The 57,008-nt window shown below is 59.3% G+C and carries 53 protein-coding genes, 4 tRNA genes, 1 other RNA gene and 1 pseudogene (2 of these 59 cut by a window edge); 27 read left to right on the forward strand and 32 right to left on the reverse strand.

The genetic code is table 11. The features are described from left to right. From PO778_RS06345 to PO778_RS06355, 3 genes are all read right to left on the reverse strand, one after another. Positions 1-446: the 5' portion of a beta-ketoacyl-ACP synthase III gene (locus PO778_RS06345; RefSeq protein ID WP_271438963.1), read on the reverse strand. Its footprint begins 685 nt before the window's first position; the window shows 446 of its 1,131 coding nt (coding positions 1-446); the start codon lies at positions 444-446; its stop codon lies beyond the left edge, outside the window. A 115-nt stretch (positions 447-561) separates the two neighbouring features. Continuing rightward, complete coding sequence (locus tag PO778_RS06350; protein WP_235903616.1) at positions 562-3,072, reverse strand: TonB-dependent receptor; 2,511 nt, start codon at positions 3,070-3,072, stop codon at positions 562-564. A 264-nt stretch (positions 3,073-3,336) separates the two neighbouring features. Then, positions 3,337-3,422 (reverse strand) — tRNA-Tyr (locus PO778_RS06355). A 153-nt stretch (positions 3,423-3,575) separates the two neighbouring features. Between PO778_RS06355 and rlmB the strand changes: the two genes are divergently transcribed. Both rlmB and PO778_RS06365 read left to right on the forward strand, forming a co-directional pair. Next, on the forward strand, positions 3,576-4,364 hold the full coding sequence (gene rlmB, locus PO778_RS06360) for a 23S rRNA (guanosine(2251)-2'-O)-methyltransferase RlmB (RefSeq protein ID WP_160730107.1): 789 nt from the start codon (positions 3,576-3,578) through the stop codon (positions 4,362-4,364). A gap of 34 nt (positions 4,365-4,398) precedes the next feature. Further along, positions 4,399-5,292: a hypothetical protein gene (locus tag PO778_RS06365; protein WP_271438964.1), complete on the forward strand. Its 894-nt coding sequence runs from the start codon at positions 4,399-4,401 to the stop codon at positions 5,290-5,292. A gap of 95 nt (positions 5,293-5,387) precedes the next feature. Here the strand turns inward: PO778_RS06365 and PO778_RS06370 are convergent, their stop codons facing one another. The 10 genes from PO778_RS06370 to PO778_RS06415 form a co-directional block, all read right to left on the reverse strand. Further along, positions 5,388-5,660, reverse strand: coding sequence for an HU family DNA-binding protein (locus PO778_RS06370; protein WP_160730109.1), 273 nt, complete (start codon positions 5,658-5,660; stop codon positions 5,388-5,390). Between the two features lie 244 nt (positions 5,661-5,904). Beyond that, the gene (lon, locus tag PO778_RS06375) at positions 5,905-8,298 is read right to left on the reverse strand and encodes an endopeptidase La (protein WP_160730111.1); all 2,394 of its coding nucleotides are present in this window, start codon (positions 8,296-8,298) and stop codon (positions 5,905-5,907) included. A gap of 299 nt (positions 8,299-8,597) precedes the next feature. Continuing rightward, positions 8,598-9,263, reverse strand: a complete 666-nt coding sequence (locus tag PO778_RS06380) for a hypothetical protein (RefSeq protein WP_271438965.1) — start codon at positions 9,261-9,263, stop codon at positions 8,598-8,600. Between the two features lie 100 nt (positions 9,264-9,363). Beyond that, positions 9,364-10,158, reverse strand: a complete 795-nt coding sequence (locus PO778_RS06385) for a class II aldolase/adducin family protein (protein ID WP_235903617.1) — start codon at positions 10,156-10,158, stop codon at positions 9,364-9,366. 49 nt (positions 10,159-10,207) lie between these two features. After that, positions 10,208-10,549, reverse strand: a complete 342-nt coding sequence (locus PO778_RS06390; protein ID WP_271438966.1) for a YbaB/EbfC family nucleoid-associated protein — start codon at positions 10,547-10,549, stop codon at positions 10,208-10,210. Positions 10,550-10,567: 18 nt separating this feature from the next. Continuing rightward, positions 10,568-12,379, reverse strand: coding sequence for a DNA polymerase III subunit gamma/tau (locus PO778_RS06395; RefSeq protein ID WP_271438967.1), 1,812 nt, complete (start codon positions 12,377-12,379; stop codon positions 10,568-10,570). Between the two features lie 61 nt (positions 12,380-12,440). Continuing rightward, positions 12,441-12,535: signal recognition particle sRNA small type (gene ffs / locus PO778_RS06400), an RNA gene on the reverse strand. 72 nt (positions 12,536-12,607) lie between these two features. Then, positions 12,608-12,886 (reverse strand): ETC complex I subunit, encoded by a 279-nt coding sequence (locus PO778_RS06405; protein WP_271438968.1) that lies wholly within the window; start codon positions 12,884-12,886, stop codon positions 12,608-12,610. 15 nt (positions 12,887-12,901) lie between these two features. After that, entirely contained in the window at positions 12,902-15,334 is a 2,433-nt protein-coding gene (hrpB, locus tag PO778_RS06410) for an ATP-dependent helicase HrpB (RefSeq protein WP_271438969.1), read from the reverse strand. Continuing rightward, positions 15,331-16,341 carry a polyprenyl synthetase family protein gene (locus tag PO778_RS06415; protein WP_160730117.1) on the reverse strand — a complete coding sequence of 337 codons (1,011 nt, stop codon included), beginning with the start codon at positions 16,339-16,341 and terminating at the stop codon, positions 15,331-15,333. Before PO778_RS06415 ends, hrpB begins: the two co-directional genes overlap by 4 nt. Before the next feature lie 89 nt (positions 16,342-16,430). On the opposite strand from PO778_RS06415, the gene PO778_RS06420 reads away from it, so the two are divergent. After that, positions 16,431-16,739 carry a chorismate mutase gene (locus PO778_RS06420; protein ID WP_160730118.1) on the forward strand — a complete coding sequence of 103 codons (309 nt, stop codon included), beginning with the start codon at positions 16,431-16,433 and terminating at the stop codon, positions 16,737-16,739. Positions 16,740-16,745: 6 nt separating this feature from the next. Here the strand turns inward: PO778_RS06420 and PO778_RS06425 are convergent, their stop codons facing one another. The 4 genes from PO778_RS06425 to PO778_RS06440 all read right to left on the reverse strand — a co-directional run bounded on the left by PO778_RS06425 (position 16,746) and on the right by PO778_RS06440 (position 20,072). Beyond that, positions 16,746-18,155: a sensor histidine kinase gene (locus PO778_RS06425; RefSeq protein WP_438944379.1), complete on the reverse strand. Its 1,410-nt coding sequence runs from the start codon at positions 18,153-18,155 to the stop codon at positions 16,746-16,748. 1 nt (position 18,156) lies between these two features. Beyond that, complete coding sequence (locus PO778_RS06430) at positions 18,157-18,837, reverse strand: response regulator transcription factor (protein WP_160730120.1); 681 nt, start codon at positions 18,835-18,837, stop codon at positions 18,157-18,159. A gap of 124 nt (positions 18,838-18,961) precedes the next feature. Next, a complete protein-coding gene (locus PO778_RS06435) occupies positions 18,962-19,267 on the reverse strand; it encodes a PepSY domain-containing protein (protein ID WP_271438970.1) in 306 nt (101 codons plus the stop codon). Between the two features lie 91 nt (positions 19,268-19,358). Next, positions 19,359-20,072: an SIMPL domain-containing protein gene (locus tag PO778_RS06440; RefSeq protein WP_271438971.1), complete on the reverse strand. Its 714-nt coding sequence runs from the start codon at positions 20,070-20,072 to the stop codon at positions 19,359-19,361. 141 nt (positions 20,073-20,213) lie between these two features. Here PO778_RS06440 and PO778_RS06445 point away from each other — a divergent pair, with 141 nt between their 5' ends. Genes PO778_RS06445 through PO778_RS06455 form a run of 3 tightly spaced genes read left to right on the forward strand, consistent with a single transcriptional unit; the run spans position 20,214 to position 24,479 of the window. Next, positions 20,214-21,785 (forward strand): amidohydrolase family protein, encoded by a 1,572-nt coding sequence (locus PO778_RS06445; RefSeq protein ID WP_271438972.1) that lies wholly within the window; start codon positions 20,214-20,216, stop codon positions 21,783-21,785. A 52-nt stretch (positions 21,786-21,837) separates the two neighbouring features. Next, entirely contained in the window at positions 21,838-23,664 is a 1,827-nt protein-coding gene (locus PO778_RS06450; RefSeq protein ID WP_271438973.1) for an ABC-F family ATP-binding cassette domain-containing protein, read from the forward strand. Positions 23,665-23,720: 56 nt separating this feature from the next. Next, on the forward strand, positions 23,721-24,479 hold the full coding sequence (locus PO778_RS06455) for a leucine-rich repeat domain-containing protein (RefSeq protein ID WP_271438974.1): 759 nt from the start codon (positions 23,721-23,723) through the stop codon (positions 24,477-24,479). Here the strand turns inward: PO778_RS06455 and PO778_RS06460 are convergent. Continuing rightward, positions 24,464-24,955 (reverse strand): annotated as a pseudogene (locus PO778_RS06460) (DUF6456 domain-containing protein). The gene PO778_RS06455 and the pseudogene PO778_RS06460 sit on opposite strands and share 16 nt — an antisense overlap. Positions 24,956-25,050: 95 nt before the next feature. On the opposite strand from PO778_RS06460, the gene PO778_RS06465 reads away from it, so the two are divergent. Together PO778_RS06465 and PO778_RS06470 are read left to right on the forward strand one after the other, a co-directional pair. Then, the gene (locus tag PO778_RS06465; protein WP_271438975.1) at positions 25,051-25,623 is read left to right on the forward strand and encodes a helix-turn-helix domain-containing protein; all 573 of its coding nucleotides are present in this window, start codon (positions 25,051-25,053) and stop codon (positions 25,621-25,623) included. Continuing rightward, positions 25,620-26,831: a glycosyltransferase gene (locus tag PO778_RS06470; protein ID WP_271438976.1), complete on the forward strand. Its 1,212-nt coding sequence runs from the start codon at positions 25,620-25,622 to the stop codon at positions 26,829-26,831. The genes PO778_RS06465 and PO778_RS06470 overlap by 4 nt, the downstream gene beginning before the upstream one ends. On the opposite strand, the gene secF is transcribed toward PO778_RS06470, so the two are convergent. The 3 genes from secF to yajC are packed head-to-tail and all read right to left on the reverse strand — an operon-like array spanning position 26,832 to position 29,784. Beyond that, a complete protein-coding gene (gene secF / locus PO778_RS06475; protein WP_271438977.1) occupies positions 26,832-27,812 on the reverse strand; it encodes a protein translocase subunit SecF in 981 nt (326 codons plus the stop codon). It lies immediately after the preceding gene. A gap of 14 nt (positions 27,813-27,826) precedes the next feature. Continuing rightward, a complete protein-coding gene (gene secD / locus PO778_RS06480) occupies positions 27,827-29,425 on the reverse strand; it encodes a protein translocase subunit SecD (RefSeq protein WP_271438978.1) in 1,599 nt (532 codons plus the stop codon). Positions 29,426-29,463: 38 nt separating this feature from the next. Beyond that, the gene (yajC, locus tag PO778_RS06485; protein ID WP_160730130.1) at positions 29,464-29,784 is read right to left on the reverse strand and encodes a preprotein translocase subunit YajC; all 321 of its coding nucleotides are present in this window, start codon (positions 29,782-29,784) and stop codon (positions 29,464-29,466) included. A 206-nt stretch (positions 29,785-29,990) separates the two neighbouring features. Between yajC and PO778_RS06490 the strand changes: the two genes are divergently transcribed. The 4 genes from PO778_RS06490 (at position 29,991) to PO778_RS06505 (ending at position 32,509) form a co-directional block, all read left to right on the forward strand. Next, positions 29,991-30,067 (forward strand) — tRNA-Pro (locus tag PO778_RS06490). A gap of 100 nt (positions 30,068-30,167) precedes the next feature. Next, entirely contained in the window at positions 30,168-31,049 is an 882-nt protein-coding gene (locus PO778_RS06495; RefSeq protein WP_271438979.1) for an HpcH/HpaI aldolase/citrate lyase family protein, read from the forward strand. An 89-nt stretch (positions 31,050-31,138) separates the two neighbouring features. Further along, positions 31,139-31,552, forward strand: coding sequence for a holin family protein (locus PO778_RS06500; protein ID WP_271438980.1), 414 nt, complete (start codon positions 31,139-31,141; stop codon positions 31,550-31,552). Between the two features lie 129 nt (positions 31,553-31,681). After that, entirely contained in the window at positions 31,682-32,509 is an 828-nt protein-coding gene (locus PO778_RS06505) for a hypothetical protein (RefSeq protein WP_271438981.1), read from the forward strand. 296 nt (positions 32,510-32,805) lie between these two features. Here the strand turns inward: PO778_RS06505 and PO778_RS06510 are convergent, their stop codons facing one another. After that, positions 32,806-33,894 carry a histidine kinase dimerization/phosphoacceptor domain -containing protein gene (locus PO778_RS06510; protein ID WP_271438982.1) on the reverse strand — a complete coding sequence of 363 codons (1,089 nt, stop codon included), beginning with the start codon at positions 33,892-33,894 and terminating at the stop codon, positions 32,806-32,808. A gap of 174 nt (positions 33,895-34,068) precedes the next feature. Between PO778_RS06510 and PO778_RS06515 the strand changes: the two genes are divergently transcribed. From PO778_RS06515 to accC, 3 genes are all read left to right on the forward strand, one after another. Beyond that, the gene (locus PO778_RS06515; protein WP_438944380.1) at positions 34,069-34,527 is read left to right on the forward strand and encodes a type II 3-dehydroquinate dehydratase; all 459 of its coding nucleotides are present in this window, start codon (positions 34,069-34,071) and stop codon (positions 34,525-34,527) included. Between the two features lie 85 nt (positions 34,528-34,612). Further along, positions 34,613-35,107 carry an acetyl-CoA carboxylase biotin carboxyl carrier protein gene (accB, locus tag PO778_RS06520; protein WP_271438983.1) on the forward strand — a complete coding sequence of 165 codons (495 nt, stop codon included), beginning with the start codon at positions 34,613-34,615 and terminating at the stop codon, positions 35,105-35,107. A 7-nt stretch (positions 35,108-35,114) separates the two neighbouring features. Beyond that, positions 35,115-36,464: an acetyl-CoA carboxylase biotin carboxylase subunit gene (accC, locus tag PO778_RS06525; RefSeq protein ID WP_160730135.1), complete on the forward strand. Its 1,350-nt coding sequence runs from the start codon at positions 35,115-35,117 to the stop codon at positions 36,462-36,464. Between the two features lie 72 nt (positions 36,465-36,536). On the opposite strand, the gene PO778_RS06530 is transcribed toward accC, so the two are convergent. Then, positions 36,537-36,938 (reverse strand): hypothetical protein, encoded by a 402-nt coding sequence (locus tag PO778_RS06530; RefSeq protein WP_271438984.1) that lies wholly within the window; start codon positions 36,936-36,938, stop codon positions 36,537-36,539. A 21-nt stretch (positions 36,939-36,959) separates the two neighbouring features. Then, entirely contained in the window at positions 36,960-37,424 is a 465-nt protein-coding gene (locus tag PO778_RS06535; protein ID WP_160730137.1) for an Lrp/AsnC family transcriptional regulator, read from the reverse strand. Between the two features lie 223 nt (positions 37,425-37,647). On the opposite strand from PO778_RS06535, the gene PO778_RS06540 reads away from it, so the two are divergent. From PO778_RS06540 to PO778_RS06570, 7 genes are all read left to right on the forward strand, one after another. Next, the gene (locus tag PO778_RS06540; RefSeq protein ID WP_271438985.1) at positions 37,648-39,375 is read left to right on the forward strand and encodes a histidine kinase dimerization/phospho-acceptor domain-containing protein; all 1,728 of its coding nucleotides are present in this window, start codon (positions 37,648-37,650) and stop codon (positions 39,373-39,375) included. Positions 39,376-39,406: 31 nt separating this feature from the next. Beyond that, the gene (locus PO778_RS06545) at positions 39,407-40,405 is read left to right on the forward strand and encodes a polysaccharide deacetylase family protein (protein ID WP_271438986.1); all 999 of its coding nucleotides are present in this window, start codon (positions 39,407-39,409) and stop codon (positions 40,403-40,405) included. 121 nt (positions 40,406-40,526) lie between these two features. Then, positions 40,527-40,600, forward strand: a tRNA-Ile gene (locus tag PO778_RS06550). A gap of 57 nt (positions 40,601-40,657) precedes the next feature. Then, positions 40,658-40,734 (forward strand) — tRNA-Pro (locus tag PO778_RS06555). 109 nt (positions 40,735-40,843) lie between these two features. Next, positions 40,844-42,109 carry an MATE family efflux transporter gene (locus PO778_RS06560; protein WP_271438987.1) on the forward strand — a complete coding sequence of 422 codons (1,266 nt, stop codon included), beginning with the start codon at positions 40,844-40,846 and terminating at the stop codon, positions 42,107-42,109. Positions 42,110-42,293: 184 nt separating this feature from the next. Further along, positions 42,294-43,751 (forward strand): tyrosinase family protein, encoded by a 1,458-nt coding sequence (locus tag PO778_RS06565; RefSeq protein ID WP_271438988.1) that lies wholly within the window; start codon positions 42,294-42,296, stop codon positions 43,749-43,751. A gap of 15 nt (positions 43,752-43,766) precedes the next feature. Next, positions 43,767-44,537 (forward strand): copper chaperone, encoded by a 771-nt coding sequence (locus PO778_RS06570; RefSeq protein ID WP_271438989.1) that lies wholly within the window; start codon positions 43,767-43,769, stop codon positions 44,535-44,537. On the opposite strand, the gene PO778_RS06575 is transcribed toward PO778_RS06570, so the two are convergent. Continuing rightward, positions 44,538-45,908, reverse strand: a complete 1,371-nt coding sequence (locus PO778_RS06575) for a M28 family peptidase (protein ID WP_271438990.1) — start codon at positions 45,906-45,908, stop codon at positions 44,538-44,540. It lies immediately after the preceding gene. Between the two features lie 42 nt (positions 45,909-45,950). Beyond that, positions 45,951-48,296, reverse strand: a complete 2,346-nt coding sequence (locus PO778_RS06580) for a TonB-dependent receptor (protein ID WP_271438991.1) — start codon at positions 48,294-48,296, stop codon at positions 45,951-45,953. Between the two features lie 268 nt (positions 48,297-48,564). Between PO778_RS06580 and ettA the strand changes: the two genes are divergently transcribed. After that, positions 48,565-50,244 (forward strand): energy-dependent translational throttle protein EttA, encoded by a 1,680-nt coding sequence (gene ettA, locus PO778_RS06585; protein WP_160730145.1) that lies wholly within the window; start codon positions 48,565-48,567, stop codon positions 50,242-50,244. A 38-nt stretch (positions 50,245-50,282) separates the two neighbouring features. Here ettA and PO778_RS06590 read toward each other — a convergent pair whose 3' ends face one another. Further along, positions 50,283-50,996, reverse strand: a complete 714-nt coding sequence (locus tag PO778_RS06590; protein ID WP_271438992.1) for a hypothetical protein — start codon at positions 50,994-50,996, stop codon at positions 50,283-50,285. Between the two features lie 102 nt (positions 50,997-51,098). Then, positions 51,099-51,344 (reverse strand): hypothetical protein, encoded by a 246-nt coding sequence (locus PO778_RS06595; RefSeq protein WP_271438993.1) that lies wholly within the window; start codon positions 51,342-51,344, stop codon positions 51,099-51,101. Between the two features lie 158 nt (positions 51,345-51,502). Here PO778_RS06595 and PO778_RS06600 point away from each other — a divergent pair, with 158 nt between their 5' ends. After that, a complete protein-coding gene (locus tag PO778_RS06600; protein WP_271438994.1) occupies positions 51,503-51,940 on the forward strand; it encodes an FKBP-type peptidyl-prolyl cis-trans isomerase in 438 nt (145 codons plus the stop codon). A 93-nt stretch (positions 51,941-52,033) separates the two neighbouring features. Here PO778_RS06600 and PO778_RS06605 read toward each other — a convergent pair whose 3' ends face one another. Further along, on the reverse strand, positions 52,034-53,128 hold the full coding sequence (locus PO778_RS06605) for a transporter (RefSeq protein WP_271438995.1): 1,095 nt from the start codon (positions 53,126-53,128) through the stop codon (positions 52,034-52,036). A gap of 54 nt (positions 53,129-53,182) precedes the next feature. Next, entirely contained in the window at positions 53,183-53,569 is a 387-nt protein-coding gene (locus PO778_RS06610) for a hypothetical protein (RefSeq protein ID WP_271438996.1), read from the reverse strand. A gap of 148 nt (positions 53,570-53,717) precedes the next feature. On the opposite strand from PO778_RS06610, the gene PO778_RS06615 reads away from it, so the two are divergent. Both PO778_RS06615 and PO778_RS06620 read left to right on the forward strand, forming a co-directional pair. Further along, on the forward strand, positions 53,718-53,996 hold the full coding sequence (locus PO778_RS06615) for a hypothetical protein (RefSeq protein WP_160730150.1): 279 nt from the start codon (positions 53,718-53,720) through the stop codon (positions 53,994-53,996). Positions 53,997-54,076: 80 nt separating this feature from the next. Then, positions 54,077-54,583 carry a response regulator gene (locus PO778_RS06620; RefSeq protein WP_333908179.1) on the forward strand — a complete coding sequence of 169 codons (507 nt, stop codon included), beginning with the start codon at positions 54,077-54,079 and terminating at the stop codon, positions 54,581-54,583. A 45-nt stretch (positions 54,584-54,628) separates the two neighbouring features. Here PO778_RS06620 and PO778_RS06625 read toward each other — a convergent pair whose 3' ends face one another. Further along, complete coding sequence (locus PO778_RS06625; RefSeq protein WP_271438997.1) at positions 54,629-55,219, reverse strand: pyridoxamine 5'-phosphate oxidase family protein; 591 nt, start codon at positions 55,217-55,219, stop codon at positions 54,629-54,631. 181 nt (positions 55,220-55,400) lie between these two features. On the opposite strand from PO778_RS06625, the gene PO778_RS06630 reads away from it, so the two are divergent. Beyond that, a complete protein-coding gene (locus PO778_RS06630; protein WP_271438998.1) occupies positions 55,401-56,381 on the forward strand; it encodes an RcnB family protein in 981 nt (326 codons plus the stop codon). Positions 56,382-56,483: 102 nt separating this feature from the next. On the opposite strand, the gene PO778_RS06635 is transcribed toward PO778_RS06630, so the two are convergent. Then, on the reverse strand, positions 56,484-57,008 hold the 3' portion of the coding sequence (locus tag PO778_RS06635) for a cytochrome b (RefSeq protein ID WP_160730152.1). It continues 24 nt past the right edge of the window; 525 of the gene's 549 nt are visible here — the last part of the coding sequence; its start codon lies off the right edge, out of view; the stop codon is at positions 56,484-56,486.

The following is a 57,008-nucleotide window of genomic DNA, read 5'->3' on the forward strand; positions in this document are numbered from 1 at the left end:
TCGATTCCCAGCGCCTGCTGGATTTCGATGGCCATCGCCGGATAAGGCCGCTGCATATTGGAAGCAGCGCACAAAACAGCGTCCACATCCTTCGCGTCGCGGCCGGCCTTTTCCAGCGCCTGGCGGGCAGCCAGAACGCCGATTTCAGCGAGGATGGAAAGCTCGTCATTACCGCGCTCAGGCCAGCGCGGCTCCATGGTTTCCGGATCGAGTATAGGATCCTTGGCCATGACGTGGCGCGCCTTGATACCGCTGGCTTTTTCGATGAATTCGACTGAGCTCGGGGCAAGCGCTTCAACCTCCCCTGCCGAAATCGCGTCAGCGTTGCGGGTGTTGAACAGCTCTACATAATTGTTGAAGCTTTCGACCAGTTCTGCGTTGGAAATGGTTTCCGACGGCGTGAATAGGCCGGTCGATGAAATGACGGGACGATGTGTAAGTTCCATCGCTGCTGCCTACTGCGGCAATGGCCGAGCCGCAAGATTTGCGCTTCCCTTCCGCGCATAAAAAAACGGGCCGCCTGCCACTCGCAGACGGCCCGTTCGATGTTTGCAGCAGTTCTTAGAACTTGGTGCGCAGTGTCACGCCGTAGCTGCGTGGTTCCTGCGGGAACGCAGAGCGCGAACCCGAACGTAGCACGGTGTTGAAGGTAACCCCGCGAGTGACTTGGTTGGTGATGTTGGTTCCGAACACTTCCAGCGCCCAGCTATCATCCTGAGCACCAATGCCGGCCCGCAGATTGATCTTGGTGTTGCTGTCCTGAACGTCAAACGGGACCAGAACCTGCGACGTGGTGATCGCGGGATCGAACTTCTGAGTGGAAGTCCGGCGATCATCTTCAAAGCGGATCTGACCGGTCATGAAGAAATCGAGGTAATTGCCAAGATCACGTTCGTAGGTTGCGCCCATAATACCAACGATGTCTGGCGCGTTGGTGAGAGAAATTCCGCACAGGTTGACCACGTTGACCGCGGTCTGCGTACCCGCACAATCGCTCGGGTAATTGGCATCAGTGTATGTGACACCGGCATTCACCGTCAGATTGTCGCTCGGGCGGATAACCGTTTCGATTTCAAGCCCCTGGGTATTTGCCTTGGGGACGTTGAAAGTCTGGAACTGCGCGCCGGTGAATTCGAGAACCTGGAAGTTCGTGAATTCCTCACGGAACGCCGCAACGTTCAGGGTTACCGCGTTATCGATCAAACGCGCCTTCATGCCGATTTCATACGCATCGACTTCTTCCGAGGCGAAGCGAGGGTCTGCGCCGCCTGATGCAGCGGTCGAATCGAGGTTGAAACCGCCCGACTTATAACCGTGCGTGAAGCTGGCGTAGACATTAACCGGAGCCTCGAATTCGTAGCCCAGCTTGACCGTATAGATCAGTTCTTCGTCGCTGAACTTGGAATTGAAGGTCCGCGGCAGCGGGAACGCCGCAGCCTGCGGCAGATCGGCCGGTGCAGTGAATGCGAAACAGCCCGTTCCGAACACGTTGTTGATCAGCGGCGCAGGTACCCCGCCCGCTGCGATCGACGCGAGAATTGCCGGGCAGATCGCATTGGTGTTGTTACCCTGCGCGAAGGAACCATCCTTGCTTTCGTCCGAATACCGCAGACCGACTGTCAGATCGAAACTGTCAGTAATCTCAAACGTGTTGTGGGTGAACACCGACCAGCTCTTGCTGTTCTGAGCGTAAAGGTTGGTGTTGGTGGTGCCCGCCGGATCGACACCGCCCGAAAGCAGCGTGAGCGGATTAGCGCCCAAGGCACCGCCGGTTGGTGCAAAGAACAGTGCACCGATCAGTTCGCCATAATCTTCCCCGAGCGAGAAGCTGACGGCCTGCGAAATGTCTTCCTCAGAATAATACGCACCGATCAGCCAACTGATACGGCCATCGAATGCATCACCCTGAACGCGCAGTTCGTGCGTCATGGTGTTGATGCTGGTCACGTTGCCATCGACATTGAACACATCGAGACCCGAGAAGTCGGAATCGTATGATTCGAATGCGTCGAACTCACGGTACGAACCGATATAGATAATGTCCGCAGAATCGCCGAGCGGGATCTCGATCTCGCCGGTGACACCGAACTGCTCGACTTCTGTGATTGGTGCGAAATTCGCGGTTGCAATCAGATTGTCGGTCGCCGCTTCGGCCGTTTGCTGATCGAAACCGTTCGTCGCCACGATTGGCCCAGCCATACCGCCGCGAGCGCCAAGGCCCACCGCCGCGAACAAACCTGCCGTTTCGACAGGTGATTGCAGCACTTCCACTGCAGCGCCGACACCGGCGTCGCTCTTGGAATAGTCGCCGATGATCCGGCCGCGAATGCCGCTTTCGGTTTCCCAGCCCACCTGTCCGCGAACCAGATACTGATCGGAACCGTTCGATTCGCCGATTTCAGTGCCGTTGCGATCAACGACCGTGATATATCCGTCACGCTCGCGGTAAGCACCCGTCAGGCGTACAGCGACAGTGTCCTGCACGACCGGAAGGTTCACAGCGCCCTGAATGCTCATCAGGTCGCGATTGCCGTAAGTTGCGTTCGCGAAGCCGCCGAATTCGGAGAGATCGGGGCGAACATTGGTAATGTTGAGAGCGCCGGCGGAAGTGTTACGTCCGAAAAGCGTTCCCTGCGGACCGCGCAGAACCTCGACACGTTCCACATCGACAAACTCGGAAAGCGCAACGCCAGGGCGCGACTGGTATGCGCCGTCAACGAAAATACCGACCGCACTTTCGAAACCGATATTGTTCGATGTTGTACCAACACCGCGAATACGCAGAACGACCGAACCGGAAGCAAGCTGCGCGCTTGAGGTTGAAAAGCTTGGCGAAACGCTGGTGATTTCCTGCACGTTCACGACACCCTGGCGTTCAAGCTGAACCGGGCTGACGGCGGTAACGGCGATTGGAATATCCTGGACGTCTTCTGCGCGGCGGGTCGCGGTAACGATAATGATATCGTCCGTATTCGCCTGCGCCTCTTCGGCTTCGCTATCCTGAGCATAGGCGGTGCCGGTGAAACCCATGGCAAACGCAAACGCAGTTGAACTCAACAGAGCTTTTTTCATCCTCTTCCCTTTATATCACATGCCGATCCCGGCACTTAATCGTCAGGCCGCACCTCTAAAACGGGCCGGTCCTGTTATTTTCGACTAATGCACACGGTCCTAACGTTACACAACGCAATGTGTCGGTTTTAACACGCAACTTTTACACTTAGTGTCCAATTTGCACCACTCGGCGCATTCGTATGCACACGGCGCAGGAGTTCAGAGCGCGCAAAATCAAATTTCGCGTGGCCGTTGAACGACAATTTTGAAGAGTGGGGCAAGTGGTGGACAGGGCTGGATTCGAACCAGCGTACGCTTGCGCGGGCAGATTTACAGTCTGCTGCCTTTAACCACTCGGCCACCTGTCCACTGGCTTGCCTGAAGCGGGAAATCCCGCTTTGCTGGTTATCACGAAAACGCGAGGTCACCTGCCGAGAGGCGCCCCAATGGCGAACGTCCGCTTGCCTGTCAATGGGGCTACTGGCATGGGGCGCCAAGAACGCACATTTTCAGGAGTATTCATGGCCAAGGGTGACCGCAAACGCGCATTGAGGGGCCGAGCCGGCCGGATGCAAGGTGGTCGCGGCAGCGGGCGCGCAAGCACGGGTCAGGTTCGGCTTTGGGGCCGCCATGCTGTCGAAGCGGCCTTGATGAACCCGCAGCGCAGCCACAACAAGCTGTGGGCGACACGAGAGGGTGTCGCATCGCTCGATGGTGAACTGCCGGAAGATTTTCCTGTCGAATACGCTGACGCATCCGATTTGGGCCGATTGGTAACGCGCGACACCCCGCATCAGGGACTGGTGCTGGAATGCGCCCCGCTCGATGATATTCACTTGGATGAAGTGCTGAGTGGCGACGCAAGCCGCCCGATCGTGGTGCTCGACCAGGTGACCGACCCGCACAATGTCGGCGCGATCCTTCGTTCGGCTGCCGCATTCGGAGCTTCGGCCATTGTCACGCAGGATCGTCACGCTCCGCCAGAATCGGGGGTTGTCGCAAAGACCGCATCCGGCGCTCTGGAGACTGTTCCGTGGGTCCGGGTCGTGAACCTGGCCCGCGCGCTCGATGAAATAGCAGAGGCTGGCTATTGGCGAATCGGTATGGCCGGTGAAGCGGAAGCCACTTTGGCCGAGGCGCTGCCCGCCGGGCCGGTCGCGCTGGTGATGGGTGCCGAAGGCGACGGAATGCGGCAGAACATCGCGGCGCACTGCGATGCACTGGCCAAGCTGCCGATCAGTAGCGCAATCGAAAGCCTCAATGTCTCGAATGCGGCGGCGATTGCACTTTATGCTATAGCCACGCGCTAAAGGTCATCCAGCACATGATCAGGGGGAATTTTTCATGTCTCAGTCCACGCCAAGTAAACGCAACGGCGCCGTGAGCCTGCTGCTCGCACTCTCGATGATGCTGACAGGGTGTTTTGTCACGCCCGGCCAGTTCGATTCCACCCTGACGCTGAACCGGGACGAAAGCTTCAGCTTCTCCTATGAGGGCGAGATATTCTTTCTGGGGCTGAGCCAGCTCGCGATGATGGGCAGCAATAGCGAAGAGACTTTCGAGGCAGATGGCTGCTTCGACGAGGATACGTATGAAGACCGCGAGTGCACCGCCGCCGAGATAGCCGAGCAGGAAGCCGAATGGCAGGCCGGAGCAGAGGAGCGGCGCTTGAAGAGAGAGCAGGAAGCCAAGCAGATGGCCCAGATGATGGGCGGCATCGATCCTACTGATCCCGAGGCCGGTAACGAGCTGGCCCAGAAGCTGGCACGGCAACGCGGGTGGGAATCGGTCGAATATGCCGGCGATGGGCTGTTCAACGTGCGCTACGCAGTTAGCGGGCGCCTGACCCACGACCTGACATTCCCGGTTTTGGAAGGCGTGCCTGTGCCCTCCCCCTTCGTCCAGGTCATCCTGCGCGATGAAGGCAAGGTCCGCGTCAACGCGCCGGGCTTCGCAGCATCGGAAGGTAACAATCCGATGAGCGGCCTTATGATGGGTGGCATGGCAGGCGGAATGGCGGCTGCGATGTCAGAGGGCGCTAACGCCGAAGAAAGCGGCGGCGCAATGCCGGGGGTTCCGATGATGGACGGGACATTCCGGATTATCACCAATGGGAGTATTCTGGCGAACAACACCGATGAAGGCCCGGTAGGCGGCGTCTCTGCCCAGACACTGACATGGAACGTGTCGCTCAAGACAGCGGCTGCACCGACAGCTTTGATCCATCTGGCCCAATAAAGGCGGCCACCCAGCCCCCATGTACCAGGTACAAATAAACAGGGCCCCGCCAGCAATACGCTGACGGGGCCCTGTTCGCATCGTTTATCGCAGTATTAGTTCACAGCATCCTTGAGGCCTTTGCCGGCCTTGAATTTCGGCTGGTTGGAAGCCTTGATCGGCATGGGTTCGCCGGTCCGCGGATTGCGGCCCATCGAAGCCTTGCGCTTTGCAACTGCAAAAGTGCCGAAGCCGACAAGACGGACTTCGTCGCCCTTGGAAAGTGCTGTGACGATCGAATCGAAAACCCCTTCAACCGCACTTGCCGCGTCGCTTTTGGAAAGGCCGCTGGCGTCGGCTACTGCGCTGATCAGATCGTTTTTGTTCATTCTTGAACCCCCACTGGATTATGCTTTTAGCGGGACATCGGAATCGCCGCCGCGAAGCGCGAGATTGAAGGGATTTTTGCAGCACCTGTCAAAGGCAAATCCGGTCAAAGACGGCCCAAACCAAGCATAATCAAAGATTTTGCGATGAATCGAAACGGCCCGGGCAAATAAAGCGGGCGCCGCACTGAAAGTCGGCGCCCCGCTTTTTTCCGAGTCGCTGCAATGCAGCATTGCCATGGATGACCTAATGCGCGGTCGGCGAAGGCGCTCCGCCTGCTCCCGCTCCGCCGGGCTGGCTCGCGAGATCGTCAGCTTCTGTCCATTCGATTGCCGCCGGCATCGACGTCAGCGCCACTTCGAGCACCTGATCGACATGCGCCACCGGAATAATCTCCAGCCCGGTTTTCACATTGTCCGGAATCTCGGCTAGATCCTTCACATTGTCTTCCGGGATCAGGACGGTCTTGATGCCGCCGCGCAAGGCAGCGAGCAGTTTTTCCTTCAGCCCCCCGATCGCGAGCACACGGCCACGCAGAGTAACCTCGCCGGTCATCGCGACATCGGGCCGAACAGCGACACCGCTGAGCGTCGAGACGATGGACGTAACCATACCGACACCTGCACTCGGCCCGTCCTTCGGAACCGCACCTTCGGGAAGGTGGATGTGGATGTTCTTGCGCTGGAAGATACTCGGCTTGATCCCGTAAGCGGGCGCCCTCGCCTTCACAAAGCTGAAGGCAGCGGCGACGCTTTCATTCATCACTTCGCCCAGCTTGCCGGTGGTCTTGATCTCACCCTTGCCAGGTGTCGTAACGCTTTCGATGGTCAGCAGCTCTCCGCCGACTTCGGTCCAGGCAAGCCCGGTCACCGCGCCGACTTGCGCCTCGTCATCCGACATGCCGTGCTTGAACTTGCGCACCCCTGCGAATTCGCCGAGGTTTTCCGGCGTGATAACCACACCGGTGACCTCTTTTTCGAGGATCTTGCGCAGTGTCTTGCGCGCCAGGCGGGCAATTTCACGTTCCAGCGTACGCACACCGGCTTCACGCGTGTAATAGCGGATCAGATCGCGCAGACCGTCTTCGGTCAGCTCGAATTCGCCTTCCGTCAGGCCGTGCTGTTCAATCTGCTTGGCGATCAGGTGACGCTGAGCGATCTCGACCTTCTCGTCTTCGGTGTAACCTTCGAGCCGGATGATCTCCATCCGGTCGAGCAGCGGCTGCGGCAGGTTCAGACTGTTCGCGGTGGTCACGAACATGATGTCCGACAGGTCGATATCCAGCTCCAGATAGTGATCCTGGAACTTGCTGTTCTGTTCGGGGTCGAGAACCTCGAGCAAGGCCGACGCCGGATCGCCGCGGAAATCCTGACCCAGCTTGTCGATCTCATCCAGCAGGAACAACGGGTTACTGGTCCCGGCCTTTTTCAAATTGGTCACGATCTTGCCCGGCAGCGAACCGATATAGGTCCGGCGGTGACCGCGGATTTCCGCTTCGTCGCGCACGCCGCCCAGCGACTGGCGCACGAATTCGCGGCCCGTCGCCTTGGCGATGCTCTTGCCGAGCGAGGTCTTACCCACACCGGGAGGGCCGACGAGGCACAGGATCGGCCCCTTCAGCTTGTTCGTGCGCGCCTGCACCGCGAGATATTCGATGATCCGGTCCTTGACCTTCTCCAGCGCATAGTGATCCGCATCGAGGACTTCCTGAGCCTTCGAAATGTCTTTCTTGATCTTGCTCTTCTTGCCCCATGGCAGCCCGAGCAGCACGTCGAGATAATTGCGGATGACAGTCGCCTCCGCGCTCATCGGCTGCATGCCTTTGAGCTTCTTCAGTTCCGACTGCGCCTTGGCCTTGGCTTCCTTCGACAGTTTGAGCTTTTCGATCTTTTCAGTGAGCTCGGCAATTTCATCGCCATCCTCACCGTCGCCGCCCAGCTCGCTCTGGATCGCCTTCATCTGTTCGTTGAGGTAATATTCGCGCTGGGTCTTTTCCATCTGACGTTTCACCCGCCCGCGAATCTTGCGCTCCACCTGCAGCACCGACAGTTCGCCTTCCATGAAGGACATGACCATTTCCAGCCGTTTAAGCGGGTCGGCTTCGGTCAGCAGCGCCTGCTTATCGGCAACCTTGGTGTTGATTGCAGCGGCAATCGCATCGGCCAGCGCACCGGCATCGTCGATATCGCCCAGATCGTCGCTGGCATCTTCGCCAAGCTTCTTGTTCAGCTTGGCATATTCGCCGAACTGTTCGGTCACAGACCGCATCATCGCGGTGACTTCGGTGCCCGCCGCAGTTTCCGGTTCCAGCAATTCGACTTCGGCCTGAATATGCTCGCCCTCGGCGCGCAGCTCCGCCAGTTTGGCGCGGCCCGTCCCTTCGACCAGCACGCGAACGGTGCCATCGGGCAGTTTCAGCAATTGCAGCACCTGCGCCACCACGCCGATATCGTAAAGATCGTCGGTTTGCGGATCATCACAGCCGGGGTCCAGCTGGGCGAGCAGGAAAATGTCCTTGTTGCCTTCCATCGCCACTTCGAGCGCGGCAACAGATTTGTCGCGTCCAACGAAAAGCGGGACAACCATGCCAGGAAACACGACGATGTCGCGCAGGGGGAGAAGGGGAAATGTCTGTGTCATGCAAAGCATATGGGAACCCCTGCGCGCGGCTGCAACGGTGATGTTGGGCCAGCCATGGCAATTCTCGCCAAATCACCTGCGGCCCTCGGCAAATCCTACAGCTTGGAACACATGGAACACGGTTCTGGACGGGAAAAGATCTGGGCCACACGGGCCAGGTTAAAATGCCGGGTGCCGGGTGACCAAGCTGAGCCATCTGGCGCTGAGGCTATGTTAGCGGCGGCGGCGTTTGTAGGAAATCAGGTATGTCACGTTGTCGCGCGAAAGCGACGGAGCGCTAAGAAGTTTTGCGAATGCCGCTAGAAAATCGCTGGGCGATGCAATTTTACGGTCAAATGATGGGGAGACGCAAAGTCGATCTCGACATCGCTCATACTGTCGATCTTGATCCGAACACGTTGGCTATAAGAATTGATATAAACCGGTGTTTTTTCGCTAAGCCTTGAGCGTAGGGCCTCAAGATCTGAACACGCGTCAAGGAACAGCTCCTCCTCAGCAACGCAACGGTAAGGAGTGGTTTCCTCACCGTTCAAGAAGGCGTGATAACGATCAAGCCCCCAAGCCACTCGCTCAGAATCAGCGCCCGCCTGATCCGATATTTGTATGTAGCCTTCGGTGGGGCATTCACCTGAGGGGTCCGTCAAGGCGATCTGGCTTTGGCTATGCACTCCCTTCTTCCTGTCGACCCACCAAACCTTCGTCTCGTTTGTATTTCCAGTCGGTGTTAGCCTGACCAGCCATTGTGTGCGGCGGCATGAAGCTCCTTGGCGTACCGCCTGCTCGTTAAGGACGATCGCGGTGAGAGGCCGGAAGATTTGGGAATGCCGAAGCTCCTGGCTAACAATTGGCTGGGAAGCCCGCTCTTCGAGTATTAATTCTCCGAGTTCTTCGGTCGGAACCGCAGAAGGCTCTGGAATTGCAATGAGAATGGCAGAGAGAATAGCGGAAGAAATAACAGCGTCCATGAAGGACACTTTTGATCAGTAGCAATGTTCTGTCAACGACGTTGCCGACTTGTCAGTCATCGCCCGCTTCCCATCCAAAAACCCCCGCCCCCGGTCTCCGCTAGTCGCGGAAACTCGGGTCGATACGGTCCAGCTTGCGCAGCAATGCCGGCCAAGCCAGTCCGTTGGCGACCATGCCGATACCCGCAGGCGACGTTTGCGTTTGCACTTTTTCCGGTGTGCCCTGCGGCGGATTGTTGAGGTTTTCGCGGCCCGCAGACAGCATTTTCACCTGCGCATCGCAGGCGCGCTCGATGAAATAGAGCCGCAGGAAACACTCGCCCACCGTCCGTCCGATCGCCAGCGTGCCGTGATTGCGCAGGATCATGGCGTGCTTGTCGCCCATATCCTCAACCAGTCGCTCGCGTTCCTCAAGGTCGGTCGCGATGCCTTCATACTCGTGATAGGCAATGTCGTGGCGTGCGATCATGCCGGTTTGCGTGTGCGGCATCAGCCCGTCAGCCATCGCGCTGACAGCCTGACCGGCCGGTGTGTGCAAGTGCATGACCGAATGCGCGTCTTCACAATTCATGTGCAGCGCGGAATGAATGGTGAAACCGGCCGGATTTACCGGGTGCGAAGTCGGGATAACCGGCTGACCTTCGACGTCAATTTTCACCAGCGATGACGCGGTGATTTCCTCGAACATCATGTCGTAAGGATTGATCAGGAAATGATGCTCCGGACCCGGCACGCGCGCGGACAGATGCGTGAAGATCAGATCATCCCAGCCGTAGAGCGCAACAAGGCGGTAGGCAGCGGCAAGATCGACGCGAACGGCCCATTCTTCTTCCGAAACCTGGCCGCGTACATCTGCGTCTGACCCGGTGCCATTGTCGTTCATTACGGTTGCCATTGCGCTCTCTCCTTCAGTCTCTTTCCGCCACTGATAGCACGGAAATAGCTTATCCCATACCGGGAAGATTGAAGCCCGGGGGAAGGCCCATACCGCCCTGAATTTTCTTCATTTCCTCTTCCGAAACCCGGTCGGCCTTGCCGCGTGCATCGTTGAACGCCGCCGCGACCAGGTCTTCGACCATCTGTTTCTCTTCGGGCTTCATCAGGCTTTCATCGATGGTCACGCCCATGATACGGCCCTTGGCGCTGGCGCGGACTTTCACAAGACCGCCGCCTGCCTCGCCCTGAACCTCGATCGCATCGAGCTTGGCCTGCACATCGTTCATTTGCGTCTGGATCGTTTCGGCGGCCTTTTGCGCGGCCTGAATCATTTCTTCCATCGATTTCATCGGGTGTTCCTCAAACGGTTAGCGGCCCCAGGCCTTGCGGCTCTGCGGCGCGGAATTGTCTTCTTCGACCATCTCCGCATCGGGGAAGACGGCCATCGTGGCTTCTACAAGGGGATGTTTCTTCAATCGTTCAAGGGCAGATCGCTGAGCCGCTTCGTCCTGTTCGACGAGCGACATTTCACCGCCCTCATCGCATTCCTCGACGGTCCAGCGGTCGCCCGTCGCGCCCATCAACGCGTCGCGCAGTTGCGCGCTGATATCATCCTTGAACTGTTCGGGACGCGAAAAGCGAAGTGTCTGACTTTCCAGCGAGACGACGCGGACCTGCAAACGCATGATGCTCGACGCCAGGTGGTTGCCGTTCTGCTCCACCTGATTGACCAGTTCTTTCCAGTTCGCACTGGCGGCAGGTGCGGCAGGTGCCCCGCCTTCGCCGCCCGCCGGCGCAGAAGCGATCCCGGTTGTGGCCAGATGCTCCAGCTTTTTCGCCAGCTTGCCCGGATCGGGCAGATCGGCGGCGTGCAGCGCGCGCAGCAGCGCCATCTGCGCGGAAATCAGCGGATCGGGTGCCTGGCGCACTTCCTCGTGCCCCTTCAGCAGCAATTGCCACAGGCGGTGCAGCTGGCCGGGAGACAATTTGCCGGCCCACTCCTTCAGCGCCGCGCGTTCCTCGCTGGTCGGCGCATCGGGTTCGCCGCCGCCAACCTGCGCCACCGTGATCCGGTGGACCAGATCCATCAGGCCGCGCAGCAAAGCCAGCGGTTCGACACCCAGCGCATATTGATCCGCCATTGCCGCCAGCAGCCCCTTGCCGTCGCCAGCCAGAAGCAGGCCGAGCATCCGGCGCTGAGCGGTCTTGTCGGACAGGCCCAGCATATCGCGCACCCGTTCGGCGGTAACCTTGCCCTCGCCGCCAAGGTCGGCATGGGCGATTGCCTGATCCAGGATCGACAGGCCGTCGCGCACAGACCCTTCTGCGGCGGCGGCAATCATGTGCAGCGCCTCGTCCTCGGCCTCGACATTTTCCAGGCCGCAAATCTTGCCGAAATGCTCCTGCAGCATTTCCGAGGGGATGCGCCGCAGGTCGAAACGCTGCGTCCGGCTGAGCACCGTTACCGGCAGCTTGTCGACCTCGGTGGTGGCGAACAGAAACTTCACATGCGCAGGCGGTTCTTCAAGTGTCTTGAGCAAGGCATTGAAAGCATTGCGCGAAAGCATGTGAACTTCGTCGATGATGTAAATCTTGTAGCGCGCCGAAACCGCTGCATAGCGCACTGCCTCGATAATCTCGCGTACGTCATCCACCCCGGTATGCGATGCGGCGTCCATTTCGATCACGTCGATATGGCGGCCCTCGGCAATGGCCGTACAGGGTTCGCACACACCGCACGGGTCGATCGTCGGCCCGCCCTGCCCGTCCGGCCCGATGCAGTTGAGAGCTTTCGCAATCAGGCGCGCGGTGGAGGTCTTACCGACCCCGCGAACACCGGTCATCAGGAATGCGTGCGCCAGCCGGTCCCGCTCAATCGCGTTAGCCAGCGTGCGAACCATCGGTTCCTGCCCGATCAGTTCACTGAATGTCTGCGGACGATATTTGCGCGCGAGAACCCGGTAAGGCTGGTTGGCCTGTGCGGGAGCAGCAGCCGGGGCCGGAGCTGGTTTCGGCTCTACCGCTTGCGGTGCGGGCTCAGCCGGTTTTTCCGGTTCAGCGGGCGCATCGCCAAACATCGAATTCTGTCCCGCCGCCTCAAGCTCTGCGGCAGACGGCGTGTTATCCTGTTCGCCCATATCCCAAGGCGGAGAATCTGTGTTGTCCGGTGAATCACCCATGCATGACTTGGTAGGCGCAGCAGCCGCGCTTGTCATGTTCCTGCATGCAGTAATTGTGTGTGAAAAAGGAGCCGAGCGACCCGTCGCAACACGCCTGGGCTGCTTCCTTCCGGACCTGACCCGGTGAGCGAACGCAAACGTCCACCCGACTCCCGGGCGGCCATATGGTGATGTTGCAGGGGTTTGTCCAGTAGCGTTGCGCCGCCGGAACCGATTTACCGGTAAGGTTTAGCGGAAATTATCCGCATATGCCTGAAGCTTGAGCGATTTGGGCGGAGTGGCATGAACCCGCGCGGCGACGCCATGCTTCTCGGCATACGCCTTGGCCGCTTCCTTGCTCTCGAACTTGAGCTGCACCTGCGCCTGCGTGTCGCCGCTGCCGGTCCAGCCCATCAGGGGGTCGGCAGTGCGCGCCTCGGATTGCTCGAATTCGAGCACCCAGGTGTCAATTTTCGCCTTGCCCGATTGCATCGCGCTCTTCGGAATCTGGTAAATACGTGCAGCCATGGCCGCCCCCTTAAATCAGCTTTCGCCGCGTGAAAAGGCGTTCTTGGTTTTCAGGCTCGGCTTTTCTGTCCACGGCTGGTCGGGCCAGCGGTGCCTGGGATAGCGGCCCTTCATGTCCTTCGCCACATCTTGCCAGCTTCCGCGCCAGAATCCGGGAAGGTCGCGGGTCGTCTGGATCGGACGCCCCGCCGGGCTGGTCAAGCTGAACTGAAGCGGCGTTTTGCCGATCATCGGGTGGCTATCCAGCCCGAACAGGGCCTGCACACGCAGTTCGACCGACGGTGCCCCCTCGCCTGAATAGTCGATCGGGTGGCTTGATCCAGCGGGGCTGGTAAACTGCCGCGGGGCGACTTTATCGAGCGACTGGCGCGCATTCCAATCCAGCTGACCGAGGATAGCCTCGGTAACCTGCCCCTTCGCCACATCGAGATTGCGCTTGCCGGTCAGCAGCGGGGCCAGCCACAATTCTGCATTGTCGGAAAGCCGCTGGAGTGACAGATCATCGACGCCGGCGAAGCGCGCTCTGGCGAGAAGTTCTGGCGGGACTAAATCGCCGAGGTTTTCGCGCGCTTTCTCCAGCAGCAATGTCAGGACCGCGTCCATGTCCGGGGCCGGATCCGGCCCGCTGGCCATGGTGATCGCGCCCAGCGCACGTTCAAGGCGCGCCTCTACCCTGCCGGCCTGTTCATTCCACGCAAGCGTAGATCGCTGCTCGATCATGTCAGCGAGATACTGATCGACTTCTTCGGGCAGCAAGGGCGCAGCAGCGGTGATCCGCGCGCCTTTTGCCTGACCCTGCGCATCGCCGACAACCAGCCATTCCTCCCGCGACAGAGGCGAAGCAGGGTCGAGGAAATAGCCGCGCCCACCGGCTGAGATCCAGTTTTCGCCCGACGCGCCGCGCCGTTTGGCGATATTGTCGCGCATCGCAAATGCCAGCGCGGCGGACGGGCTTGGCGCTTCGGTACCGTCGGCACTGACAAGCCCCTTCGCCGTTTTCGCCCAGCGATGTGCGAGCTTGCGAGACGCCTCTGCCCGGCCCGATCTGTCGGCATTCCAGCGCGAAAGACGCTGCAACAGGTCTTCGCTGCGCCCGCCTAATCCGCGTTCCTGCAGCAGAAGCGCGATTTTCGCCGCATCTTCAGCGCACCCGAATCGCGCCCCGAACAAGACCGCCGCACCTTGTGCCGGCGACATTGGCAGGGCGGCAATCTTTGCGCCCCAGTCAGTAATCGCGCCGCGTTCGTCCAGCGCACCCAGCTTTTGCAGCCGGTCACGGGCAGACGCGATCGACGCGGCTGGCGGAGTATCGAGCCAGGGCAGCGACAATGGATCAGATGTGCCCCACCGGGCCAGCGACAGCAGCAACGGAGCAAGGTCAGCAGTCTCGATTTCCGGCGGATCGAACCGCGGGCGGCCCGCATGGCCGCCTTCCAGCCACATCCTGTAGGCAGTGCCCGGCCCCTGACGCGCTGCACGGCCCGCGCGCTGATCCGCAGCCGCCTGGCTCGCCCGCACGGTAACCAGATGCGAGGTTCCCGCAGCCCGGTCGAATTCGGCACGCCGCGACAGGCCGCTGTCTACAACCACGGATACACCGTCGAGCGTCAGCGATGTTTCCGCAATCGCGGTGGCCAGCACGATCCGGCGGCGGCCATCACGGTCGCGCTTGATTGCGGCCCTTTGGCTGGCCGGGTCGACTTGCCCGTGCAGCGGCAGGATCGGTGTGCCCGGCAGTTTTTCCGCCATCCGTTCGCGAACCCGCTCGATCTCGCGCACTCCGGGGAGGAACACGAGCACATCGCCCTCCTCTGCCTTCCAAGCGGTCATCACAGCCGCTGTCACGGCATCTTCGATGCGCAGTTCCGCGCGCGAGCCGAGCCATTTGATCGCGAGCGGATAGGCCTTGCCCTGGCTTTCGATAACCGCTGCATCATCGCCCAGCAGGCGGGCGAACCGTTCGCCGTCAATCGTGGCGGACATAACGCAGATGCGCAGATCATCGCGCAGCACGGCGCGGCTTTCCAGCGCGAGTGCCAGCCCCAGATCGCTGTCGAGGTGGCGTTCGTGTGCTTCGTCGAACAGCACCGCGCTGACCCTGGAAAGTTCGGCATCCTCGACGATGCGGTTCACGAAAATCGCTTCCGTCATCACCAGAATTCGTGTGCGCGGTGACTGCTTGCTGTCGAGGCGGGTCAGATAGCCAACCGTTTCACCTGCCCTTTCGCCCAGCAGTTCCGCCATTCTTTCGGCAGCAGCGCGGGCGGCAACGCGGCGCGGACTGAGCAGGATTACTTGCCCGGTGCACCAATCCTGATCGAGCAGCGCGGGCGCAACGGCAGTGGTCTTACCCGCACCCGGCGGGGCAATCAGAACAGCGGCGCCGTCACTCCCCAGCGCGCCAAGGAGTTCCGGCAATACCGAATGGATTGGCAGTTGTTCGCTCAATATCCCCGGGCGACCGCGAAATGCGCGGCTTCTGCCATCGCTGCGCGCGCCTTGCTATCGGGGAAGATGGATATCGCATCCACCGCACGGCTGGCAAAATGGCGGGCGCGTTCGCGTGTGTCTTCCACTGCGTTGTATTTGTCGATCAGCGAAATCGCTTCCTGCAACGCGGCATCGTCTGCCTTGATGCCGGAAATCGCATTCTTCCAAAACTTGCGCTCGCTTTCGGTGCCGCGTGAATAGGCGAGGATGACTGGCAACGTCATTTTCCCTTCACGGAAATCGTCGCCCTGATCCTTGCCCATTTCGGCTGCATCGGAATCGTAATCGATCGCATCATCGACCAGCTGGAACGCGACGCCAAGATTGCGTCCGTAATCATCCAGCGCGCGTTCCTGCGCATCGTCACATTCCCCGACGACTGCTGCGATGCGACTGGCGGCGGCAAACAGGGCCGCAGTTTTTGCACCAATAATCCCGAGATAGCGTTCTTCGCTGGTTTCGATCTGGCGCTGGGCGGTCAACTGATCGACTTCGCCCTCTGCAATGATCGCGCTGGCACCGGACAGAATTTTGAGCACTTTCAGGCTGCCGTCTTCGGTCATCAATTCGAACGAGCGGCTGAACAGGAAGTCGCCGACCAGCACTGTCGCCGGGTTGCCGTAGATGATGTTGGCCGCCGCCTTGCCCCGGCGAAGGTCGCTGCCGTCCACCACATCGTCGTGCAGCAGGGTCGCGGTGTGGATGAATTCCACCGCCGCTGCGAGCTTGTAGTGCCGGTCGCCGGTGTATCCCACCAGTTCAGCCCCGGCGAGCGTCAGCATCGGGCGCAGCCGCTTGCCGCCGCCTGAAATCAGGTGGCCAGCCAGGGCCGGGATCAATGGGATCTCACTCTGCATCCGGTCGAGAATCACGGAATTCACCGCGTTCATGCCGTTGGCTGTGAGTGCCAGCATCGGATCGAGCGTGGGCTTTTTGCGCGGGATCGGAACGACTTCAGCGGTCATAGTGCGAAGTCACATGGCGGCGCGGCGAAGTTATGGCAAGTACGAACGGGCGTAGAATCGTTGCAAATTGCGTGATAGGCCGTTGCGTAATGAGCAACCTGACCGACACGCCCGAACCCGATCCGCAGCTTGCAGCCTTCCGCCGCAGCATCGACAATATCGATGCCGCGCTGATCCATATGCTGGCAGAACGGTTCCGTATCACACAGGCGGTTGGTGAATATAAGGCGCGGGTTACCCTGCCCCCGGCAGACCCGCAGCGCGAAGCGCGCCAGATCGCCCGGCTGCGCAACCTTGCCGAAGAGGCGCATCTGGACCCCGAATTTTCGGAGAAATTCCTGCGTTTCATCATCGACGAGGTGATCCGCCACCATGAACAGGCGCGCGAAGAACGCTAGACCGGCCTAAATCGCGCGCGGCAGGGTCAGCTTGACCAGCAGGCCGCCCAGATCTTCGCTCTCGCCAAGTTCAACCGTACCGCCGTAAATCTCCGCCACGTCGCGAACGATGGCCAGACCCAGCCCGGTGCCCGGTTTTCCGGTGTCCAGACGCGCGCCTCGGTCGAATATTCGGGTGCGTTCCTGCTCGGGTATCCCCATCCCGTCATCTTCAACCCAGATCACGCAATCCTTCGCATCGGGTTCTGCATCCACCGTCACGAACACGCTGCCGCCGCCATATTTGGCTGCGTTCTCGATCAGATTGCCGAGTATTTCGTCCAGGTCCTGTCGCTCGATCGCGACCTCAACCTTGTTGCCCGCAAGGTCGAACCGGGTGGTTTCATACAGTCTGGTAACGGCGCGCAACACCGATTCCGCGCTCGGCCATACAGCCGCGCGGCTTAGGCCGGCAGCGCGGCGGCCAATCGCCCTCGCGCGGGCAAGGTGGTGTTCGACCTGACGCTGCATAGTCCGCGTTTCGCGGTGGACCAGCTTTGACAGGTCGGGGTCCTTCGCTGTCGCCGCGTTGATCAGAACTGTCAGCGGCGTCTTCAGCGCATGGGCGAGATTGCCGGCATGCATCCGCGCCTCGTCGGCCTGTTTTTCGGAATGGTCGAGCAGCATGTTCAGTTCTTCAACCAGCGGCTGAACCTCCAAGGGCAGCGGGTCGGTCACGCGGTTGGTGCCGGTTGTTCTGATCCGCTGGATCGCCATCCGTATCCGGCGCAGCGGACGCAGCCCGTAATAGCTTTGCAAGGCGGCCATGATGAACAGGCCCAGGCCAAGTACCGCAAATGACCAGATCAGGATCGAACGGATGCGGGCAAGCTGATTGTCCAGTTCACCGCGCGCAGATGCAACGGCGAAAGTCCACCGGGTGTCGCTGTCGGGCAGGATGACCGTACGCTCGACAACACGGAGCGGCTCTGCACCGAATTGATCGCTGTCATAGAAATGCACATCGTTGTCGATGTGGTCGGCGCGCAGGTCCAGTGTCCGGTCCCATAGACTGCGCGAAGGCCACGGTTCGTGCCCTTCTCCGCTGATTTGCCAGTACAGGCCGCTATTGGGTTCGAGGAAGCGCTGATCGCCCAGCGCGCGGTAAAACAGCACTTCGCCGTCCGGGCCGATCTCGCCGGAGGCGACCATTGCAGTCAGCATATATTCCAGCTGTTCGTCGAAATTGTCCTCGACAAGATCGGTAAGCGCGCGGTCGAGCGCAAATCCGCCCGCCAGCAAAAGCACGAGAATCCAGCCCGCCGCGATCACCATCATGCGCCGAGCCAGGCTGCCGGTGTGCGCGGCCTTTTCCGCTTCGTCGCTGGATGCGGGAACGCGCCCTTCGGCGACCAGATCGGCCTCGGGCGCGTTCATTTTAGGAAGCTCGCGGTGCTTCGTCAGGATCATCCAGGCTATAGCCAAGCCCGCGAATGGTGGTGATCACTTCCGCGCCCAGTTTTTTCCGGATACGGGTGACGAACACTTCGATCGTATTGGAATCGCGGTCGAAATCCTGATCGTAAATGTGTTCGATCAATTCCGTGCGGCTAACCACCTTACCCTTGTGGTGCATGAGATAGCTGAGGAGTTTGTATTCCTGAGCCGTCAATTTCACCGGTTCACCGCCGCGCGTTACCCGGCCCGACCGGGTGTCGAGGCGAATTTGGCCAGCGGTCAATTCCGATGAGGTGTTGCCCGAAGCACGGCGGATCAGCGCCCGCAAGCGCGCGATCAGTTCTTCTGTCTGGAACGGTTTTGCCAGGTAATCATCGGCACCGGCATCGAGCCCGGCGACCTTGTCAGACCAGCTGTCGCGCGCAGTAAGGACCAGCACGGGGAAGCCCCGGCCTTCCTTGCGCCACATACCGAGAACAGTAAGCCCGTCGATTTCCGGCAGGCCAAGGTCGAGAATTACGGCATCGTAATCCTCTGTACTACCGAGAAAATGTCCGTCTTCACCATCGGTCGAAAGATCGACCGCATAGCCGTTCTGTTCCAGCGTTGATTTAAGCTGCTGGCCGAGTGTTGGTTCATCCTCGACAATCAGAATGCGCATGCTGCCTCTTTCCCCTGATAATGCCCGTCACCGGGTTCGATAGCTAAGTGGTCTTTTGTCGCAAACGCGTCAACACGTCAGCGGTTTCGTTCCGGCTATCAATTGTGGACCTTTCGCCCTTCGCTCAGCGAGTGCGGCTAAGGACGCGGCCGGTGCGGGCATCGACGTCGACGAACATCACCTTGCCGTTGCGAATGAACTTCAGGCGGTATGCCATGGCCGTGGAATCGTATGCCGGACCGAGATATTCTGCGCCGCGCATCGTCGGCAGCACACGCCGCTCGATCTCTCTCAGCGACAAAACGTTGCCCGCCCTCATCTCCTTGCGCGCTTCCCCCTGATCGGAACGCGATTGTGCCGCCAAAGGCGCAAAGCCCATGCCGGACGCAATCAGGGAAGCTGCAAGGATCGGGGTCAGGATCTTTTTCATCGTGCCTATGTGCCTAGCCGTATTCCATTGAACAAGGTCTGAATGTGAACGTTGCCGTGTGTTCAGCGAAGCCGGTACCGCCCGCCCGGGTTTATTGCACCATCTCGTATTTAACGGTGACGGTGACACCCGAACTGACCATGCCCGGCTGGACCGGCGTGGATGCCGCCGATTCCTGCACCGCTTCCATCGTACGCATCATCGGCTGCGGCGCGTTATACTGGATCGCCTCGCTGACCTCCAGCAAGCGGATATCGGAATACCCGGCCCACCCGGCATATTCCATCGCCTGATCGCGGGCGGTTTCCATGGCAGCCTTGCGGGCCTGCGCTTTCGCGGCGGTATCATCATCGATTGAGAAACTTGGCCCGTTAATGTCGGTCGCCCCCGCGGCAACAAGAGCATCGAGTACCCGGCCCGTCGCATCGATATCGCGCAGCGTCACGCGCACCTGGTTGGATGCAACATACCCGCGAAAAACCTGTTTCTGGTTGGTCCGATCATAATCATATCGCGCGTTGAGGTTGATGCCGGTCGTCTGGATATCATCTTCATCGACACCAAGCGCCTTGATCTTCGCGATGACGCCCGACATCGCATCGGCATTGGTCCGCATTGCCTGCACGGCGGTTGCCGCCTCGCTCGAAACCCCTGCCCCGATTGTCGCAATGTCGGGCGCCTGCCTGACCGATTCAGAAATCGTCAATTCGACGACCGGACCAGAGGACTGGATCTGAACTTCTGCAGCGGAGAGCGGCGCGGATACAGCAGCAATGGCGGCGAGCGGGATGGCTTTGCGGATCATAAAGAAAACTCCTTTGTTGGCGCCTTCCTGCATGGCCGACGCTTGCCCGGCGCTGAACCGCAATCGCTTCACAGCGTGCCTGCCAACGTCTAGGCCTTGTGCACAATCAATGGGGGCTACCTGACAATGTTCCGACATCTCATGATATTTGCAGCCGGCTTGCTCGCTGTCAGCGCCTCTGCCCAATCGCGGATGGAACCGGTACCCGAACGGCAATCCAGCGAAGGTGCCGGACCGTTCCAGACGCTGATTATCAAGGGCGCCACCATGATCGACGGAACCGGCGCCCCGCCAGAGGGTCCGGTGGACATCGTGGTTCGCGGCAACACCATCGCGTCGATCAATCGCGGCGGATCACCGCAAAGCGTTTACGCCGGCGCCGATCAGATTGTTGACGCCGGCGGAATGTACGTCCTGCCGGGCTTCGTCGATGTGCACGGCCATAATGGCGACCCGACAAAGGCTCCGCAGCCGTCCTACGGTTTCAAATTGTGGCTTGCGCATGGCGTTACCTCGGTCCGCGGTGTCGGATTCGGCGGCGGACAGCAGGATCCCTCGCTCGACCAGAAACGCCGCAGCGCCGCCAACACGATCGTTGCCCCCCGCCTTTTCGCATATGCCGTTCCCGGCGATGTCTGGGCCAGCGGCGCGGCCGACAGCCCGGCAAAGGGCCGCGAATGGACGCGCTGGATCGCCGCTCGCGGGTATGACGGGATCAAGTTTTTCAACAGCGAAGACCCGGCGGTTCTTGAGGCGATACTGGACGAAGCGCAGAAGCAGGGTCTCGGCTCCGTCGCGCATCTGGGGCAGCGCGGGGTTGCTCAGGTCAACGCGCGAAAGGCGACCGAACTGGGCCTTGACGGAGTGACCCATTATTACGGCCATTTCGAGAGCCTGCTGGGTGACAGCTCGGCCCCGCAATACCCGGCAGATTACAACTACCTTGATGAACAGGCGCGTTTTGCGTGGGTTGCGCGGCTCGCCGATCAGGCAGTCGAACCGGGCAGTGAAAAATGGGACGAGTATATCGACCATCTGATCGACAATGATGTCACGCTGAGCCCGACCTTCAACATCTATTCCGCCAGCCGCGACGTGATGCGCGCCCGCAACCTGGAATGGCACGCCAAATACACGCTGCCTTCGCTGATGGATTTCTATTCCCCCAGCCTGACCAATCACGGCAGTTATTATCACGACTGGACCAGCGAAGACGAGACCGCGTGGCGTAATTTCTACCGCAAATGGTTCGATCTGACCCGCGATTTCAAGAACCGCGGCGGGCGTGTGACGGCCGGTTCCGATCCCGGTTACATCTATCAGACATGGGGTTTCGCCTACATCGCTGAACTGGAAATGCTGCGCGAGGCCGGACTGACCCCGCTGGAGGTAATCCAGGCCGCGACAATCAACGGCGCGCAAGAGATATACAAATCGAAGGGGACACAGCCGCCATTCGGATCGATCAAGGTCGGCAAACTGGCCGATCTGGTAATCGTGCCGGAAAACCCGCTGGCGAACCTCAAAGTGCTTTATGGCACCGGACACACCCGCCTCAACCGCACGACCAACCGGCTGGAAACAATTGGCGGCGTGCGGTGGACGGTGAAGGACGGCATTGTCTACGACGCACACAAGCTCCTCGCCGATGTTGCCGCCATGGTCGAAGCACAGAAAGCCGCTGACAGCAGCGAGGCGATTTCGCAGCAATAGCCGCAGGTTGCCGCTTGCCGCATGCGTAAGGAGCGCCTACCTGCCGCCACCTATGGCGCAACCACCTATCCTCAGCCTAGAAGGCATCGGCCTGCAACAGGGCGGCCGCTGGCTGTTCGGCGGTCCGGAATCCGACGGGCTGGACCTGCATATCGGCCCGCGAGACCGGCTGGCCCTGATCGGCCGAAACGGCGCAGGCAAGACCACGCTTTTCCGCCTGATTAACGACCAGATCGAGGCTGATCGCGGTAATCGGAAGGTGAAGCCCGGCACCCGGATCGTGGTGCTGGAGCAGGAGCCGGATTACACGCCATACGAAACACTCATGGACTTCGCGCTCGACGGTGAGCACCCACCTGCCGAGCATGAGGTCGAGGCGATTGCTGGCCAGCTCGGTATCGACATGGCCACCCCGACCAAGGGTGCCAGTGGCGGTGAAAAGCGGCGGGCCGCAATTGCCCGCGCGCTGGCGCAGGACCCGGACCTGTTGCTGATGGACGAGCCGACCAACCATCTCGATCTCGCCGCGATCGACTGGCTGGAGGCTTGGCTGGACCGTTACAAAGGCGCGTTTGTGGTTATCAGCCACGACCGGACCTTCCTCAAACGGCTGACCCGTGCGACCATCTGGCTCGACCGCGGTATCCTGCGTCGTAAGGATGTCGGCTTCGGCGGATACGATGCGTGGGAAGAACAGGTCTATGCCGAGGAAGCGCGCGCCGCCGAGAGGCTGGATGCGAAGCTCAAGCTGGAGGCGCATTGGCTGGAGCGCGGCGTAACCGCGCGGCGCAAGCGCAATCAGGGTCGTCTCGAAAAACTGTGGCAAATGCGTGCCCAGCGCGCGGCGATGATCAATCCGACTGGATCGGCCAAGCTGGGCCTTTCCGTCGATGAGGAGAACAAATCCAAGTCCGTCATCGTGGCGGACAAGGTTTATAAAAGCTTCGGCACCGGCGAAAACGAGCGCAAGATCATCCGTGATTTCTCGCTCCGCATCCAGCGGGGCGACCGGATCGGTATCGTCGGCTCTAACGGGGCTGGCAAGACGACCCTTCTCAAACTGCTGACCGGCGAAATGGAGCCGGATGAAGGCAGCGTCACTGTCGCAAAATCGCTGACCGGGGTGATGATCGATCAGCAGCGCGCTTTGCTCACCCCTGACAAGACGGTGCGCGATGTGCTGGCCGAAGGCGGCGACTGGATCGACGTGCGCGGCATTCGCAAGCACGTGCAGGGTTACCTCAAGGAATTCCTGTTCGATCCCGGCCTGGTGGATACGAAAGTCGGCACGATGTCGGGCGGGGAACGCTCGCGGTTGCTGCTGGCGCGCGAATTCGCCCGCAAATCAAACCTGCTGGTGCTCGACGAGCCGACCAACGACCTTGATCTGGAAACGCTCGACCTGCTGCAGGAAGTGATTGCCGACTACGAAGGCACCGTCCTGATCGTCAGCCATGACCGCGATTTTCTAGACAAGACAGTCACCTTGACGCTCGGCCTCGACGGGAGCGGCTTTGTCGACATCGTCGCGGGCGGCTACGAAGACTGGGAAAAGAAGCGCACCGAAAGAAACAAGGCCGCCAAGAGCAAACCGGCCAAGGAATCCGGTACACCGCCCCCGCCACCTGCGCCCCAATCCGCGTCCAAGAGCACCAAGCTGAGCTACAAGGATCAACGCGACTACGAATTGCTCCCCGAACGGATCGAGAAGCTGGAGGCTGCGATCCAGCGCGGCGAGGAAATCCTATCGGATCCAGCGCTTTACACATCCGATCCACAAAGGTTTGCGGACATTACCAAGGGTCTTGAAAACGCCCGTGCGGAAAAGGATGCAGCCGAGGAACGCTGGCTGGAAATTGCCGAAATGGTCGAGGGATGAAAAGCAAAACGGCCTGACTATATTGCCCGCTTGCACAGGGTTAGGAGTCAGGCCGCTTGTCCATCGAATTTCGCAAGCTCAGGCATGATATGCGGCCGAGCCTCATGGTCGGCCCACCGCGAGATTCAGCCGCAGAAATCCGCGCCGATCTCGACTATGCGGAGCTGCGACGAACGCGCAATTCGCACCAGGGTTTGGCGCAGCATCAACATCTGAGGGAACTCGCCGTCGCCGGTTGCAACCAGGCGGTGATGGAAGAAATTGGCGAACTGACCCAGCTAGAAAAGCTGGAGCTGCGCTGGCCAATGCGCGGCACAGAAAGTCTGGAGCCGCTGAAGAACCTGAAAGATTTGACCTATCTCAAGATCGACAGCCCCGGCGCCAAGGTCACCGATTTCACCCCGATCCTGGACCTGCCAAAGCTGGAAGTCCTGATGATCACCAATGCCAAACACCTGTTCGATATTGAATGGATGAAACCGATGAAAAACCGGCTGAGGATTCTGGGGCTTGAAGGGGCGATAGATACCGACCAGCGGATTGCCTCGCTCGAACCGCTCCGGGAATTTGCGATTGAGACGTTTCTTTGCATTTCGATGACCCTGAAGAGCCGCGATATCACGCCGCTGGAAACCTGCCCCAATCTCAAATTCATCGACGGCGCGGTGATCGCGCCCTGGGCCCAATATCACGCGCTTGAACAAGCCCGCCCAATTATCGTGTGCGGCTGGTTCGACCCGAAAAACTGGATGCCCAGTGGCGCGGCGGCCCGCCCAAGGAATTGCTCGGCTAACCAGCCTCAGCCAATCCGGTAAAAATGTGCGACCCGGTCCAGTGCCAGCTTCAACACCAGTTTTCCGCTCCGTGCGGGCCAGCCCAGCGCTTTTTCCGTTTCAGGCAGCGCGTCACCGCCGCATACGACCCGCCACAATATGTCGGACAACCCGCTGCCCGCCTCCGCCAGTGCCGCGACGAACCGGGCCTTTGCGGCGATTTGCCGTTCCGTGGGGGAAAGTCCGTCGCCGCTGCCCTGCCCGCTGATCCGCACCGGATCCCAGCGCATGGTTACGCTGGCCGACAATTGGGCGCGCTCGTAATCGGCCCTCAGCCGCTCGCCCGCATCAAACAGGCGGTCGTCAAGATGCCCGCGCGAATGCAGCCACTACAGCGGCGTTTCGGCGAGATTCACCGTCTCGCTTCTGCTTCTCGCCCTCACCCGCCTTGCAGCGTTGCCCTTTCCCTGCTTCGGCCCTTCGCTGGTCAATTCCCGTTCGACAAGTTCACGCTGCATCAGACACTCCATTGATCCATTTCGAATCGCGGCTTGCCAAATTTGAACATCTGTAGGAAAGAAGAAACCAAATTGGTTCGCGCAGGAGTTTCACAATGATCAATCGAATTCGCGACTTGCGCAAGGCAAAGGGCTGGACACTGGCCGATCTGGCAGAAGCCTGCGATCCGCCGACCACTGCGCAAACGGTTGGCCGCCTGGAAACGGGAATGCGCAACCTTTCGATCAAGTGGATGGACCGCATTGGCCGCGCGCTCGACATTGACCCGCAATCGCTGGTTCGGTCGGAAGACAAGCCCGCCCCCAGCGTCGTCGCAATACTGGGCGAACATGGCCCCGAACCGCTCGCGAAGGCTGCAGATGCAGTTCTGCCGACAGAGCTGCTTGGCGATGCGCCGCTGATGGCGCTTTCGATCAGCGCAAGCACCGGGGAATACCGTTCCGGCGACCAGCTATGGATGCGGCAATTGGCGCCAGAAGATGCGGGCAAGGCAATCAACCGCGATGTGCTGGTGCCGCGCAAAGGCGGGCGGTTTTATTTCGGCCGGCTGATCGACCGGCAGGGGACGCTTGTAGGCATCCTGCCGCCGGGTCTCGGGCAGAAACAGCAAGTGGTCGATGATCCGCCTTGGATTGCCGTCGCGGAAATGCTGGTGCGGCCACTATGACTGGCGATAAGCCTCTGAAACGCCGTCTCCTTTCCCTGTCGACGTTGTACCCCAATGCCCACACCCCGCGCTTCGGCACGTTCGTCGCCCGGTCGCTGGAGGCGCTGGCTGATCGCGGCGATTGGGATGTAACGGTGATCAATCCGATTGGCGTACCGCCCATCGCATTCGGCAAGTACAAGGCGCTGGCTGCAGCGGCGACGGACGGGATTGAGCATGGCGTGTCAGTCTACAGACCGACATTCACCCTGATTCCCAGCGTTGGTGCGCGCATCAATGCCAGCGTGATCGCAAAGAAGGTTTTGCCTCTGGCGCGACGTCTGCACGAGGAAAATCCCTTCGATCTGGTCGACGCGCAATTCTTTTATCCCGATGGCCCTGCGGCAGTCTGGATTGCCAACGAATTGGGCCTGCCAAGTTCGATAAAGGCACGCGGTTCCGATATCACGTATTGGGGCGGGAAATCTTTTGCGCTGGAACAGATGCTTGATGCGGCAGAGCGCGCGACCGGGCTGCTCGCTGTTTCGGAAAAACTGGCCAACGACATGGCATCCATCGGGATGGCCCGCGACAAGATCGCAATAAACTATACCGGCCTCGACCGGGATCGTTTTCGCCCGCTAGAATATAGCGGCCTTCGTGCCCACCTGGGCAAAACACTCGGGATCGATCTGCCTGAGAACAAGCCGCTATTGGTGTCCGTCGGCGCGCTGATCGAACGCAAGGGCCAAGACCTGGCGATCGGCGCGCTGGCGAGCCTGCCAGAGGCGCAGTTGTTGCTGGTCGGCACCGGGTCAGACGAGAAACACCTGCGCGGCCTCGCTGCCGATATGCGGGTCGAAGACCGGGTGCATTTTCTCGGTTCGGTCGATCACGACCTGTTGCCGGTTATCCTGTCAGCAGCCGATGCCATGGTTCTGCCATCCGCCAGAGAGGGCCTCGCCAATGCGTGGGTCGAAGCGCTTGCCTGCGGAACACCCATAATCATCGCAGACGCAGGCGGCGCGCGTGAACTGGTGACGTCTGCCGACGCAGGACTGATCGTGGAACGCACGCTGGAGGCGGTGAGCGCAGGCATTGCCCACGTTCTTGCCAATCCCCGCCCGAAGGAAGTCGTGGCAGCAACGGCCAGCCGGTTCAGTTGGGCCAGCAACGCCGCCTCGCTTGCGCAGTATTACGAGGGGCTGATTGCCCCCCGCAAAGACTGATCACCCCTCGCCGCGGGCGAGTTTGTCCTGTTTGTCTGCCACCGTCTCTTCCGGAACAAAGCTGTCGGAATTGACACCGAGCCAGATCAGGATCGGCGCGGCCATGTAAACAGAGCTGTACGTACCAACGAACAGACCCAGGGTGATTGCCGCAATCATGCCGAACAGACTTGCCGGGCCATAGATCAGCAACGGAACAAGCGCGACGAGCAGCGTCAACGATGTCATCACTGTACGTGCCAGCGTTTCGTTCACCGACAGGTCGAGCAATTCAGGCACCGGCATCTTGCGGAATTTCTTCAGGTTTTCCCTAATCCGGTCATACACGACGATGGTATCATTCAGCGAGTAACCGATGATGGCCAGAATTGCGGCGATGATCTGCAAGCTGAATTCGAGCTGGAACAGAGCGAACATGCCCAGTGTCAGCGAAACGTCGTGGAACAGTGCAAACAGCGCGCCCACGCCGAACTGCCATTCGAAACGTATCCAGATGTACATCGCGACGGCGATCATGGCGGCAACCAGCGCCAGAACCGCATCATTGCGGAATTCGCCGGACACTTTGCCCGATACGGAGTCGACACCGTCGATCCGCACATCGGGGTGCTTTTCCTTCATCGCATTGGTGATCGAAACGGTCATGGCGTCGGCAAAGCCCGGATCGCCTTCTGCCTCGGCAGGCAGTTTCACGCGGATGGACACCTGGTTCGGTTCGCCAAAACGCTGGATTACCGGGTCTTCAACCGTGGGAAGCGCGCTGACGGTGTCGCGTAGTTCGGCCACCGGTGCGGTCTCCTCACCCACAAAAGTAGCGCGAATTTCCTGACCGCCTGCAAAGTCGACGCCGTAGTTCAGTCCATTGGTGAACACCAGAAACCAGCTCGCAATAACCAGCAGGACGCTGATCACATAGAACGGGACCCTCAGCTTGAGGAATTTGACGTTAGTGTTGTCAGGGACAATCTTGAGAAGTCGCATGATCCTAAAGCCCCTTAAATCGTGATGTCTTTGGGCCGCGATTTACGCAGCCAGCCGGCGACCCACAGACGGGTCAGAGTTACGGCGGTGAAGACACTGGTGAACAAGCCGACGATAAGCACGACCGCGAAGCCGCGGATCGGGCCGGAGCCGAACAGGAAGAGCAGCACGCCAGCAATGAAGTTGGTGACGTTCGCGTCGTAAATCGCGCGGCTTGCTTCCTTGTAACCGTTTTCAACCGCAGCGATGACCCGCCGCCCGCGTTTGCGTTCTTCGCGTATGCGTTCGTTGATCAGCACGTTTGCGTCGACAGCGGCACCGATCGTCAGCACGAAGCCCGCGATACCCGGCAATGTCAGCGTGGAATTGGCGATAGCCATGATCCCAAGCAGCATCATCACGTTGAATACCAACGCGATGGTCGCATAAACACCGAAGCGGCCATAGCTTGCCACCATCAGAGCGATAACCGCGATGGAGCCGATCAGCATGGCGATCATGCCGCGCTTGATCGAGTCCGCACCCAGGTCCGGCCCGACAGTGCGTTCCTCGACTACTGCGAGATCAACAGGCAGCGCGCCCGATTTCAGCGAAATTGCAAGCTGTGCGGTTTCGTCGGCGGTGAAATTGCCTGAAATCTGCGCCCGTCCGCCCAGAATCGGTTCGTTGATGTTGGGTGCCGAGAGCACTTTGCCATCGAGAATAATCGCGAATGGCTTGTTGACGTTCTGCTGGGTCAACGTGGCAAACTTCGCGCCGCCTTCGGGGTTGAACGTGATGTCCACCACCGGGGCATTGGTGTTCGGGTCGCGCGATGCATTGGCATCGGTCAGATTGTCGCCCTTGATCCCGCCCAGACGGCGAACGGCAAGGCCAGTGCCTTCTTGCGGTGTGCCTTCGGCAAATGGGAAAATCTGGCTTCCCGGAGGGGCAATGCCTTGCGCCACGTCGGATGGCAGCGCGTTCTGGTCGACCAGTTTGAATTCAAGCCGAGCAGTCTTGCCCAGCTGTTCTTTCAGTTCGTCCGGATCTTGCAAACCGGGAACCTGCACCACGATGCGTGTGTCACCCTGACGGATGATGGTCGGTTCGCGCGTGCCGAGGCCGTCGATACGCTTGCGGATAACTTCGATTGCGCCGTCCATCGCTTGGGACACGGCATTTTCCACGCCGTCTTCGGTCTGGGTCAGGACGAAGCGGGTTTCATCGACAACGTCGAGATTCCATTCCGTGATGATGCCCGAACCGTTTATCAGCGGCAGGATTTCCTCTCGCGCGCGATCAACATCGGCATCGCTGTCGAGGATGAAGCTGAGCTGGTCGTTCTGCGTCGACATATCCCCGAAACGGATGCGGGGTTCGGCACTGCGCAGTGCATCGCGAACACCCTCTTCCATGTTTTCAAGACGCTGCTCGGTCACCTGCTCCGGATTGGCTTCCAGCATGATGTGACTGCCACCGGCAAGGTCGAGGCCGAGATTGACTGTCGGGCTTGGCAGCACGTCAGGCCATTTCAGGCTGGTCGAACCGAGCATGGATGGAAGGGCCGCAGCTGCAAGGAGCAAAGTGAAGCCCCACAGCATGACCTTCTTCCACTGAGGATATTCGAGCATTTGGTAGTCCCGTTCTCTTGAGGATCAACGCAGCAGGTTTAGTCGTTTGCGGCCTGACCTGCGGGCGGGATGATATCCCCGATCGTGCTTTTCACCGCTTTTACGCGAACGCCCTGGGCAAGTTCCAGCTCGGCATAATCGTCGTCGACCTTGATGACCTTGGCGACCAGTCCGCCTGCGGTGACGACCTTGTCGCCTTTCTTCATCGCGGCGACTTTCTGCTGGTGTTCTTTCTGACGGCGCATTTGCGGCCGGATAATCAGGAACCAGAAGATCAGGCCCATTGCCACGAGTGGCATGAATTGGAGCCATGCGGGAGGTGCATCTGCACCGGCGGCTGCAGTAAGTAGTTCGAGCATCGATTGAGCCTGTACCTTTAGAAATTTATAGACACCGGGCTGCGTGCGATATGATGGTTGACCATACCCCCGCCTCTCCTCGGCAACAGGTGGGCGCGACTAGCAGCAATGCAAGGACAGGGCAACGCAATGCGATCAAGTGTGTTCTTGCTGCATCAGATATTGCGTTACCGTATCTGCGGCCTTATAGGCGCGCCTCCACTGATCGGGACGTGGCGCAGTCTGGTAGCGCACTATACTGGGGGTGTAGGGGTCGCTGGTTCGAATCCAGTCGTCCCGACCAGTGGAAAATCTCCTTCATCGCCGAAATGCCGCCGCGCAGGTCCAACGATCTTGCGTGCCGCCAGCGTGCGCCCTACCCAGCGCGCAATGGAGTTTTGCCGATGACCGATACACCCAAACTGAAGATGCGATCCTGGCTGTTTGCCCCGGGCGACAGCGAGCGAAAGATGCAGAAGGCCAGCGATAGCGAGGCAGATATCGTGCTGCTGGACCTTGAAGATTCGGTCATGCCGGAAAACAAGCCGGAGGCGCGCAGGCTCGTCAGCGCATTCATCGCGGCGCGCAGCGACCGCCACCGGATCTGGGTCAGGATCAACCCGATCACCAGCGAATTTGCCGAGGATGATCTGGCCGCGATCATGCCATCCGCGCCGGGCGGCATTCTGCTGCCGAAATCGCAGGGGAGCTGCGATCCCGAGCGGCTCGATGAATTGCTGACGCAGCACGAGGAAACTCACGGTATCGAGCCGGCATCTACCCGCGTGGCCGCACTGGTCACTGAAACCCCGCACGCCATGTTCCACACCGGCGACTACGAAAACGTGCCGCGGCTTGTCGCGATGAGCTGGGGCGCGGAAGATTTGTCCTCCGCAATCGGGGCTTCTGTCCAGTTTCAGCCTAACGGGCAGTATATGCCGGTGTTCGAACTGGCCCGCAGCCTGTGCCTGCTGGGCGCAGTTGCCGCAGGTGCAGCACCGATCGAGACAATACAGGCCGACTTCCGCGATCTCGACGGACTGCGCGAGCGCGCATTGATGGTCCGCAGCCAGGGATACCGGGGGATGCTGGCCATTCATCCGGCGCAGGTGCCCGTTATCAATCAGGCATTTACGCCAAGCGAGGCAGAGCTGGATAAAGCACGCGCGGTCATCGCGGCCTTTGCCGCCAATCCGGGCGCAGGCACGGTTGGCGTGGACGGGGCCATGCTCGACCGGCCGCATCTCGCGCTTGCCCATGCATTGCTCGCCAGCGCAGAGGACTAAGGCCCAAGAACCAAACTCGTCACATTAATTTTCCTACAGGAACCTATTTGGTTAGGAATCGTGCGAATCACTCAGCAAGGATTTCGCCAATGCCGCTTCTGGAAACACTCATCGGGCCTATCTCCTCGATCATCGACAAGATCATTCCTGACAAGGAAGCCCGGGCGAAAGCAAAGCTGGAATTGCTCAGGCTGGAGGGAAGCCATGAGCTGAAAGCGATCGAGGCGCGCCTCGCCGCCATCGTGGCAGAGGCCAATTCGCACGACCCGTGGACCAGCCGCGCCCGGCCCAGCTTCCTTTATGTCATGTATATTCTGCTGCTGACCGCCCTCCCCATGGGCATTCTCGCGGCCTTCAGCCCGGCCACAGCGAAAGACATCGCCGCGGGCATGAACGCATATTTGGGCGGACTGCCCGAACCGCTCTACGCTTTGTTCGGCACAGGCTATCTCGGATACACAGCGGCGCGGCAGTGGGGCAAGGCGCGCGGGACTGACAGATAAACATTATGTCTCTAATTTTTATACTCTGTCCAGAATTGCGCTGTGCCCTGTTTAGGTAAAGGGGGCGCAACGACCTCTCCTGCGATGTCAGCTTTTGAGAAACGGCGCAGAAATGGCTAATGTCCGATTATGGGTGGCAAGCGGAGGTTGCATCAGAAACAATGTTTTGACCTCTCAGATGCGACGCCTAGAAATAAAGCAATGCAACTCTTCCGTCCCAAGCCACCAATTGATCGCGATGAATTTGAGTGGCTCATAGCGTGCTTCGCTTGGCTCCGAAGCGTCCTCGAAGATGCTCACATTCGCCCAGAATTTATAATGCCCGATTATCCTAGCTTACGCCAAGCTCAGACCGCGCCCGAGCTTTTCGAAGCTGTTCGCAGCCTCGCCGGAATGGAAAACTGGCCCTGCAGGCTGGAGAAGGTGGAGGCCCGTGAGGATGTGCCTGACCTAGGGCTAATCGAAGGTGCAGGCGCTTGTGGAACTTTTTCAGTCGAGAACGGACAAGCGGTCATTCGCTATTCGGCCGACATGCTGAAGCAACCCGACAATCTCGCAGGCACATTTGCTCACGAACTATGCCACTATCTGCTCATGAATGCTGGCGATCCTCCCGGCGGTCCGGATCTAATGGAACATTCAACCGATTGTGCCGCAATTTATCTCGGTTTTGGTGTGCTCCTCTCAAATTCAGCGAAGCGTGTTGACCACACGGTTGATATCGGTGGGCTTGGCTGGCGGATTTGGAATGCAGGATATTTGTCAGAGGCGGCTCGTGTAACGGCGACGGCAATGTTTGCGGCACTTCATCAATATGAACTCGATGATGCATACAGCGCCCTAAAGCCGCATTTGCGGAAAGACTTGAAAAAGGCCGCCAAGGTCATCGCACATGAGCACAACGAATTTGCAGCTTCACTCGAAAGAGTTGATTTGTTCGACTGGAGATACGGTTAAGCGCAAGTCTCAGACAGTAACATGAAACGTCCACAATTGGGTCATTCGCTGACATTCCGCTTTTAGCACACTGCTAGCTTGGATTAGGCTCTCCACAACGGTGCAGACAACTTGGGCAAGGCGCACGAGACTGACAGGTAGTACAGTTCATCTTGTCATCGGAGCAAGTTAGACCTGCTTTCGGCCCGGTTTTTGAAGAAACGACAGGTGGGATTTACCTATGTTTGCCGAAGCGTCAGCCTTTCGTACCGCGCAATTATCAGATGGATGGTGCAGGTTGGGTGCAAGCGGTCACTTCAGCTATGCTGTGGCGTCACTTTAAGTTCCATCCCATCGCCTGTAGCTGCCCACTCGGCATTCGCATTTAGCGAGTTCGCAAGCGCATGAATCACCCTAGTGCCCAATCCGGATTTCGACATGGCCCGCTCTGCATCCAATTTAGTCGCTTTTCCGTTGTCGCGGCATACAATCGACCACGAACGAGCATCGCCTTTTATACGCACGGTGATAGCCCCTATCCCATCCATCGAGCCGTGCTTCACACTATTAGAAACAAATTCATTCACAATCAGGAGCAGAGCATTCGCAAACTGAGGTGTCGCCTCGATAGCTTCAACTTCAATCGACAAGGTTGCAGCTTCCGGGATGAGGTATCGCAGGTCTGTCTGCACTCGCTCAAACAAAGATTTCAGGTCCACATGGCCACCAGCTTCCAACTCGTGCAATTCAGCATGGAGCGACGCTAGAGATCGAATGCGCGTGCTTGCGTCATCGAGTTCCAGCCTCAACACCTCATGAGATGTTCTACGGGCCTTCATGGACAGCATTGCACCGATGGAGGCCAACGAGTTCTTTACGCGATGATCTACTTCTCTTCGCAGCACTCGTTCTTCTTCGAGGGCAATCCGGAGATTGAGCTCGCGCATTACGTGTTTCGATAACACCCTAAGAACTTTACGCTGGCGATCAGTGAGAGTTCGCGGTTTGTTATCGAGCACACACAGCGTCCCCAAAGGGAGGCCGTTCGCTCCCTTGAGAACCGCTCCCGCATAAAAACGAAATCCCGGCTCTGATGTGCACAGGGGATTGTCTGCCATCCGCTCATCTTGAAGCGTATCGGGAATCTCGACGAAGTCGCCCTGAAGTATGACGTGGCCACACAAGCTCGTTTCTATGGGAGTGGATCTCACACCGAGGCCGACTTCGGCCTTGAACCACTGACGTCCCTCGTCGATGAAGTTCACGACCGAAACAGGTGTCTCGCATATATCCGAGGCAATCTCGACCAGCTCGTCAAAATCCTTCTCCCGTTCGGTGTCGAGAATGCCGTATCGATGAAGCTCCCTGAGGCGCTCCTCTTCCTGAGGGTGAAGGCTTGGTTTCATCCGGCCGGTTTAGCAGGAACATTAATATTGTGAAACTGCCTAGAATGTCCGAAGCCGGGTCGCTAGCGGAACGGCAGATTTACTAGTCGAAAGCTGCCTTCAGGCAAGCTCCGCGCCCCTGCACTACATCCCAAACCCCTTCCGATGCTTTCCATCCGCCGCTAAGGCGGGCGAATGAGCATTCCGATCACCAATACCGTCTATGTCCTTAACGGGCCAAATTTGAACCTGCTCGGCACCCGCGAGCCGGAGATCTATGGCTCTGATACGCTGGATGACATTGCCGGAATGCTGGAGGATCGCGGCCGCGAACTCGGGCTGGAAATTGACATGCGCCAGACCAATCATGAGGGGATGCTGGTCGACTGGCTGCATGAGGCGCAGGCTGAAAGTGCGATGGCCGTTCTGCTGAATGCAGCGGCCTATACCCACACCTCCATCTCGCTGCTGGATGCGGTCCGCGCGATCCGCACGCCGGTTATCGAAGTGCATTTGTCCGACCCGTCAACGCGGGAAGATTTCCGGCATATTTCCTATGTCGGAATGGCTGCGCACGAGACGGTTCAGGGTCTCGGGGCGCGAAGCTATGTCGTGGCGCTCGACGTAGCGGCAAGGCTCCAAAACGGCACCTGATTCCCCGCCAAAATCGGTCACACCCCCTTGCCCTGACGCGCGATGCCGCGCATAGGCCCAAGCCTGAAACAACTATGAGGCAAACATGGCCACCACCAAGGGCGCTGCCGGAAAGAACCACGGCATGAACGTTGATACCAAGCTTGTACGTGAACTTGCTGAGATGCTGGGCGAAACCGGCCTCACTGAAATCGAAGTCGAAGATGGCGACCGCAAAGTGCGCGTATCGCGCGGCGGCGGCGTTGCAATGGCGGCCCCTGCACCGATGCACGCCCCGGCACCGGCTGCGCTTGCACCGGCAGCGGCGGCCCCGGCTGGCGACGCGCCGGCAGCACCGGCCGACAATGCGAATTCACTGAAGTCACCAATGGTCGGCACCGTCTATCTCGCCGCAGAACCGGGCGCCGCCCCGTTTGTGAGCGTGGGTGACAGCGTGAAGGAAGGCGACACCATTCTGATCGTCGAGGCGATGAAGGTGATGAACCCGATCACCGCCGACAAATCCGGCACGATCAAGGAAATCCTGGTCGAGAACGCCCAGCCCGTCGAATACGACCAGCCACTTGCAGTAATCGGCTAAGCGCGACATGGGCATTTCCCGAATTCTCATCGCCAATCGCGGCGAAATTGCACTGCGTATCCACCGTGCTGCGCACGAAATGGGCATTGAGACGGTTGCGGTCCATTCGACCGCCGACGCCGACGCGATGCATGTTCGCCTGGCCGATCACGCGGTCTGCATCGGCCCGCCGCCGGCAACCGACAGCTATCTGAACACCGCCGCGATCATTTCTGCGGCAGAAGTCGCACAGTGCGATGCAATCCATCCGGGTTATGGCTTCCTTTCGGAGAACGAGAAGTTCGCCGAAATCGTTGAAGCGCATGACATCGCGTGGATCGGTCCGAAGCCTGAACATATCCGCACGATGGGCGACAAGGTCATGGCCAAGAAGACCGCGGGGGCGCTAGGCCTTCCGCTGGTCCCCGGGTCTGACGGTGCGATCGACAATGTCGAAGAAGCCGCGAAGATCGCGGAAGAAATCGGTTACCCGGTCATCATCAAGGCAGCATCGGGCGGCGGCGGCCGCGGCATGAAAGTGTGCGAAAGCCCCGAAACTCTGGGCACCCTGATGCAGCAGGCCGGCAATGAAGCCAAATCTGCGTTTGGCGATGCCACGGTCTATCTCGAGAAGTATCTCGGCGATCCTCGCCATATCGAATTCCAGGTGTTCGGCGACGGCAATGGCAATGCGATCCATCTTGGTGAACGCGACTGTTCGCTGCAGCGCCGCCACCAGAAGGTTTTCGAGGAAGCACCCTCGCCGGTACTTTCTACCGAAGAACGTAACCGTATGGGTGAAATTTGCGCCAAGGCCATGGCCGATATGGGCTATCGCGGTGCCGGAACAATCGAATTCCTGTGGGAAAACGGTGAATTCTATTTCATCGAAATGAACACCCGGCTTCAGGTCGAACATCCCGTGACTGAAATGATCACCGGCGTCGACCTGGTGCGCGAACAGATCCGTATTGCCGATGGCAAGGCGCTGTCGGTCAAGCAGGACGAGATCGAGTTCAAAGGCCACGCGATCGAATGCCGCATCAATGCGGAAGATCCGTTCACCTTCGCCCCTTCACCAGGCAAGGTCACATCGTATCACGCCGCGGGCGGCATGCACGTTCGGGTCGATAGCGGCCTGTATGCGGGATATTCGATCCCGCCATACTACGATTCCATGATCGCCAAATTGATCGTGTATGGCCGCAACCGCGAAGGATGCATCATGCGTCTGCGGCGCGCGCTGGAAGAAATGGTGATCGAAGGCGTCAACACCTCCATCCCTCTTCACCGCGAACTGCTGACGCAGGATGATATCCTGAGCGGCGATTATTCGATCAAGTGGCTCGAGGAATGGCTCAAGGAACGCAGCGAGTAATCGCCCGCCGTCCAATCCGCTCTGACGCGGCGATCATAACCCTGATTTGAAAATTGATATCGCGGTACCCGGTTACTGGCCGGGTGCCGCATATCCTTCCTCGCGCAAGGTGATGATGTAGTCGGTCAGCAATTGGGCGTCTTCGTCCGACACTTCGACATTCATTTCCTGCGGGAAACTGTGCGAATCGAGCAGGAACGCCTTGAGCGTGGTATTGGTGAGGCCCGGCATATTCGCCACCATCATGAAGCTGGGCGCGGACGGATTAGGAGAGATCTGGCCCGGCGCAACGGCGTGGCAGCCAGCACAAAGCGCCTCCGACATTTCAAAACCGGCCAGCGGCTCCATATCGGCGCCGGATGGGGCGGTTACCGGCGCAGGCCAAGCTGCGTTTGCGCTTTCCACCTGTGTATCGGTGCTTGTGCACGATGCCAGCAGCAGAGCCGGGATAGCGAGAAATGCATTCTTGATCATCGGAACAGTCCCGTCAGGTAGTTATTCCAGCGGTACGCCCGGCTCATGCTTGGCCGTGCGGATGGTGAGCGAGGTTTTTACGCTTTCCACATTGGGCGCAGGGGTGAGTTTGCTGGTCAGAAATTCCTGAAAACTCTGCAAATCCTTGCTCACGACCTTGAGGATAAAATCGATCTCACCGTTGAGCATATGCACTTCGCGCACTTCGGGCAGAGCATGCATATGATCTTCGAATTCGCGCAGCGCGCTTTCCGCCTGGCTCTTTAGGCTGACCATTGCAAAGACGGTGATTGCGAATCCCAATTGCGAAGCGTCGAGCTCCGCATGGTAGCCGCGGATTACCCCTTCTTCCTCAAGCGCGCGCACGCGCCTCAGGCATGGCGGTGCGGTTAATCCGACGCGCTGTGCAAGTTCTACGTTGGTTACGCGCCCTTCGCTCTGCAATTCTGCGAGCAAACGCCGGTCAATATCGTCGAGATTGGCCACCTCTTACGCCCCTGTCAGTCCCTGAGCGCCATTAACTGCGCTGCCGTGCAATGAAAGATACGTATATGAATACGCATTGCTAATATTATTGTTCTTGCCAGCAATTGTCCCGCTTTGCAACGATCCACAGGGGCGGCGTTCCAAGGGGGTGCGAAACTGGTAGGGCTCGCTAGTCCGAAATTGAAGGGGATTATGAGCCCCGTTGGAGATTCGCGAAACCGTAATGCAGTTTGATGACCGCCTTGCCACCGTACTGCGCCACCGCGCATCGGGTGATCGTGCGGCGCGGACACAGTTCCGCCAGTTGCTCGACCTGCTTGGCAGTCGCCGGAACATCAAGGACCGCAAATTGCTTGCATCCGCGTGGCTCAGGCTAGGCGCATTGGGGGAAATTATCCCTGCGGCAGATCGCGCGGCAATGGTTGCAGACGCGGGCCTGCGGATTCGGAACCCGGAGCTGGCGGTACATCTGGCGGAAGACGAACCTGCGGTCGCCGCTGCTGCCCTGTCTCGCGCTGAAATCAGCTCTGACGATTGGGAGGCACTCATCCCGCGTCTGCCGGTGCGTGCACGCGGCTTTCTGCGCCTGCGCCGCGACCTTCCGCCGCAGACGACCGACCTGCTCGAACGGCTGGGTATCCAGGATCGCGGACTTCCCAATCCGGCATCAGCCGAAAAGCAGGTGCAGCAGCCGGACAGTCCAGATGGTCTTGCCCGAGGGGGAAGCAATGTAACCCCTATTCGCAGCACCCCTTTGCCGGCCAACGATATCCCGCTGGAACTCAGCGAAGAAGAGGTGCTTGAAGAAGACACCGAAATCGGTGCGTTGGTCAAACGGATTGAGGCGTTCCGCAAGGCGCGCGTATCGGCCCCTGACAAGACCGACGCGCCCCGCTTGCCGCTGGGCGAACAAATCGCCGACACAGATCAGCAGGTCAGCGCCTTCGCCTTTACCGCCGATGCCCGCGGACGGATCGATTGGGCAGACCAGCCGATCGCTCCGATGGTGATCGGGACGGTCCTGGACCGCGACAAGCTTGGTCCTGCGATCAAGTTTCGCCAGCCAATCCGTGACGAGGTACTCGAACTGGCCGGTGCGCCGAAAATATCTGGCAAATGGGTTGTCGATGCGGCCCCCCAATTCACGCAGCCGGAAGGCCGGTTTTTCGGCTATGCCGGCATGTTCCGCCGTGCGCCTGACGATATTTCGAACATCACCGATCCGCCCGCCTCGAGCGAGGCCGATCGCCTGCGCCAGCTGCTTCACGAACTGAAGACACCGGTCAACGCGATTCAGGGCTTTTCCGAGGTGATCCAGCAGCAGCTGTTTGGCCCGACACCGCATGAATACCGCGCGCTTGCTGCAAATATTGCAGGCGACAGCGCAAGGATGCTCGCAGGCTTCGATGAATTGGACCGGCTGGCGAAACTGGAAACCGGTGCGCTGGACCTTGAAATGGGCGAAGCGGATTTCGCCGCCATCGTGGCCGCCCAGATCGAACAATTGGGCCGCGTGCTCGCCCCGCGTACCGCTGCGTTCGAATTCGCATGGACAGGTGCCGGGCCGAGTGCCGGCTATGTACCGCTGGACCAGAAGGAAGCCGAAACGCTCGCGTGGCGGCTGCTCGCAACGCTTGCAGGTGCCATCGGCGCAGGAGAAAGCATCCCGGTCGGGTTTGCGCCGCAAGACAGGATGCTGGGCCTGCACATCGACCTGCCCGCATCTCTCGCCGCCACCGATGATATTTTCGCGGCAACCGCAAAACCCGGCAAGGCTGCGGTTAGCGCGGGAATGTTCGGCGCGGGCTTTTCCTTGCGGCTCGCCCGGGCAGAGGCCCGATCGGCAGGCGGCGACTTGATGCGTGTGGACGATTCGATCGTGCTCACCCTGCCGCTCTTGACCGCAGCCGGGAGCGAATCTAGCCAGACAGCAGACGGCGCGGCAAACTGATCGCGCCCATTTTGGCAGGGAGTACCGGCACGTGGACCGGTCGATAATCGAACCGCCCGTCAAGGGATCAGCCACGCGCTTCAAAGCCGGTTTCGGCCAGCGTTCGCTGCTTACTGTCGATACTGAGGAAGAATTCGACTGGGAGGGCCCGTTCAGCCCCAGCGGACACGGCCTCGACCATGTACCCCGCCTCGCCAAATTCCAGCAGTTTTGCGAAGGCATCGGCGTCTGCCCCGTCTATCTGGTCGACTGGCCCGTGGCGACATCCGAAGTGGCGATGGACATCCTTCGCGCACCTTTGCAAGCAGGCAAGGCCGAAATCGGCATCCAGCTCCACCCGTGGGTCAATCCGCCCTTCGAAGAAGAGGTGAACACATTCAATTCGTTCGCCGGAAATCTGCCGCCGGACCTGGAAGAGCGGAAGTTCTTCAAGCTGCGCGACGAGATCCAGAAGAATTTCGGCTGCGCACCCCAGATCTACCGCGCTGGCCGTTACGGACTTGGCCCGTCGAGCGCGAAAATCCTGAAAAAGGCCGGTGTCGCGATCGACAGCTCGGTGCGCGCCAATTTCGATTACAGCGCGGGCGGCGGCCCCAATTACCGCGACCATCCGCTGGAACCCTATTGGGTCGATAGCGAACACCAGCTGCTCGAATTGCCGCTGACGACCGTGTTCTGGGGAATGCTTCGCAAGCAGGGCCGCGCACTCTACCCGGCACTTTCGCGATTGGGGAAAGTGAACGGCATCGCGTCGCGTCTGGGAATGCTGGAACGAATCGCGCTGACCCCAGAGGGTGTCTCCGCTGACGAGGCACTGCGCGGGATCGACATCGCGATCGACGATCAATTGCCTGTTCTGGTGCTATCGTTCCACAGCCCTTCACTGGTGCCTGGCCATACACCATACGTGCGGACCGAGGATGATCTGGACGAGCTTTACGAATGGTGGAGGCGAATTTACGCGTACCTCGATCAGCGCGGGGTGAAGTCGACAACGGTGGCTGAAATCATGCAATCAGCGGAAGTTTAAGCCTACCAAGCAAGCTAATTTGTGAAATCGCAAAAACGATGCTTGCTACTCGCGCTTCCCCCCGCTAGGCGCGCTCTGCTATCCGGCGATTGACGGACAGCATTCGCTTTAGGCATCCTGGGGGCCTGTAGCTCAGTTGGTTAGAGCTGGCCGCTCATAACGGCTAGGTCGCGGGTTCGAGTCCTGCCGGGCCCACCGGAAGCCAGCGGAGTTATCGCCTTTGTGATGAAGCGATAAATGAAAAGTAAGTGTCGGGGAGTGGCGCAGCCTGGTAGCGCACCTGTTTTGGGTACAGGGGGTCGCAAGTTCGAATCTTGTCTCCCCGACCACACTTTTCAATTTACTCCTGAGCGATCTGCTTGAGGAGTAACCATCATCACCGCCTCCACCCTTTCCAGACTTGATACGCGCGCGATTTGGGCGATTGCCCTGCCTGCGATGGTGACCAACGTCGCCACCGCGCTGATCGGGATTGGCGACATGTGGATCGTGGGCCGTTTGGGCGATCCGGCAGCACAGGGCGCTGTTGATGTCGGCGCGCGGCTGTTTGCCGTGTTGTTCACCGTGATGAACTTCCTCAAGACCGGCACGACTGGATTGGTCGCGCAGGAAGGTACGCGTGCAGGCCGCGAGGCGCAGGTTTCCGTGTTGATGCGCGGGATTACTGTAGGTTTTGCCATTGCCGTCATGCTGCTGATCGCGAAACCTGTGATCCAGCCCCTATTTCTGTCGCTGCTGGGCGCGGAAGACGCCGTGCTTGGCGCCGCCCGCACCTATGCAGACATCCGGTACTGGAGCGCGCCCGGCGTCATGCTGAATCTCGCGTTGATCGGCTTTCTCGTCGGACGCAGACAGATGGCCGCAGTGCTGGTTTTCGAGGTTGCCTATAATGCGCTGAATGTCGGGCTCGGCCTGTGGCTCGTGCTGGAAATGGATATGGGGATCGCCGGGATCGGCTGGTCCAGCTTCATCGCAGAGTACGTCAAACTCGCTGCCGTAATGCTGTTCGTTTTTCGCGGCGACGTGACGGGCCATTTGCTGAAAGTCCTCGCCAAAGGGTCATTCTTGCGTTGGCAGTCGCTGCAGCCGTTTCTGTCGGTCAACCGTGACCTGTTCCTGCGCACATTGGTGCTGATGATCGCGCTAGCCGCCCTCACCCGGTTAAGCGCAGAACGCGGTGCGGTGGTGCTCGCGGCCAACGGTATCATCTATCAATTGTTCGTCTTCACAGCGCTGCTGCTGGACGGGTTCGAGAATGCCGCGCAGGTTCTCAATGGCGAACGATACGGCGCGCGCGACCGGCACGGTTTCGTTCAATATATTCGTGCGTTGCTGGTTCGCGGGATTGCAGTCGCAGCAGTGGTGGCGGCCGCATTCTACGCCCTCGCGGGTCCTATACTGACCAGCTTTGCCGCGACGCCGGGCGTCGCCAGAGCCGCGCAGGAAAGCGCGGTTTGGCTGGTGCTGATCCCGTTCGCGGGGGTCGCCGGTTTCGTATTCGACGGAGTGTTTGTCGGCGCGAGCTGGACCCGCGCGCTTCTTGGCACAATGCTGGGCGCGGCGCTGATCTACGCGGCCATGCTGTGGCTGACCTGGCCGATGGGCAATCAGGGCCTGTGGCTGAGCTTCACCGCGTTCCTGATCGCCAGAGCCGTGCTGCAAGCGTTGTGGCTGCCGCGCCTGATCCGCACGTCAATGGCCTGACGCGCGCTGCAATCATTCTGAAATCGCGGCAAGTTGTTCCCCAAACCTTCCGCGCAAAGATTTATAATCGAATGTAAAATTCCTTGGTGTTTCGACTAAATTTGCAATCACTATTTAAAAATGCATTATAGATGAAATAGAAAATTCGAGTCGCGCAATTGGTTATTCCTATGGGAGAGCGACTGTGGTTCGAATTCGCCGTGATATTGCCAGCTTCGGGGAAGCATGGCCAGAAACCCTCATCTGGTACGCAAAAGCTGTCAGGCAGCTGAGGTCGCTCGACCCCAATGACCGAAATAGCTGGGCCTATCTTGGCGCAATCCACGGAATTGACCGGCAAGGCTGGATCAATGACGGGGTGATTACCCCGCAAAGCCCCATGCCGCCTCAATCTGAGCAGGACCGGATGTGGAACCAGTGCCAGCATGGAACCTGGTATTTCCTGCCGTGGCATCGCGGATATTGCTGGTCTTTCGAGCAAATTATCGGAGCCACTGTGGAGGCGCTCGGCGGCCCTTCCGACTGGGGCCTGCCTTACTGGAACTACCTCGACGCGACCAATCCCAATGCGCGCGATATTCCCGATGCGTTCATGTCTGCAACCATGCCCGACGGGAGCGATAATCCGCTACATGACGCAGAGCGCAATGGACTTACGCGCTTGGGCCCCAGTTCCTGGTATCCGCGCGACATCGATCTGAGCTGCATGAATCAACATTATTACACCTCCGCAGTCGGCTCTCTCGGTTTCGGTGGCGGGGTAACTGCTTTCAATCATTTCAGCGGTCCAACAGGTGCCTGTGAAGGCAATCCGCATAACCCGGTTCACGTGATGGTTGGCGGCATTTCACCGATGGGATGGATGGCCGATCCGAACTTTGCCGCTCTTGATCCGATTTTCTGGACACATCACTGCAATATCGACCGCCTTTGGGCGGCGTGGCTGACTGTCCCTGGCAATGTGCAGGAAACCGGCGCAAACTGGTCTGACGGGCCATCGCCCAGACAGTTTGAAATGCCGACAAGCTCCGGGCAGACGACCGTGTTCGTTCCCGGACAGACCTTGCCCGGCAAGACGTATGCGCCGACTTATGACGATCTGACTCGCGGCACAGGTATCGGGGTCGGACCGTTGATCGCCAAGACCGTGCTGATGGAAGGTATCGAAATGGGTGCAGATAAAGGAACCGAAGGTCCGCCTGCGTCAACGCTTATCGGCTCGAGCACGGAGAGCCTGAGCACGCATGCCAATGCTGCAACGACCGCTGTGGAGATGGCGCAGGGGCCGGAAATGCTGGCCAAATCATTCGAGCCTTCTCGCCTGTTCCTAAATCTGGAACACGTGCGCGGCGAGACTGCCAGTAGCGTCCTGAATGTCTATATCGGCCTGCCGGACGGACACCGTGAGCTTGCCGACACGCTGGCCCTTTTCGGCCTTCAGAAAGCTTCTCAGGAAGACGGCGATCATGCGGGCAACGGATTGACCTATACAATCGACATCACCGGTCCGGCGAACAAGCTGATCGCCAGTCATGACGCCACTCTCGACATGATCGAAGTGACTATCGAACAACCCGATGAAGCGAAGGCGGCACCCGTTACGGTCGAAAGGATCAGCATCTACAGTCAGCCGGCACGCTAAGGCCGGGGCAGGACCATGATCGCTTTCCTCAACAGGCTGTTTCGGCAGAATGTGTACCGGTTTCTGATCCTGAGTTCGGCCGCCATGTTCCTTGCGGTCAATTGGCTGCCAGCACCGGTCAAGATTGCATCGCTGTGCGGGGATAGCACGATCATGCTGGGTGTTCGCAGCGGGATTTCGAACCTGCAGCTGTTCCCGCTCAGCAATTTTGCCGAGGGTTGGTTCTTCATGATGGTGCCGATGATGCTGGTGCTGCTTGCATCCCCGCTGCAGCACGTATGGCAATCTGCCGTGAAAGCATGGCGGCTCCGCGCTGCGGTGGTTTTCCTCGGTGCATATCTTGGCGCCTGGATGGCGGCGGGTGCTGTGGTAATTCCCCTGTCCGTGCTTACCCGGTCCGTATTCGGTGAAGGGGCGGCGCTAGCGGCGGTGCTGGCCTTTGCCTTTCTATGGAGCGCCTCCCCGATCAGCCAGCGGGCACGCAACCGGTGCCATAAGATACGGCGTATCAGCGCATGCGGCGCAGCAATGGCACGTGATTGCGTATCTTACGGCCTCCGTCACGCGGCGGCGTGTATCGCCAGTTGCTGGCCCTGGATGCTGGTTCCGATGGCAGCCGAAGACCTGCACCTCGCGGCGATGACTGCGGTGACCGTCTATCTTTTCTTCGAAAGAATAGCACCCACGCGCAGCCCCAGGTGGCGGTTGCCACCCGGCCTGACACTGCCAGCCGAACTGGTCAGAATGGATTTGATGCGGCTGACGCGTCAGCCGAGCCCAGCCTGATTATTCGCCTTTGATCGAGCCTTCATAATTGGCGAGAATTCCGGCGACCTGCGTCCATACCGCGACATTCTGACGAAGCTGTGCCGGATCAATTTTGTCCAGCGTATCGTCGGGCGTGTGGTGCAGATCGAAATAGCGGGTGCCATCCTGCTGCAGATCGATGATCGCGGTGCCTTGATCGCGCGCGATGTTGATATCCGCACCGCCGCTGGCCTCGATAGTCGAATTGGCGACACCAAAGCGCGCAACAGAGGATGCGAGCTTTGCGTGGAGCTCAGGATTTGTCTCGCGGAAATTGCTTTCGAAGCGCCAGATGCGGTCCGCCCCGAAATCGCTTTCAAATGCGACTCCGATCGGCTCATCGATATGCGCTTTTGAATAAGCGACACTGCCATGCAAACCGACTTCCTCCGCACCGGCCATCAGGACACGGATGGTGCGCAGCGGCTGGCCGGTGTGCGAAACATGGAGCGCCGCCGCAGCAGCGATGCCGCAGCCGGCACCATCATCGAATGCGCCCGTCCCGTTCCACCAGCTGTCCAGATGACAGGCCAGCAGGACTGGCGGTAGCGATGGATCACGGCCAACGATCTCGCCGACAACATTGCCGCTGCGGGTCATGCCCAGTTTCTCAGGTGTCAGCACCAGCTTCATGGTAATCGGCCGTCCGTCGGCGCGCTCAAACATGCGCTCAAGATTCAGAGCATCCGGGATCGACAGCGCGCCTGCGGGTATCATCCCGTCGACCACGCGTGTGCCGCCGGTGTGCGGGTTGCGGTGCTTGTCAGTGCCGATCGACTTGATGACCGTGCCGACCGCGCCTTTGCTCTTCGCGATGCTGGCACCGACCCAGCGGGCCGGACCGGCGAAACCGTATTGCGAGCCATCCTGCGTCGGGGTCATCGAATGGCTGATATAGGCGATCTTGCCGTCCAGACTGCCGGCAGGCGCAGCCATCAGGTCGGCAGTGGTTGCGAACATCACGACCTCGGCCTCGATACCGTCGGCACCGGTCGATGCGCTGCCGCCCAGCGGTGTGACCTGGAAAGGCTGCGGGAATGGTGAAGTGATCGCGGCGCTGGCAAGCTCACCCGGCACCCACGTATCCATCATGAACGGTTCGTCCGCCACGTTCTGGAAACCTTGAGAGGTCAGCCAGTTGACCGCCCAGTCGCGTCCGCGCTGCTCGGCCTCTGTCCCGGCCTGCCGGGGCCCGACTTCGGTCGTCAGCCCCTCGACGAAGTTCCAGGCGATTGTATCTTGGGTTAGCGCGCCGTCCGCCATGTCAGGCAGGCTGACAGAACCAGCCTCTTGAGCGCTAATTGCAACCGGGAGCGAAAGCGCAGCGAGCGCGAGTGCGTATTTCTTCATGGCGGCGAGTGCTAATCACACCCGCCGCACAAGTCCAGAAGATCAGAATTTGATCCCGGCCGACACACCCCAGACACGGGGCTCGTTGACCATGGCAGTCAGGTTGTTGAAATCGATACCGCTGACGGGCGACGTGTCGTTGGTGATGTTGCGCACGAAGGCCGCGAGTTCGAACGTATCCGTATCGTATCCGACACGCACCCCGCCCTCGAGCTGGCTGGCATCCTGGAATTCCACCGATTCATAGAGGAAGAAATTGATCCGCGAACGATAAGACCAGTCGGTGAAGACATAGAATTCTCCCTCACCGGCAGGGATAGCGTATTTGGCGGTCCAGTTGGCGATCCAGCGCGGCGACTGCGGCAGACGGTTGCCATCGATATTCACGATCGCGGCCGAAAACGGTGCAGCTGGGGTGACGATCGGGTCGAGGATCGTGCACAGCGATACATCAGGGAAGGTATCGACACGGGTCCCGCCGCACGCCGCGGTGGTCAGGCCGGTATCCTGAATTTCGGTGTGGTTGTAGCTGAGGCCGGCCGTCAGGTAGAGATTGTCTACCGGCACCAGTTCGGCATCAAGTTCGAAGCCGTACCCGCGCACGTTATCGGCGTTGATCAGGCGGTTCGCGTTCACATTGCCGCCCACTGCGGTCAGCTGCGCATCGTTCAGATCATAGAGAAAACCGGACAAATTAATCCGCGCGCGGCCATCCAGAAGCGTCGACTTGATGCCGGCTTCGTAGGACGTGATCGTTTCCGAACCGGCAACCGAGACGCCGTCTTCCAGCGGAGTGGCAGTTGCTGGCGGGAACAGGATACGCCCCTGGATGCTGGGCGCGCGGTAACCGCGTGCCACGCGGGCATACAGGTTGATATCGTCGCTCGCTTCGTAGGCAACGCTGGCATCCCATGTGATCGTATCGTCGCTGACCGAACGAGTGACCGTGCCGAGCGGGTTCTGCAGGAAGGTCGGGAACTGGCTGTCCTGGCTGCGAACCACGGTGAAATCACGCTCATCGTCATTATAGCGGATGCCGCCGGTGACGCTGAGCTGATCGGACAGATCGACGGTTACGGAACCGAATACGCCCAGAGCCTTGCTCTGCTGGTCCTGCGAAACGACGATATTCACCCCGCCCGGCGCGTTAAGCGGATCACCGAGGGTAGAATAGTTCTCGCTCAGAATGCTGAGCGATTCGTCAAAGTAGAAGATGCCTGCCTGATAGCTGACCGGGCCGTTGCCGTTGCTGGCAATCCGCAGTTCCTGGGTGAACTGTTCAAGTTCAGGCACAGAGTCGCGGGTTTCTGCAGTGAACGGAATATCGCCCGGACCATACAGCGCCGGGGGAAGGAAGTTCGCGCCAAAACCGCCATCGACATCACCGACCGAAGTCGATGTGCCATGCCAATAGCTGGTGACCGAAATAAGCGATACCGGACCGACATCCCAGGTCATGCGAGCAGACGCGTTCTGGGTTTTGACCGACTGTTCATTTTGTCCGTCAACAGAAACACTGTCGCGGTCAAAATTGGCGTTCAGACCTTCCTGTCCGCGGGTGAAGTTATTCGCACGGAACAGGCGTGCTGTACCGTCGAGATCACGCAGCTGGCCGGTCAGGAGGATTTCGAAATCGTCGGAGGGACGCACGGCAGCCTGCAAGCGGAACGCCATGTCATTATAACCGCCGAATGCGTCCTTGGTCGTGCCGCTCGGCAGGACATTGTCTACGTAGTCGTCCTGGCGCTGGTAGAGAGCCGACAGGCGCACGCTGACATTATCGCCCAGCGGGCCGCCAACTGCGCCTTCGGCGTTGATGTTGTTGAACCGTCCGAATGACACACGCGCATAGCCACCTGCTTCATCACCCGGCTTTACGGAATCGAACTTTACGATCCCGGCCGGGGTGTTGCGGCCAAACAGCGTGCCTTGCGGGCCGCGAAGGACCTCGACCTGCTGCATGTCGAAAATGGGGAAGCCCTTGAGGATCGGGTTTTCCAGGACAACGTCGTCATACACCAGGCTGACCGGCTGCGCGGCGTTGAAATCGAAGTCGGTGTTGCCGAGGCCTCGAATGTAGAAACGCGGGAAAGTACGGCCGAACGAGCTTTCGACCAACAGGCTGGGGACGCGGCCCGAAAGCGCACGAATATCCTGCCCCGAACTACTGAGCGCTTCGAGCTGGTCGTCGCTGATCGCGGTAACCGAAACCGGAACATCCTGCAGGTTTTCTTCGCGGCGCTGTGCCGTCACGATGATTTCCGTGAGGCCACCTTCTGATGCACCGGTGCTTTCGGTGTCCTGCGCCGCAGCAGGCGCTGCAAATACAAGAGTGCCGGCAAGCGCAGAAACCGCTGCCGAGGAAAGATATTTTGCGCTGAGTGTCATGGAATTGTCTCCACTGAAACGAAGTGATCGTCGCGGGATGCTGCGCCGTTCACCAGAATCGCCAGAATGAATGTCGAGTGAAACCGGGGCGCAATTCGCAGGAGGTCCTGCGCCGGTCAATCAGCCGGTCCAAGCAGGACCAATTTCGGAAAACTTCGTTGCAGTTTTGCTACGGCCCGACGCGCTCACGGCTTGCCCCGGGGGCATTCGCACCCTATCTGCCGACTAAATCCAAGCTCAGTTTACGATTACCCGAAGGACCGACCCAATGGCCGCGCAATACGCATATGTCATGAAGAACATGACCAAGACTTTCCCCGGTGCGAAAAAGCCGGTGCTGGCGAACATCAACCTGCAATTCTATCAGGGCGCAAAAATCGGCATTGTCGGGCCAAACGGCGCAGGCAAATCCACCCTGATCAAGATCATGGCTGGTATCGACACCGATTTCTCCGGTGAAGCCTGGCCGGGTGAGAACATCACCGTCGGCTATTTGGCGCAGGAACCGGAGCTGGACGAAAGCAAGACGGTTCTTGAAAACGTCAAGGACGGTGCCCGCGAAGTTGCTGACATGGTCGACCGTTTCAACGCGATTTCGGCCGAAATGGGCGATCCGCAGGACGACACCGATTTCGACGCACTGATGGAAGAAATGGGCGTGTTGCAGGAAAAGATCGACGCGGTTGACGGCTGGACGCTCGACAACCAGCTCGAGATCGCAATGGAGGCACTGCGCTGCCCGCCATCCGATGCTTCGGTCTCGAACCTTTCAGGCGGTGAAAAACGCCGCGTCGCCCTCACCCGTCTGCTGATCCAGAAACCGTCGATCCTGCTGCTCGACGAACCAACCAACCACCTCGACGCGGAATCGGTCGAGTGGCTAGAGAACCACCTCAAGGAATATGCCGGCGCTGTTCTGATGATCACCCACGATCGTTACTTCCTCGACAACGTGGTGGAATGGATTCTGGAGCTCGATCGCGGCTCGTATTATCCATACGAAGGCAATTACTCGACCTATCTGGAGAAGAAAGCCAAGCGTCTCGCGCAGGAAGACCGCGAAGACCAGGGCCGCCAGAAAGCGCTTAACGAGGAACTCGACTGGATCCGTCAGGGCACCAAGGGCCGCCAGACCAAATCCAAGGCTCGTATCCGCAAGTTCGAAGAGCTTCAGGACGCGCAGCAGGACCGCAAGCCGGGCAAGGCGCAGATTGTTATTCAGGTGCCGGAACGCCTTGGCAGCAAGGTTATCGAAGCCAAGAACATTTCAAAGGCTTACGGCGACAAGCTGCTGTTCGAAAACCTGTCCTTCATGCTGCCCCCGGGCGGCATTGTCGGCGTGATCGGCCCCAACGGTGCCGGCAAGTCCACCCTGTTCAAGATCATCACCGGTCAGGAACAGCCCGATAGCGGCACGATCGAAATCGGCGAGACGGTCCATCTGGGGTATGTTGACCAGAGCCGTGATCACCTCGATCCGAAGAAGAACGTCTGGCAGGAAGTGTCGGATGAACTCGACTATATGAAGGTCAACGGCCACGACATGAGCACGCGTGCCTATGTCGGCGCATTCAACTTCAAGGGTGCGGATCAGCAGAAGGTCGTCGGGAAACTTTCCGGCGGTGAACGCAACCGTGTTCACATGGCCAAGATGCTGAAAGAAGGCGGCAATGTGCTGCTGCTGGACGAGCCGACCAACGATCTCGACGTGGAAACGCTGCGTGCGCTGGAAGATGCGATTGAAAACTTCGCAGGTTGCGCCGTGGTCATCTCGCATGACCGCTTCTTCCTCGATCGGCTGGCCACGCACATTCTTGCATTTGAAGGCGACAGCCATGTCGAATGGTTCGAAGGCAACTTCGAAGCATATGAAGAAGACAAGCGCCGCCGCATGGGCGACGCAGCAGATCGCCCAACCCGGTTGGCTTATAAAAAGCTGACCAGGTAAGCGCGCACCCTAGTCAGGGTGCGAATGTGCTTGGATTGTTAGCGAGCGGAACGGACCGGTGATTGGATCCGGACCGTCTTTTGAGCGACGGGAAGCGCTTTCTCAGAAAGCCGCTTCATCGGTTCCCCTTGACGGCCGCCCGCAACAATTTGTGCAAACGACAAATCGAGCTGCGCTAGGTCGCCAATGACGATCACCAGTATTTCGGAGCGGTTGTCTGCGCTCACGACCTGGTGGAACTGCGCACTGAACGTTTCAGCCGGTAGTTCGTAACCTGCATCGGCAATCATTTGCTGAACGCGCTGCGCCTCGGACCCTTCCGGCGGTACATCTTCTGCTCTCCCGAACCGGGCCCGGTAAAACAGCCCCATATCGCCCAGGCTCGCCAATGGCATGCCATCATCCATGAAGTCGTAAGCGGCATTGGGATATTCGGGAAGATAAGATTCGAACTGGATCCAGTACGCTCGCTCGACCACTTGCTCCTCATTCGCCTCGACAAACAGGTGTATTTCAGCATCGACCACGTCTTTCAGATCGAACCTGGTCGAACCGAGATATCGCGCACCTTCTGGCAGGTGCACGCGTGCATCGGGCAATTGCTGCGAATAGACAGAGTTCGCTTCCACCAATCGCGTTCTGGGCTTCTCGCCCCAGTGGGGTGCACTGGTTGTTGATGGAGAGAGCTCCATCGGACCGGTTGAACAAGACATCAACGCAAATGCGGCGAGCATCGGTAGGCTAATCCTCATGCCGGGTGAGTTGGCGTATTAGCTCACTAAGTCAATGCTCAGCGGATGTGTACGGACGTGCGGCAATCCGGCATCCACTGGTTATCGGCACCTCATCGCCGCTCACTGCCGTGACGACGGACACATCAGTGCAGACAAACCCGCCATAGCTATACCGAGAACCACGAATGCCGCAGCCGCCCCGGTCGGACCGAAGATTTCGACGGCGCCGTTGATGATACCGCCAGCGCCGCGAACCGCCTTGCCGGAAATGGGAGTTTCCGGGGCCGGTGCATCCAGCGCAAAGCCTGCGCAAACTGCACCAAAGGCGAGAGAGGCCAGGACAGCGGTTCTACGGTTGCACTGCATGGTAGTGATCAATCGCGTTAAATTGCTAAGATTTGATTTTGACCCGCGTATTTGACTCGCACACTCTGACTTGCGAGACTTAATCCCAAGGCGCTCGGCAAGCGAGTGCGTTCCAGGCGGCATTTCTCTGCCGCGAACACAAAATCCAAAGGACTTGCATGACTACTCCCAGCAACGGTGACACCGTAACAATCGACTACGTCCTCAAGCGGACTGACGGTGAGGAAATTGGCAATACGGCTCAGGTCGGACCGCAAGATATTCAGCTCGGCAACGGGCAGATCTTTCCGCAGATCGAAGAAGCATTGACCGGTATGAAGGTCGGCGACCAGCAGACGATTGCAATCCCCTGCGACATGGCATTCGGCCCTCGCCGCGAAGAACTGATCATCGAAATTCCCCGCGCAAACCTGCCGCCGGAACCAGCGCCGCAGCCGGGCATGGCGATGCAGGCGCAATCACCCGATGGCCAGCCGATGACGCTGCACATCATCGAAGTCGGCGAACAGTCTGTCAAAGCTGACGGCAATCATCCGCTGGCCGGTGAGGATCTGACATTCGATCTGACCCTGCGCGAAATCAAGCAGGCAGCGTGACCTGCTGAACGCAGAATTTGCGCATTGACCCAAACGATCAGGGGCGGACCATTTGGCCCGCCCCTTTTTGCATCAAACTTCCGAACCTGCGGATCAGTAAGCTTTTTGCCAGCCGACGGTTACTGACCAGTCTCCGGCCATTTGTGGTCCGTTGAGGTCCTGATAGACCGGTTTACCCAGTTCGATCCCCAAGCGGTGACCAGCCAGCGAGCCATGAGTGGCGACAAAGTTCACGCCGGCTATCAAGTCCACACGCTCAGCCCCGTAATAGTCGGGATTTGCACCTTGTGCGGGGCCCATGAGTACCGGATCAATCCCGTCGATAGGCCCCATCGTCCGCGCTTTGACTCGGCCCGACAGGCTGACCCACTGCGCAGGGCGGTAGCTGAGCCATGCGGTGCTTTCATAGCTGTCCCCGAAGCTATAGCCCTGGTCATTATCACCCAGCTTGATCGATGCGCTGGCCTGAAGACCCAGGCCGAACTTGCCGCGCCGCATCTTGTAAGTCAGTGTCGGTTCGAAATCCCAGGTTCCGGTGCCCAGTTGCATCCCATAGGGCATACGCATCACAGGCGTGGTGTTCATCGGAGTCAGCATTTGCGCGGTTTTGGTTGTCGAACCGACCGGAATATTCACACCCGCTTTCAGATACAGTTCGTCGCGGTTGTCCGCTTCCTTGTCGGGATGGCCGAGCAGCGGCATGATCGCCACGGTCTTCACATCGCCGAAACCCTTGGAACTGGTGGCATTATCCCCCAGTTGGGCCGTGCCCATGCCGCCTTGATAAACGGTCATTTCCATCTCTTTTTCGATGTATTTGCCCATCACGGCCAGCGTGACTGCATCTGACGGGGCATACATCATGCCGAACATGTACATGTCGGCACGCATGGTCTGCGGCACCACGCGCAGCGTGGGCGGCTGCATCCCGATGCCGGCAAATCGATTGGGGATGGTGGTCACGATCGTATCTGGCGAGACATCGTCGGTGCCGATCTGGTTCCCGTCCATTTCCATATGCATCGCGCGCAGCGAGAACATGATTTCCCCTTTCTTATGCGCGTGGTCGGCCATTACGCCAATCGGCGCATGGTCGTCTGCATAAACGGAGTGCGCAGTTGCGGCAGTGAAAGGAGTGATAGCAGTCGCAAGCGCGATCGCGCCCGCAATTCGGGTAGTATTAGACATAGATAATTCCTGAAAAATCGTGTGCGCGGGCGAAAACCCGGATGGTTCGAATTTTCAGGTGGCAGGTGGTCCGGTGGATGGAGGAAGCGCAGCCGGGAAAATCCCTGTCAGAACCTTGCGGCCCAGCCCTTGGACCGGCGCATCGCCAATCAAAGCGGCGGGGAGGATCAACGCGGAATCCAGCTTGCCCAATGGTGACGGACCCATATCGCATGGCTCATCCACGGGATCCGCATCCGTTTCCGGAACTTCGCCATACAGTAGCAGATAGGTTTCGTAATCGGGGTCGACGCGGGACACCTGCCGCTGGCTCGTGTCACCGGTATTGCACATCCGCACAGTCAACGAGCCATCTTTGGCAGATGCGACCATGTACCCGCCAGGTATCAAGGAAGCCATCAGGACTGAAAGCAGGGCAACGAGGCGAATTAACCGGTTCACGCGAGGGCATTTACCTCGAAGAACCGGCAACGCAAGAGGCAATCCTGGCCACAAAATACGGATTGCAGCTGATCAATTCGACCTCCTTAGCAATCCATCAACCAAATCAGGCTACTTGAACCAGACCGAGAGTTGGGGACGCGCCAAAGTGATTGATGTCGAGATCCAGAATGAGAGCACGCAAACGCACGAGAAAGTGAAGTTTGCCGTGGTTCCGCGCATCGGAGAAGGTGTGCGCCTGCAGGATCAGAACGGCTTCTGGGCCAGCTATGACATTCTGGACCTGTGGTACCAGAAAGCCGAATATGGCGATGTCTGGGTGCCTTACCTGCATGTGCGCAAAACAGCAGGCGAAGAAGACGCTGTGTCTCCGTTGGCAAAACGCGAAGCCCGCGATCAAGGGGAGGTAGTCCCATTCACAATCTGATCAAACGACGCAGCACGCCGGACCAGGACAACCAGCCGGAATCGCCGAAGACGGATACGCCGGCACCGCGCGAAGAAGACGTGGCTCTGCCGGATCAGCCTGCCGCGTCGGTTCAGGAACCAGCCGCTCCGCAGCCGGCTACAGCGCCCGCCCAACCGACATCCTACGGCCGCCGCGTGGCTCCGGCTACGCCGACTCCGGTCGATTCAGCGACGGAAACGGCCCGGCATTGCCTGCTGGTCGACGATTCGCGCATGATCCGGAAAATTGCCCGCCAAATTATCGAAGCACGCGGTTATGCCGTGGCAGAAGCTGAAAATGGTGAGGAAGCACTGGCCAAGTGCGGAGCTTCAATGCCCGACCTGATCATGCTCGACTGGGACATGCCAATCATGACCGGTATCGAATTCCTCGCCAAATTGCGCGCGGTTGAAAGCGCGAAGCAACCGAAAGTCGTGTTCTGCACAACGCATTCGAGTGCCATGGACATCCACAAGGCAATCGATGTCGGTGCGGACGAATTCGTGACCAAGCCTTTCACTGAAGAAAGCCTGCTGGCCAAACTGCGCAACATCGGCGCTGCCTGACGTCAAATGCCCGGGTTTGCGTTTTGCTTGCCCCAATTGGCTGACTTACGGAACCAACCATGTTCGATCCGGCTCGGCCCCATCCTCGCCCGGAGTGATTCGCGCTCGCCGGTGCCCCTCATTCGCCAGATACAGCCAGTCAAACTGCGCAATCTCGATCAGCAGCACCGCAAAATTGTCGCGCGCTGGCGCAACTTCTTCGTCGGCGGGGTTCGTCCCCTCCGCCCATTGCGGCAGGCCTGAAGTCGGTTCTGGCACTGCAGAACTGGGCGCTTGCTGCGCGAGATAGCATCGCTTGGCAAAGTTCGTTGCCTCGGCCCATGCGGCATCGGCAACGGGCCCGTCCTGTTCGACGCGTGCCGTCCCCCGCATCCGGATTTGAACCTTTCCCTGTTGGTCATAGGCCAGCACCGCCACTGAAGGATTGCCAGCGATTGCGGTTACCTTCGGTGTGCGAGAATCGGTGTGAAAACGCAGGCGATTGGTCTCACTGCAATATTCGCGCAGCACCATCACTCGCAGATCGCAATCGGCTGTTGCCACCACACAGGTATGCATTGCAGATTTGCGGCTCGTCGCCCCTTGCTGCAGGCGGGTCTTGATATCTTTCTCTACGTCGGCAAGGGTCATGTCCATGGGCGCTCTTAGCCACGACACGGACCGCCGAGTCAATCGGATCGGCAGTTCATCGAAAGCCCGCCTTATATTAACAGATGCCTAACTGCTCCGTTCAGATTACTGTCATCAAAGCTGAACTAGAAGAGCGTTATCAAGTGAGCCGCAGGGTGGGCGCGGCATTGAATTTACGGAGAGCCGCATGACTATTAAACATCTTTTATCCGCAGGAAGCGCATCGGCCCTCGCCTTGGCGATGGCGTTGAGTGCCCTGCCCGCGCAAGCTGCCGAAGCAGCCAGCGCAGATACCCAGCGAGCGGACCGCAGCGATCGTGATCGCAGCCAGGCACGCCAGAACCGCAACAATCGCGGCCAAGCCCGGGCAAACCGGTCGGAACGCCGCGAAGCACGCCAAGATCGGCGCGCCAATCGCGACACCAACCGCCAACGGACGCGCAATGCAACAAAGCCAGCGGTGCGTGCTGAAAATCGGAATGCCCGCGCCCAAGCCACTATTGATCGCCGTGATCGGGCTTGGACAGCGGGCAATCGCGACCAACGCCGTGCCCGTGGCCCTGCAATTGCTCCAGTCGAGGCACGCCAGCGTGCTGAACGCAGGACCGAGCGCCGCGCCGATCGTCAGGCAGACCGCCGTGTCGAGCGTCGAGCAGACCGTAGGGCTGACCGCCGTGCTGAACGCAGAGTAGACCGCCGCACCGAACGCCGGGTAGAGCGCAACCGCACCTACACCGACCGTGACCGCAGCCGCACATATCGTGATGGTCGGCGCGCCGGATACCGCGATGGCCGCCGTGCTGAACGCAGGGCAGACGTCCGCCGGGATCAGCGCCGCTACAACCGTCAATATCGCAAGTGGAACCGCAACGCTTGGCGCACAAACAACCGGTACAACTGGCACAATTACCGCCGGTATAACCGCAGCCTGTTCAACCTCGGTCGTTACTATTCACCGTACCGTGACTATCGTTACAGCCGGATCAGCATCGGGTTCTATCTCGACAGCCTGTTCTACAGCAACCGGTACTGGATCAGTGACCCTTGGCAGTATCGTCTGCCCGAAGTGTACGGACCATACCGCTGGGTTCGCTATTACGACGACGTGATGCTGGTGAACGTTTATAGCGGCGAAGTGGTCGATGTGATCTACGACTTCTTCTGGTAACAGCGGATCGTCACTCTGCCGGACAGATTGACCGGTAGACAAAAAAGGCCCCCGCCAGTGTTCTGGCGGGGGCCTTTCTTTTACCGGTTAACCCAGTCTCTTTCAGACTTTGCCGAACGGCAGCATCCGGAAGATACCGCCATTCTTGTCTATGAACGTATGCTTCAGCGCGCCAAGGATATGCAGTGCAATCAGATAGATGAATATCTCGCCGCCCAAACCGTGCAGATCGAAGATCGACTTGCCAAGCGCTTCGTTCATGCCCACCGGCAAAGGAGGAATAGTGAACAGGCCGAACATATCGACGCTGCGCCCGGTAAGGGAGTTGGCCAGCCACCCGCCAATCGGCAGGCCGATCAGCAATACATAGAAAATCACATGAACCGTGCGGGCAAGCGCTGCTTCCCACTTTGCCAATGTGGACGGCAGCGGCGGAACGGGATGCGCCCACCGCCACAGCAGGCGGCCAATGGTCAGAACCAGGATCGTGATCCCCAGCGCCTTGTGGTAACCGAAAATCTCGGCCTTTGCTGGCATCTCGGCATGTTCAGCGGCTTCTGCAATGCGCCAGTTCGCGATTACCGCGATCGCAATCACCCAGTGGAACAGCATCGCCCCCTTGGAATA

The sequence above is a fragment of the Pontixanthobacter luteolus genome (genome assembly GCF_947494915.1).
GTDB lineage: Bacteria > Pseudomonadota > Alphaproteobacteria > Sphingomonadales > Sphingomonadaceae > Pontixanthobacter > Pontixanthobacter luteolus.

Bases quoted from the DNA above. Each gene is read 5' to 3' on its own strand.
- secD (WP_271438978.1), bottom strand. From the start codon at position 29,425: ATGCTCGAATATCCTCAGTGGAAGAAGGTCATGCTGTGGGGCTTCACT.
- ettA (WP_160730145.1), top strand. From the start codon at position 48,565: ATGGCCGCGCAATACGCATATGTCATGAAGAACATGACCAAGACTTTC.
- PO778_RS06560 (WP_271438987.1), top strand. From the start codon at position 40,844: ATGGTGACCAACGTCGCCACCGCGCTGATCGGGATTGGCGACATGTGG.
- PO778_RS06350 (WP_235903616.1), bottom strand. From the start codon at position 3,072: ATGAAAAAAGCTCTGTTGAGTTCAACTGCGTTTGCGTTTGCCATGGGT.
- PO778_RS06465 (WP_271438975.1), top strand. From the start codon at position 25,051: ATGATCAATCGAATTCGCGACTTGCGCAAGGCAAAGGGCTGGACACTG.
- PO778_RS06435 (WP_271438970.1), bottom strand. From the start codon at position 19,267: ATGAAAAAGATCCTGACCCCGATCCTTGCAGCTTCCCTGATTGCGTCC.
- PO778_RS06625 (WP_271438997.1), bottom strand. From the start codon at position 55,219: ATGGACATGACCCTTGCCGACGTAGAGAAAGATATCAAGACCCGCCTG.
- accB (WP_271438983.1), top strand. From the start codon at position 34,613: ATGGCCACCACCAAGGGCGCTGCCGGAAAGAACCACGGCATGAACGTT.
- PO778_RS06495 (WP_271438979.1), top strand. From the start codon at position 30,168: ATGACCGATACACCCAAACTGAAGATGCGATCCTGGCTGTTTGCCCCG.
- accC (WP_160730135.1), top strand. From the start codon at position 35,115: ATGGGCATTTCCCGAATTCTCATCGCCAATCGCGGCGAAATTGCACTG.
- PO778_RS06365 (WP_271438964.1), top strand. From the start codon at position 4,399: ATGTCTCAGTCCACGCCAAGTAAACGCAACGGCGCCGTGAGCCTGCTG.
- PO778_RS06530 (WP_271438984.1), bottom strand. From the start codon at position 36,938: ATGATCAAGAATGCATTTCTCGCTATCCCGGCTCTGCTGCTGGCATCG.
- PO778_RS06440 (WP_271438971.1), bottom strand. From the start codon at position 20,072: ATGATCCGCAAAGCCATCCCGCTCGCCGCCATTGCTGCTGTATCCGCG.
- PO778_RS06515 (WP_438944380.1), top strand. From the start codon at position 34,069: ATGAGCATTCCGATCACCAATACCGTCTATGTCCTTAACGGGCCAAAT.
- PO778_RS06575 (WP_271438990.1), bottom strand. From the start codon at position 45,908: ATGAAGAAATACGCACTCGCGCTCGCTGCGCTTTCGCTCCCGGTTGCA.
- PO778_RS06510 (WP_271438982.1), bottom strand. From the start codon at position 33,894: ATGAAACCAAGCCTTCACCCTCAGGAAGAGGAGCGCCTCAGGGAGCTT.
- PO778_RS06630 (WP_271438998.1), top strand. From the start codon at position 55,401: ATGACTATTAAACATCTTTTATCCGCAGGAAGCGCATCGGCCCTCGCC.
- rlmB (WP_160730107.1), top strand. From the start codon at position 3,576: ATGGCCAAGGGTGACCGCAAACGCGCATTGAGGGGCCGAGCCGGCCGG.
- PO778_RS06425 (WP_438944379.1), bottom strand. From the start codon at position 18,155: ATGAACGCGCCCGAGGCCGATCTGGTCGCCGAAGGGCGCGTTCCCGCA.
- PO778_RS06595 (WP_271438993.1), bottom strand. From the start codon at position 51,344: ATGCAGTGCAACCGTAGAACCGCTGTCCTGGCCTCTCTCGCCTTTGGT.
- PO778_RS06590 (WP_271438992.1), bottom strand. From the start codon at position 50,996: ATGAGGATTAGCCTACCGATGCTCGCCGCATTTGCGTTGATGTCTTGT.
- PO778_RS06390 (WP_271438966.1), bottom strand. From the start codon at position 10,549: ATGAAATCGATGGAAGAAATGATTCAGGCCGCGCAAAAGGCCGCCGAA.
- PO778_RS06570 (WP_271438989.1), top strand. From the start codon at position 43,767: ATGATCGCTTTCCTCAACAGGCTGTTTCGGCAGAATGTGTACCGGTTT.
- PO778_RS06470 (WP_271438976.1), top strand. From the start codon at position 25,620: ATGACTGGCGATAAGCCTCTGAAACGCCGTCTCCTTTCCCTGTCGACG.
- lon (WP_160730111.1), bottom strand. From the start codon at position 8,298: ATGACACAGACATTTCCCCTTCTCCCCCTGCGCGACATCGTCGTGTTT.
- PO778_RS06370 (WP_160730109.1), bottom strand. From the start codon at position 5,660: ATGAACAAAAACGATCTGATCAGCGCAGTAGCCGACGCCAGCGGCCTT.
- PO778_RS06380 (WP_271438965.1), bottom strand. From the start codon at position 9,263: ATGGACGCTGTTATTTCTTCCGCTATTCTCTCTGCCATTCTCATTGCA.
- PO778_RS06605 (WP_271438995.1), bottom strand. From the start codon at position 53,128: ATGTCTAATACTACCCGAATTGCGGGCGCGATCGCGCTTGCGACTGCT.
- PO778_RS06600 (WP_271438994.1), top strand. From the start codon at position 51,503: ATGACTACTCCCAGCAACGGTGACACCGTAACAATCGACTACGTCCTC.
- yajC (WP_160730130.1), bottom strand. From the start codon at position 29,784: ATGCTCGAACTACTTACTGCAGCCGCCGGTGCAGATGCACCTCCCGCA.
- PO778_RS06540 (WP_271438985.1), top strand. From the start codon at position 37,648: ATGCAGTTTGATGACCGCCTTGCCACCGTACTGCGCCACCGCGCATCG.
- PO778_RS06430 (WP_160730120.1), bottom strand. From the start codon at position 18,837: ATGCGCATTCTGATTGTCGAGGATGAACCAACACTCGGCCAGCAGCTT.
- PO778_RS06450 (WP_271438973.1), top strand. From the start codon at position 21,838: ATGGCGCAACCACCTATCCTCAGCCTAGAAGGCATCGGCCTGCAACAG.
- PO778_RS06445 (WP_271438972.1), top strand. From the start codon at position 20,214: ATGATATTTGCAGCCGGCTTGCTCGCTGTCAGCGCCTCTGCCCAATCG.
- PO778_RS06385 (WP_235903617.1), bottom strand. From the start codon at position 10,158: ATGGCAACCGTAATGAACGACAATGGCACCGGGTCAGACGCAGATGTA.
- PO778_RS06405 (WP_271438968.1), bottom strand. From the start codon at position 12,886: ATGGCTGCACGTATTTACCAGATTCCGAAGAGCGCGATGCAATCGGGC.
- PO778_RS06420 (WP_160730118.1), top strand. From the start codon at position 16,431: ATGAGCAACCTGACCGACACGCCCGAACCCGATCCGCAGCTTGCAGCC.
- secF (WP_271438977.1), bottom strand. From the start codon at position 27,812: ATGCGACTTCTCAAGATTGTCCCTGACAACACTAACGTCAAATTCCTC.
- PO778_RS06580 (WP_271438991.1), bottom strand. From the start codon at position 48,296: ATGACACTCAGCGCAAAATATCTTTCCTCGGCAGCGGTTTCTGCGCTT.
- PO778_RS06500 (WP_271438980.1), top strand. From the start codon at position 31,139: ATGCCGCTTCTGGAAACACTCATCGGGCCTATCTCCTCGATCATCGAC.
- PO778_RS06395 (WP_271438967.1), bottom strand. From the start codon at position 12,379: ATGGGTGATTCACCGGACAACACAGATTCTCCGCCTTGGGATATGGGC.
- PO778_RS06415 (WP_160730117.1), bottom strand. From the start codon at position 16,341: ATGACCGCTGAAGTCGTTCCGATCCCGCGCAAAAAGCCCACGCTCGAT.
- PO778_RS06505 (WP_271438981.1), top strand. From the start codon at position 31,682: ATGGGTGGCAAGCGGAGGTTGCATCAGAAACAATGTTTTGACCTCTCA.